The sequence below is a fragment of the Nocardiopsis listeri genome (assembly GCF_020741345.1).
In the GTDB taxonomy this organism is placed as follows: domain Bacteria; phylum Actinomycetota; class Actinomycetes; order Streptosporangiales; family Streptosporangiaceae; genus Nocardiopsis; species Nocardiopsis listeri_A.
Map to the genome: position 1 here is coordinate 1 of NZ_DYZD01000386.1, position 41,483 is coordinate 41,483.

The 41,483-nt window shown below is 69.4% G+C and carries 39 protein-coding genes, 1 pseudogene and 1 riboswitch; of the genes and pseudogenes, 20 read left to right on the top strand and 20 right to left on the bottom strand.

Translation table 11 applies throughout. The features are described 5' to 3' along the window. The 3 genes from K8V84_RS20580 to K8V84_RS20590 form a co-directional block, all read left to right on the top strand. On the top strand, window positions 1-1,512 hold a 1,512-nt coding region (locus tag K8V84_RS20580), incomplete at its 5' end, for a DEDD exonuclease domain-containing protein (RefSeq protein WP_304077486.1). Continuing rightward, window positions 1,490-2,254, top strand: a complete 765-nt coding sequence (locus tag K8V84_RS20585; protein ID WP_304077488.1) for a rhomboid family intramembrane serine protease — start codon at window positions 1,490-1,492, stop codon at window positions 2,252-2,254. The genes K8V84_RS20580 and K8V84_RS20585, both read left to right, overlap by 23 nt. A 46-nt stretch (window positions 2,255-2,300) precedes the next feature. Next, on the top strand, window positions 2,301-2,576 hold the full coding sequence (locus tag K8V84_RS20590; RefSeq protein WP_067606568.1) for an Lrp/AsnC family transcriptional regulator: 276 nt from the start codon (window positions 2,301-2,303) through the stop codon (window positions 2,574-2,576). A gap of 97 nt (window positions 2,577-2,673) precedes the next feature. Here K8V84_RS20590 and trpD read toward each other — a convergent pair whose 3' ends face one another. The 3 genes from trpD to K8V84_RS20605 form a co-directional block, all read right to left on the bottom strand. Continuing rightward, complete coding sequence (trpD, locus tag K8V84_RS20595; protein WP_304077490.1) at window positions 2,674-3,795, bottom strand: anthranilate phosphoribosyltransferase; 1,122 nt, start codon at window positions 3,793-3,795, stop codon at window positions 2,674-2,676. A gap of 72 nt (window positions 3,796-3,867) precedes the next feature. After that, the gene (locus K8V84_RS20600; RefSeq protein ID WP_304077492.1) at window positions 3,868-4,041 is read right to left on the bottom strand and encodes a hypothetical protein; all 174 of its coding nucleotides are present in this window, start codon (window positions 4,039-4,041) and stop codon (window positions 3,868-3,870) included. Further along, window positions 4,038-4,469: a hypothetical protein gene (locus K8V84_RS20605; RefSeq protein ID WP_304077493.1), complete on the bottom strand. Its 432-nt coding sequence runs from the start codon at window positions 4,467-4,469 to the stop codon at window positions 4,038-4,040. The genes K8V84_RS20600 and K8V84_RS20605 overlap by 4 nt, the downstream gene beginning before the upstream one ends. A gap of 563 nt (window positions 4,470-5,032) precedes the next feature. Here K8V84_RS20605 and K8V84_RS20610 point away from each other — a divergent pair. The 4 genes from K8V84_RS20610 (at window position 5,033) to K8V84_RS20625 (ending at window position 9,328) form a co-directional block, all read left to right on the top strand. Then, on the top strand, window positions 5,033-5,587 hold the full coding sequence (locus tag K8V84_RS20610; protein WP_084392720.1) for a heme-copper oxidase subunit III: 555 nt from the start codon (window positions 5,033-5,035) through the stop codon (window positions 5,585-5,587). A 95-nt stretch (window positions 5,588-5,682) separates the two neighbouring features. Beyond that, on the top strand, window positions 5,683-6,555 hold the full coding sequence (locus K8V84_RS20615) for a cytochrome c (protein WP_304077564.1): 873 nt from the start codon (window positions 5,683-5,685) through the stop codon (window positions 6,553-6,555). Then, the gene (locus K8V84_RS20620) at window positions 6,548-7,678 is read left to right on the top strand and encodes a ubiquinol-cytochrome c reductase iron-sulfur subunit (protein WP_304077500.1); all 1,131 of its coding nucleotides are present in this window, start codon (window positions 6,548-6,550) and stop codon (window positions 7,676-7,678) included. Before K8V84_RS20615 ends, K8V84_RS20620 begins: the two co-directional genes overlap by 8 nt. 3 nt (window positions 7,679-7,681) lie before the next feature. Further along, a complete protein-coding gene (locus K8V84_RS20625) occupies window positions 7,682-9,328 on the top strand; it encodes a cytochrome bc complex cytochrome b subunit (protein WP_304077503.1) in 1,647 nt (548 codons plus the stop codon). 295 nt (window positions 9,329-9,623) lie between these two features. On the opposite strand, the gene K8V84_RS20630 is transcribed toward K8V84_RS20625, so the two are convergent. Further along, complete coding sequence (locus K8V84_RS20630; protein ID WP_304077506.1) at window positions 9,624-11,432, bottom strand: long-chain fatty acid--CoA ligase; 1,809 nt, start codon at window positions 11,430-11,432, stop codon at window positions 9,624-9,626. Window positions 11,433-11,962: 530 nt separating this feature from the next. Then, window positions 11,963-12,504 (bottom strand): annotated as a pseudogene (locus K8V84_RS20635) (helix-turn-helix domain-containing protein). A gap of 100 nt (window positions 12,505-12,604) precedes the next feature. Between K8V84_RS20635 and K8V84_RS20640 the strand changes: the two are divergent. Further along, on the top strand, window positions 12,605-13,084 hold the full coding sequence (locus tag K8V84_RS20640) for a hypothetical protein (protein ID WP_304077507.1): 480 nt from the start codon (window positions 12,605-12,607) through the stop codon (window positions 13,082-13,084). A 129-nt stretch (window positions 13,085-13,213) separates the two neighbouring features. Next, entirely contained in the window at window positions 13,214-14,161 is a 948-nt protein-coding gene (locus K8V84_RS20645; protein ID WP_304077509.1) for an ROK family glucokinase, read from the top strand. Between the two features lie 120 nt (window positions 14,162-14,281). On the opposite strand, the gene K8V84_RS20650 is transcribed toward K8V84_RS20645, so the two are convergent. Next, window positions 14,282-15,106, bottom strand: coding sequence for a 1-acyl-sn-glycerol-3-phosphate acyltransferase (locus tag K8V84_RS20650; RefSeq protein ID WP_304077510.1), 825 nt, complete (start codon window positions 15,104-15,106; stop codon window positions 14,282-14,284). Between the two features lie 414 nt (window positions 15,107-15,520). Between K8V84_RS20650 and K8V84_RS20655 the strand changes: the two genes are divergently transcribed. From K8V84_RS20655 to macS, 3 genes are read left to right on the top strand one after another with little or no spacing between them, the layout of a single operon-like run. Next, on the top strand, window positions 15,521-16,318 hold the full coding sequence (locus K8V84_RS20655) for a carboxylesterase (RefSeq protein WP_304077512.1): 798 nt from the start codon (window positions 15,521-15,523) through the stop codon (window positions 16,316-16,318). Then, window positions 16,315-17,211 (top strand): hypothetical protein, encoded by an 897-nt coding sequence (locus K8V84_RS20660; RefSeq protein ID WP_304077515.1) that lies wholly within the window; start codon window positions 16,315-16,317, stop codon window positions 17,209-17,211. Before K8V84_RS20655 ends, K8V84_RS20660 begins: the two co-directional genes overlap by 4 nt. A 3-nt stretch (window positions 17,212-17,214) precedes the next feature. Beyond that, window positions 17,215-18,360: a MacS family sensor histidine kinase gene (macS, locus tag K8V84_RS20665; RefSeq protein ID WP_304077566.1), complete on the top strand. Its 1,146-nt coding sequence runs from the start codon at window positions 17,215-17,217 to the stop codon at window positions 18,358-18,360. 15 nt (window positions 18,361-18,375) lie between these two features. Here the strand turns inward: macS and K8V84_RS20670 are convergent, their stop codons facing one another. Both K8V84_RS20670 and K8V84_RS20675 read right to left on the bottom strand, forming a co-directional pair. Next, the gene (locus K8V84_RS20670; RefSeq protein ID WP_304077518.1) at window positions 18,376-18,921 is read right to left on the bottom strand and encodes a hypothetical protein; all 546 of its coding nucleotides are present in this window, start codon (window positions 18,919-18,921) and stop codon (window positions 18,376-18,378) included. 51 nt (window positions 18,922-18,972) lie between these two features. Further along, window positions 18,973-19,605 (bottom strand): molybdopterin-dependent oxidoreductase, encoded by a 633-nt coding sequence (locus K8V84_RS20675; RefSeq protein WP_304077521.1) that lies wholly within the window; start codon window positions 19,603-19,605, stop codon window positions 18,973-18,975. A 371-nt stretch (window positions 19,606-19,976) separates the two neighbouring features. Here K8V84_RS20675 and aroF point away from each other — a divergent pair, with 371 nt between their 5' ends. Further along, window positions 19,977-21,023, top strand: a complete 1,047-nt coding sequence (aroF, locus tag K8V84_RS20680) for a 3-deoxy-7-phosphoheptulonate synthase (protein WP_304077523.1) — start codon at window positions 19,977-19,979, stop codon at window positions 21,021-21,023. Window positions 21,024-21,106: 83 nt separating this feature from the next. On the opposite strand, the gene thiI is transcribed toward aroF, so the two are convergent. The 7 genes from thiI to thiO all read right to left on the bottom strand — a co-directional run bounded on the left by thiI (window position 21,107) and on the right by thiO (window position 29,190). Beyond that, on the bottom strand, window positions 21,107-22,399 hold the full coding sequence (gene thiI, locus K8V84_RS20685) for a tRNA uracil 4-sulfurtransferase ThiI (protein ID WP_304077524.1): 1,293 nt from the start codon (window positions 22,397-22,399) through the stop codon (window positions 21,107-21,109). A gap of 220 nt (window positions 22,400-22,619) precedes the next feature. After that, window positions 22,620-23,645 carry a 6-phosphofructokinase gene (locus tag K8V84_RS20690; RefSeq protein ID WP_304077526.1) on the bottom strand — a complete coding sequence of 342 codons (1,026 nt, stop codon included), beginning with the start codon at window positions 23,643-23,645 and terminating at the stop codon, window positions 22,620-22,622. Window positions 23,646-23,832: 187 nt separating this feature from the next. After that, window positions 23,833-24,498, bottom strand: coding sequence for a response regulator transcription factor (locus tag K8V84_RS20695; protein ID WP_304077528.1), 666 nt, complete (start codon window positions 24,496-24,498; stop codon window positions 23,833-23,835). A 128-nt stretch (window positions 24,499-24,626) separates the two neighbouring features. Next, entirely contained in the window at window positions 24,627-26,582 is a 1,956-nt protein-coding gene (gene pknB / locus K8V84_RS20700; RefSeq protein WP_304077530.1) for a Stk1 family PASTA domain-containing Ser/Thr kinase, read from the bottom strand. A gap of 365 nt (window positions 26,583-26,947) precedes the next feature. Beyond that, on the bottom strand, window positions 26,948-27,745 hold the full coding sequence (locus K8V84_RS20705; protein WP_304077531.1) for a thiazole synthase: 798 nt from the start codon (window positions 27,743-27,745) through the stop codon (window positions 26,948-26,950). Between the two features lie 3 nt (window positions 27,746-27,748). Next, window positions 27,749-27,961, bottom strand: a complete 213-nt coding sequence (thiS, locus tag K8V84_RS20710; RefSeq protein WP_304077534.1) for a sulfur carrier protein ThiS — start codon at window positions 27,959-27,961, stop codon at window positions 27,749-27,751. A 26-nt stretch (window positions 27,962-27,987) separates the two neighbouring features. Continuing rightward, the gene (gene thiO / locus K8V84_RS20715; RefSeq protein WP_304077536.1) at window positions 27,988-29,190 is read right to left on the bottom strand and encodes a glycine oxidase ThiO; all 1,203 of its coding nucleotides are present in this window, start codon (window positions 29,188-29,190) and stop codon (window positions 27,988-27,990) included. Further along, window positions 29,186-29,297: riboswitch (TPP riboswitch) on the bottom strand. Its footprint overlaps the gene before it by 5 nt. Window positions 29,298-29,384: 87 nt before the next feature. On the opposite strand from thiO, the gene K8V84_RS20720 reads away from it, so the two are divergent. Together K8V84_RS20720 and thiE are read left to right on the top strand one after the other, a co-directional pair. Continuing rightward, on the top strand, window positions 29,385-29,744 hold the full coding sequence (locus tag K8V84_RS20720; protein WP_304077538.1) for an Rv2175c family DNA-binding protein: 360 nt from the start codon (window positions 29,385-29,387) through the stop codon (window positions 29,742-29,744). A gap of 134 nt (window positions 29,745-29,878) precedes the next feature. After that, entirely contained in the window at window positions 29,879-30,541 is a 663-nt protein-coding gene (gene thiE / locus K8V84_RS20725; protein WP_304077540.1) for a thiamine phosphate synthase, read from the top strand. A gap of 22 nt (window positions 30,542-30,563) precedes the next feature. Here thiE and K8V84_RS20730 read toward each other — a convergent pair whose 3' ends face one another. From K8V84_RS20730 to K8V84_RS20740, 3 genes are all read right to left on the bottom strand, one after another. Then, entirely contained in the window at window positions 30,564-31,538 is a 975-nt protein-coding gene (locus tag K8V84_RS20730) for a zinc-binding dehydrogenase (RefSeq protein ID WP_304077543.1), read from the bottom strand. 131 nt (window positions 31,539-31,669) lie between these two features. Then, window positions 31,670-32,563, bottom strand: coding sequence for an SDR family oxidoreductase (locus K8V84_RS20735; protein ID WP_304077545.1), 894 nt, complete (start codon window positions 32,561-32,563; stop codon window positions 31,670-31,672). Between the two features lie 388 nt (window positions 32,564-32,951). Further along, a complete protein-coding gene (locus tag K8V84_RS20740; protein ID WP_304077547.1) occupies window positions 32,952-34,028 on the bottom strand; it encodes a polyprenyl synthetase family protein in 1,077 nt (358 codons plus the stop codon). Window positions 34,029-34,381: 353 nt separating this feature from the next. Here K8V84_RS20740 and metF point away from each other — a divergent pair, with 353 nt between their 5' ends. Next, complete coding sequence (metF, locus tag K8V84_RS20745; protein ID WP_304077568.1) at window positions 34,382-35,314, top strand: methylenetetrahydrofolate reductase [NAD(P)H]; 933 nt, start codon at window positions 34,382-34,384, stop codon at window positions 35,312-35,314. On the opposite strand, the gene K8V84_RS20750 is transcribed toward metF, so the two are convergent. After that, complete coding sequence (locus K8V84_RS20750) at window positions 35,229-35,840, bottom strand: GNAT family N-acetyltransferase (protein WP_304077549.1); 612 nt, start codon at window positions 35,838-35,840, stop codon at window positions 35,229-35,231. The two genes, metF and K8V84_RS20750, sit on opposite strands and share 86 nt — an antisense overlap. Window positions 35,841-36,146: 306 nt before the next feature. After that, complete coding sequence (locus tag K8V84_RS20755) at window positions 36,147-36,641, bottom strand: transcriptional regulator (RefSeq protein ID WP_304077551.1); 495 nt, start codon at window positions 36,639-36,641, stop codon at window positions 36,147-36,149. 556 nt (window positions 36,642-37,197) lie between these two features. Between K8V84_RS20755 and pyrR the strand changes: the two genes are divergently transcribed. From pyrR to carA, 4 genes are all read left to right on the top strand, one after another. Further along, complete coding sequence (gene pyrR / locus K8V84_RS20760) at window positions 37,198-37,818, top strand: bifunctional pyr operon transcriptional regulator/uracil phosphoribosyltransferase PyrR (RefSeq protein ID WP_304077553.1); 621 nt, start codon at window positions 37,198-37,200, stop codon at window positions 37,816-37,818. Continuing rightward, the gene (locus K8V84_RS20765) at window positions 37,818-38,726 is read left to right on the top strand and encodes an aspartate carbamoyltransferase catalytic subunit (RefSeq protein ID WP_304077555.1); all 909 of its coding nucleotides are present in this window, start codon (window positions 37,818-37,820) and stop codon (window positions 38,724-38,726) included. Before pyrR ends, K8V84_RS20765 begins: the two co-directional genes overlap by 1 nt. A gap of 90 nt (window positions 38,727-38,816) precedes the next feature. Continuing rightward, window positions 38,817-40,118, top strand: a complete 1,302-nt coding sequence (locus K8V84_RS20770) for a dihydroorotase (protein ID WP_304077558.1) — start codon at window positions 38,817-38,819, stop codon at window positions 40,116-40,118. A gap of 44 nt (window positions 40,119-40,162) precedes the next feature. Beyond that, window positions 40,163-41,305, top strand: coding sequence for a glutamine-hydrolyzing carbamoyl-phosphate synthase small subunit (gene carA, locus K8V84_RS20775; RefSeq protein WP_304077562.1), 1,143 nt, complete (start codon window positions 40,163-40,165; stop codon window positions 41,303-41,305). Window positions 41,306-41,483: the final 178 nt, after the last annotated feature.

The following is a 41,483-nucleotide window of genomic DNA, read 5'->3' on the forward strand; positions in this document are numbered from 1 at the left end:
GCCGAGATCACCCTGCTGACCGGCATCACCCAATCGATGGTGGCCACGGCCCCGCCGATCGAGAAGGTCCTGCCGGAGCTGCTCGCGTTCCTGCTGGAGGACCCCGACACCGTGATGGTCGCCCACAACGCGCCCTTCGACACCGGTTTCCTCAAGGCCGCCTGCGAACGCGAGGGCCTGGTGTGGCCGGCGCCCCCAGTGGTCGACACCCTGCGTCTGGCGAGGGCCCTGCTTCCGGCGCCCCAGGTCCGCAATCACCGACTGGGCACGCTCGCCGCCTACTTCGGGGCCCGGGTCGAGCCCAGTCATCGGGCGTTGGACGACGCACGCGCCACCGTGGACGTGCTCAACGGGTTCATCGAACGCCTGGCCCCGCTGGGCGTCACCGGTCTGGAGGAGTTGCGCGCGGTCGCCAAGCCCGCCACCCGCGCCCAGCGGGCCAGACGCCACCTGGCCGAGGACCTGCCCGAGCGCCCCGGCGTGTACGTGTTCAACGACGCCCAGGGGCGCAGCCTGTACGTCGGCAAGAGCAACAACCTGCGCCGGCGCGTGGCCTCCTACTTCACCGCGGCCGAGTCGCGCCGCCGTATCCGGGAGATGGCCGGCCTGGTGGTGTCGGTCACCCCCATCGTGTGCGCCACCGAACTGGAGGCCTCGGTCCGCGAGCTGCGGATCATCGCCGAACGCAAACCACCGTTCAACCGCCGTTCCCGCAACCCGGAGAACGCCCGATGGGTCAAGCTCACCACGGACACCTACCCCCGACTGTCGGTCGTGCGGGCGGTCCGCGACGACGGTGCTCCCTACCTGGGCCCCTACAACTCCGCACGTGAGGCGGAGGAGGCCAAGGAGGCGTTGTTGCACGCGCTGCCGCTGCGTCAGTGCACCCACACCTTCGCGCCGCCCGAACGCGTGGTCCCCAAGTGCGTGCTCGCCCAGCTGGGTCGCTGCGGCGCGCCCTGCGACGGCACCGAGACCCTGGACGCCTACACCGTCCACTCCGAGGCCGCCCGCATCGCCATGACCACCGACCCGGCCGTGGTCTTCGACGCCCTCACCGGACGCATCCGCGAGCTCTCCGAGGACCTGCGCTACGAAGAGGCGGCGAGCCTGCGCGACCGCCTCATGGCCTTCCTGCGCGGCGCCCGCCGGGTCCAACGGCTCACCGCCATCGCCGCGGTACCGCACCTGGTCGCCTCACGCCCCGGCGCCACCGGGTGGGAGACGATCGTGGTCCGTCACGGACGCCTGGCCGCCAGTGCCGTCCTCACACCGGGCACCGACCCGGCCGCCTTCCTGTCCTCCCTGGTCGCCACCGCCGAACGCGTCCCACCCGGTCACGGACCGGTCCCCAACGCCACCGCGGGGGAGACCGAACTGATCATGGACTGGCTCGTCACACCAGGCGCTCGCCTGGTCGAGATCGAAGGTGAGTGGACATGCCCGTTGCGGGGCGCCGAAGCGCACACCCGGATGACACACTGGGCCCATGGCCGCGCTTCCGCTCAATGACGACCACCCCGTCCGCCGCGCTCCGGTCGTGGCCTACGGCCTGATCGCGGTCAACGTGCTGGTCTACCTGCTCTCCCCGCAGGCCGCCACCGCGGTCTGGTACCCCGTCGACCTGTTCGAACGAGTGTGTTCGATCGACGCCTACTTCATGCGCTGGGGCGCCATCCCCGACGAGATGCTCGGCCGGGTCGACCTGGCCGAGCCGTTGACCCCCGAATGCGGACCCATCGACGGCAAGGTCGTCTGGTTCTCGGTGCTCAGCTCGATGTTCCTGCACGGTGGCTCCGCCCACCTGCTCGGCAACATGGTGTACCTGTTCGTGTTCGGTCCCGTCGTGGAGGACCGGATCGGCAAGCTCCGCTTCCTGCTGCTGTACCTGGCCACCGGGGTGGTCGCCGCGTTCGGGCACGCGCTGGTCGACCAGGACGGCGGGATCCCCATGATCGGAGCCTCGGGAGCCATCTCCGGGGTGCTCGGCGCCTACCTCGTGGTCCAATTCCGAAGCCGGGTCACCACCCTGGTGTTCGGGGTGATCCCGATGCGTCTGCCCGGGTGGGCCGTGGTGGGCAGCTACTTCGCGCTTCAGTATCTTCTCTACGTCACATCCTCGACCGCCCCGGGCGGCGGATCCAGCGTGGCCTACGCGGCACACGTCTACGGCTTCGTCGCGGGGGTGATCGCGGGACTGGCGGTCTACAGACTGCGGTGGCGCTCCGGAACACGCCTCTCCGACGTGTACTAGGCGGCGCCCCGTCCCGCACACGCTCCACCAACGCCCAGGAGGCACAGTGATCACCGCGATCGTCATGATCAAGGCCGACGTTCACCGCATCCCCGAGGTCGCCGAGGCCATCGCCGACATCGACGGGGTCAGCGAGGTCTACTCCGTGACCGGCGGCGTCGACCTCATCGCCATGGTGCGGGTCCGGCGCCACGAGGACCTGGCGGACGTGATCCCGGGCCGGGTCAACAAGGTGCCCGGCGTGACCTCCTCCGACACCCACATCTCCTTCCAGACCTACTCCAAGCACGACCTGGAGTCGGCCTTCGCGATCGGTTGGTAGACCCGGCCGGGCACGCGAACACACGAGGGGCGCGGTGGATCGGAATCCACCGCGCCCCTCGTCGTCCCCGAAGGCCCCTACAAGCGCCCTCAGCGCCTCAGGCGTCCTCGGCCAGCGCCCGACTGGCGCTCACCCAGGTCTCCAGCCGTTGCTGCGCCGCACCGCCGTCCACCGCCGCCGCGGCCCGCTCGTAACCGGCGCGTACCGCCTCGGTCAGGTCGCCCTCGATACCGTCGACCGCCGCCAACGCGGCCCCGGCGTTGAGCAGCACCGCGTCGCGCACCGGGCCGGGCCGACCCGCCACCATGTCGCGCACGGCCTGGGCGTTGAAGTCCACGTCGCCGCCGCGCAGGGCGTCGGGCGCCGAACGCTCGATGCCCAGGTCCGCCGGATCCAACCGCTCCCGGCGCGCCTCACCGTCCCGGACGACCCACACGGTGGAGGTGGTGGCCGTGGTCAGCTCGTCCAGGCCGTCATCGCCCCGGAACACCAACGCCGAGGAACCACGGCGGGCGAACACCCCCGCGATCACCTCGCACATGCGCTCGTCGAACACACCGATGGCCGAGGTGGTGGGCCGCGCCGGGTTGGTCAGCGGACCCAGGAAGTTGAACACGGTCGGCACCGCCAGCTCGCGGCGCGGCTTGGCCGCGTACCGCAACGACGGGTGGAACAGCGGGGCGAAGCAGAAGGAGATACCGGCCTCCTCGGCCAGCCGCACGGTCAGCTCCGGCGGCAGGTCCAGGACCACACCCAAACGCTCCAGTACGTCGGCCGTCCCGCAGGAGGAGGAGGCCGCGCGGTTGCCGTGCTTGACCACCCGGGCGCCCGCGGCCGAACACACGATCGCCGCCATGGTGGACACGTTCACGGTGTGGGCGCGGTCGCCACCGGTCCCGACGATGTCGAGCGTGGGTCCGGGCACCTCGATGCGCACCGCGTGTTCGAGCATGCCCTGAGCGAGACCGGCCACCTCGGACACGCCCTCGCCCTTGGCGCGCAGGGCGATCGCGAACCCCGCGACCTGGGCGTCGGTGGCCGAACCCGACATGATCTCGTTCATCGCCCACTCGGTGTCGGCCGCGCTGAGGGAGACCCCGCCCAGCAGGGCGGTGATCAGATTGGACCAGGTCCGCTCGTGGACGGCGGAGGTCTCCTGGGCGTTGGTATCGAGCGCGTTGTTCTCGGCCGGAGCGGCCGAGGAAACGGGGACGTTCATGTGGACTCCTGGCTGAAGGGCGTGGAAAGGGAAGGGGCTCCGGCGGCGGGCACACGAGTGCGCCCGCCCCGTTCAGAGTCCCCGGGCGAAGGAGAGAGCGATGTAGGCGCGGCCGCGCCATCGCCCGATGTCGGCGCCGTGGTTGAGGGCTCCGCCCATCACCAATCGACGGCGCAGGTCTCTCTCGCCGTTGTCCTTCACGGCCGTCAGACGGCCGTGCGCGTCACGCCCCACAGTCGTCGTCACCCCGTGAGCGCGACCGCACGCCGGCGCATGAGCTCGGCCAGCGCCTCGGCCAGGGCGACCGGGTCGATGGGGTGGCTCACCACCTGGTCGGCCTGCGACCAGGTCGCCAGCCAACGGTCGTCCCGCCTGCCCACCAGGAGCAGGACCGGCGGGCCCTGGAAGATCTCGTCCTTGACCTGCCGGCACAGGCCCATCCCACCGGTGGGCGCGGCCTCACCGTCGAAGATGGCCACGTCGATGCGCTCGGAGGGGTCCTTGGACTCCAGCTTGCGCAGGACGCCGGGTGCGGTGGCGCACTCGACGAACTCGACCTTGGGGACATCGGTGGCGGGCCGGCGGCCGATGGCCGTCCGGACCCGCTCACGGGTGTCGGCCTTGTCGCTGTAGACCAGCACGCGCATCCTGGCGTCCGTGTTCGTACCGCTCATCGCGCAACCGTCCCATCGCGTCGGTCCTCGGTCGCCGCCATGGGGGGTGCGACCGTGGCGTTCGTTGACTGTTCGACCCCGACTCTATTGCCTCACGCTGCTCCGGCCCGGATGAGGGTGGGTGGACGTTGAGGAGTTGAGACCTTGGACACCACAGGATGCCAGGATCTCGGGGACCTTCGTTCAGGGCGCCCCGAGGCGGCGTTGTCCAAAGGTGATCCTTTTGATACCGGGCCGTTGTTTTTGAGGGGTTCGGGGGACTTTCGGAGGGGTACTGAACGTCTCGGAACGCCTCAGCCGCGCAGGTTCGCGCCACTTCTCGCATGTAGGCGCGTTGCGTGCCCCGGATCACGGGCGGGGCGGCTACAGTAACGCCCGAGTCACGACCACACCGTCACCCGAGCCGCAGAGGATGGCCGATCCCGGGGCTGATCCGTCGCCTTACGGGGGGTCGAGTACGGGTCTTCGCGGGATGCCGTAATAATGCTCCCGTGGCGACAGCAACCGCGAACCCAAAAACAGCAACCGCATCAGCGCATGGTGCGGCAAAGCGTCCTGACCTGGTGAGTGTTGGCACCATCGTGTGGCTGGCCAACGAACTCATGTTCTTCGCCGCGCTGTTCGCGATGTACTTCACCATCCGATCGGTGACCAACGGGAACCCCGAGCTCGGCGAGTGGGCGGACGTCCACCTCAACGTGCCGTGGGCCTCGACGATCACCATTGTCCTGGTGGCTTCCAGCTTCACCGCGCAATTCGGCGTTTGGGCCGCAGAGCGCGGCGACGTCAAGAAGCTGCGCATGTGGTTTTTCATCACGTTCTTCATGGGCCTGTTCTTCATCCTTGGACAGGCTTATGAGTACTACGAGCTCATCGTCCACGAGGGGCTGACTCTTCAGTCGAGCGCCTACGGGTCGATGTTCTACCTGACCACGGGCTTCCACGGACTCCACGTCATCGGTGGTCTGATCGCGTTCCTCATCATGTTGGGACGCACGTACGCCGCGAAGCGCTTCACTCACCAACAGGCGACCAGTGCGATCGTCGTGTCCTACTACTGGCACTTCGTCGACGTCGTCTGGGTCGCTTTGTTCTTCACCATCTACTTCATCCAGTGACCCGAAACGGGGAAACCGTGAAATGGATTACCGCGCGGCGGCGGCATCCCCTGGCGGGGTATGCCGTCGTCATCCTCGCGCTAGCCCTGTTCGGGGTGGGATTTGCCGCTCTGGCCCCCACCTCGGACGAGGCGCGTGCGCAGACGCTCTCGGCCGAGGCCCCGTCCCCCGAGGACGTGGACGTGGCCAACGGCAAGGCCATCTTCGACCAGACGTGTGCGAGCTGCCATAACTACGATGGCAGCGGCACCTTCGCTGAGGACGAGGACGGTAACCGGGAGATGACCAACGGCCCCGACCTCCGCGAGGTCGGGCCCGCTTCCATCGACTTCCAGGTCAGTACCGGCCGTATGCCGTCGATGGACCCCGACAACCAGATGCCGCGCAGGGACATGGTCATGTCCGAGCAGGATCTGGCCGACCTGATCGCCTACTACAACGAGTCGATCAGGACCGACGACGCAGGGGCGGACGTCCCCTACGACGTCCCGGGCACCGCCCCCGAGCGTGCGGACTTCGAGGACGAGGAGTCCTACGAGATCGCTCTCGAGGAGTACGAGACCGAGTACGACACCTACATCGAAGGTGCCGAAGACGTCGACATGGGCATGAAGCTCTACCTGACCAACTGTGCGCACTGCCACAGCTGGTCCGGTGGCGGTGGCGCCCTCACCGACGGCCGCTGGGCCCCCGAGCTGCATGACTCGACTCCGCGTGAGATCTACGAGGCCATGGTCAGCGGACCCGGCGCCATGCCGATGTTCAGTGATGGCGTCATCACTCCCGAGGAGAAACAGGAGCTCATCTCCTACGTGAAGACGCTGCAGGCGGAACCCAGCGCCGGCGGCTTCTTCGACCTGGAGCGTGTCGGCCAGGTGGCAGAGGGATTCATCGGATGGACCATCGGTCTGTCCCTGATCATCGCCTGCGCCATCTGGATCACGGCGAAGCAGCGTGCCCATGACTGAGAACAACAACAACGACAACAACGAGGCCGGTGCCGACGAACGCGTCGTCGGCACCCCGGCGGACACCGATGACGTGGTGACCGAGACCTCGGCTCGCTCCGAGAGTGAGCACAACGGGCCGTACCTGGCCTCGGAGACCCACAAGCACTCGGAGGAGAAGCAGCGTCGTGGCGAGAAGCTCGCCTCGATCTGGTTCCTCATCGCCTTCCTCGGCGGTATCGGGTTCCTGGTCTCCTACTTCCTCTTCCCGCCGAACGCGGCGGGGGAGCCGGCGATCGGCGACCCGCAGATCGGCCAGTACGCGAACGCGCTCATGGGTGGCACGCTCACCCTGGCGATGTTCGCCATCGGTGCCGGTATGACGGTGTGGGCGCGCAACGTGATGCCCCACTACGAGGTGGCCTCTCCCTACGACGACCTTCCCTCCAGCGAAGAGGAGAAGAGCTCCTTCAGCGAGTTCTTCATGAAGAGCGCCGACGAGAGCGGCTTCACCAAGCGTCCGCTGATGCGCCGCACGCTCATCCTCGCCATGCTGCCGCTGGGTCTGGCCCCGATCGTGCTGCTGCGCGACACCGGGCCGCTTCCCGGCGACCAGATGAAGGAGACCCGCTGGGTCGACGGCATGCGCATGTACGTCGAGGGCACCCACCGTCACCTCAAGGCCGAGGACCTGGAGAACGACCCGTACGGGATGATCTCCGCCCTTCCGGCCCTGGACGACGAGGGTTACCCGCACGGGATGAGCCTCACCGACCAGGCCAAGTCCGTCATCCTGCTCATCAAGGTGCCGGAGGACGACTGGAAGTCCGGGATGAACGCTCCTGTCCGTGAGGGCAGTGACGAGACCCACCTGAACTGGACCCACCAGGGCATCGTGGCCTACTCGAAGATCTGCACCCACGTCGGTTGTCCCGCGGCGCTCTACGAGCGCACCACGCACAGGATCCTGTGCCCGTGCCACCAGTCCACGTTCGATGCCACCGACGCCGCCAAGGTCGTCTTCGGACCGGCCCACCGGCCGCTGCCGCAGCTGCCCATCGGCGTCGACGACGAGGGTTACCTCGTCGCTCGGGGTGACTTCAACGAGCCGACCGGGCCGACGTTCTGGGAATACAAGGACTAGTCGATGAGTAAGACCACGCAAGCACCCAAGGCGCTTCGCGGCGTCGGCAACTTCATCGACGACCGCTTCCACCTGGCCAAGACCGGCGAGAAGAACCTGCGCAAGGTCTTCCCGAACCACTGGTCGTTCATGCTGGGTGAGATCGCGCTGTACTCGTTCATCATCCTGCTCGTCACCGGCGTGTTCCTCACACTCTGGTTCAAGCCGAGCATGCTGGAGGTCGTCTACGACGGCTCCTACGAGCGCCTCCAGGGCGTTCCCATGAGTGAGGCGTTCGCCTCGACCCTGCACATCGACTTCGATGTCCGGGGCGGGTTCCTCGTTCGTCAGATCCACCACTGGGCCGCTCTGATCTTCGTGGCCTCGCTGGTGGTGCACATGCTCCGTGTGTTCTTCACCGGTGCGTTCCGCAAGCCGCGTGAGATCAACTGGCTCATCGGTGTCGCCATCTTCTCCCTGGCCATGGTCGAGGGCCTCTTCGGCTACTCGCTGCCGGACGACCTGCCCTCGGGCATGGGTGTCCGCATCCTCCAGGGCGTGATGCTGGCGATCCCGCTGGTGGGCTCCTACATCTCGATGTTCCTGTTCGGCGGGGAGTTCCCCGGCGAGGACATCATCACGCGTCTGTACATGCTGCACGTGCTGCTGCTCCCGGCGATCCTGCTGGCGCTCATCGTGGCGCACTTCATGATCCTTTGGCACCAAAAGCACACGCAGTATCCAGGGCAAGGACGAACGGACAAGACCGTGGTCGGAACACCCATGTTCCCGGCCTTCGCGGTCAAGGCGGGTGGATTCTTCTTCTTCACCTTCGCCGTGATCGCCGGTCTGAGCGCGTTCGTCCAGATCAACCCGATCCACCTGTTCGGCCCCTTCAGCCCGACGTCCATCACCTCCGGTCTCCAGCCGGACTGGTACATGGGCTTCATGGAGGGCTCGCTGCGCATCTTCCCGAACTCGCTCGACTTCACGATCCCGATCGGCCAGGGGTACCCCATCGTCACGGCGGTGCTGGTCCCGGGTCTGGGCGTCATGGGTCTGCTGTTCGGCGCGCTCGCGGCGTGGCCGTTCATCGAGCAGTGGATCACCGGTGACAAGCGCGCCCACAACGTCGCCGACCGTCCGCGCAACGCTCCGACCCGTACGGCTCTGGGCGTCGGCGGCATCGTCTTCTACGGTGTGCTCTGGCTCGCCGGTTCGAACGACATCCTGTCGGAGACGTTCTCGATCGAGCTGTACGTGACCACGTACATCTTCCGTGTGCTGATCTTCGTGGGTCCGGTCCTGGGCTACATCATCGCCAAGCGGATCTGCCTGGGTCTGCAGCGGCGTGACCGGGAGACCCTGGAGCACGGCTACGAGAGCGGCATCATCCAGCAGCTGCCCAGTGGTGAATTCATCGAGGTCCACAAGGAGAGCTCGGCGGAGACCACCCACGTGCTGGAGAGCAAGCCGGTCATCACCTCCACCGCACTGGAGGAGCCCGAGACCGACGACAACGGTGTGGAGAACCCCAACACCCGCAAGGGCATGGGCAGGTTCCGTCGCGCCCTGGCCCACTGGTACACGAAGGACAACGTCTCCTTCGATGGGGTGGAGGCCCACACCGGGCACCACCTGCACCATGGAGCCGAGAACAAGGACCACTAGAGTCCATCGGGGTGCGCCCCGAACAGTCGAAGGACCCGGCCGCCGAGCGCGGCCGGGTCCTTCGCGTTTCCACCCGCCGTCGAGGTCGGTGGCCCGGCCTCGAAGACTTCGAGGCGCCGTATCGCCCTCTGCGGCCTCCGATCCCGCCGGGGCGACCCTCGGTTCGGGTGCGGCCCCGGGGCCTTCCCACGGCTCTTCCAGGGCCTCCTGGGGCTCCCGGGCATGAACGGAGAGGGGGTCGACGCCCGAACGGACGTCGACCCCCTCTGGAGGATCGCCGGAGACTACACGATGACTAGCCCGCGTAGATGTCGTCGATCTCCTTGCTCCACTGCTTGGAGACCACGTGGCGCTTGACCTTCAGGGAAGCGGTCATCTGGCCGCCCTCTTCGGTGAAGTCGTGCGGCAGGATCTTGAACTTCTTGATGCCCTCGGCCTTGGAGACGGCCTTGTTGGCGTCGTCGACGGCCTCCTGGATCGCCGCGTTGAGGTCGGCGTCCTCGATCAGGTCCGAGATCTCGCCGCTCTTGTTCTTCTGCTCCTTCCAGAGCTGGAAGGACTCGGGGTCGATCGTGACCAGGGCCGCGATGAACTTGCGGTTGTCACCGACGACCATGCACTGGCTCACCAGGGCGTGGGCGCGGATCCGGTCTTCGAGAACGGCCGGGGCGACGTTCTTGCCGCCCGCGGTCACGATGATCTCCTTCTTGCGTCCGGTGATGCTCAAGAACCCGTCGTCGTCCAGGGTTCCCAGGTCACCGGTGCGGTAGAAGCCGTCCTCGAAGGCCTCGGCGGTGGCCTTCTCGTTCTGCCAGTAGCCGTCCAGGATGTGGTCGCCCTTGAGCAGGATCTCGCCGTCGTCGGCGATGCGGATGGTGGTGCCCGGCATCGGCTGGCCGACGGTGCCGATCTTGTTGAAACCGGGGTTGTTGACCGAGGTCGGGGCGGTGGTCTCGGTGAGGCCGTAGCCCTCGACGATGGTCAGGCCGGCGCCGCGGAAGAAGTGACCCAGGCGCGCGCCCAGGGCGGAACCCCCGGAGACCGCGTACTTGGCCTCGTTGCCGAGACGGTCCATCAGCTTGCTGTAGACGAGCTTCTTGAACAGGCCGTGCTTGAGCTTGAGCGTGAACGGCACGCTGCCCTTGCCCAGCGCCTTGCTGTACTCGATCGCGGTGTCGGCGGCGAGGTTGAAGATCTTGCCCTTGCCCTCGGCCTCGGCCTTCTGCTGGGCCTTGGTGAAGACCTTCTCGAACACGCGGGGGACCGCGAGGAGGAAGGTGGGCTTGAAGACGGAGAACTCTTCGATCAGGTCCGGGCCGGTGCTGGGGTAGTGACCCAGGACGGCCTCGCCCTCGATGACCATGACCTGGACGAAACGAGCGAAGACGTGCGCCAGGGGGAGGAAGAGCATCGTGGAGGGGGTGCCCGCGTGCTCCTTGATGATGGGTTTGGCGGGGCCCTCCAGCGCCGAGTGGGCGATGAAGAGGAAGTTGCGGTGCGTCAGTCGGCAGCCCTTGGGGCGGCCGGTGGTGCCGGAGGTGTAGATGAGGGTGGCGAGGTCGTCGGCCTTGACCGATGTGCGACGCTTCTCCAGGTCCTCGTCGGTGACCTCGGAGCCGCCGGCGCGCAGGGTCTCCAGGTCGTCGCCGTCGAACTTCCATACGTTGCCGAGTTCGGGGGCCTCGCCCTTGACGGACTCGACGCGCTCGGCGTGGGCGTCGGTCTCCACGAAGATGGCCTTGGCCGCGGAGTCCGAGAGGATCCACTGGATCTGCTCGGCGGAGGAGGTCTCGTAGATCGGTACGACGACGGCGCCGACCGCCCAGACGGCGTAGTCGACGGCGGTCCACTCGTAGCGGGTGCGCGACATGATGGCGACGCGGTCGCCCTGCCCGATGCCCGCGCCGATGAGGCCCTTGGCGTATCCGACGATGTCACCGTGCAGCTGCTCGACGGTCACGTCGCGCCACTGGCCGGCTCCGGTCTGCTCCTGGCGGCGGGCGGCGACGGCGTTCGGCGCGGTGGCCGCGCGCGCAAAGAGCGTGTCGGTCAGCCGCGCCTCGTCGGAGATCTCGGCCTTCGCGGGAGAGCTGTATTCGCGCACGTGGTGCTCCTGGACATGTACGGGTGTGGTGGATGGGGACGTGACGACCGTAACAACACGATCCTACTCGTGAGTAGGAAGGGTTGTCGTTCGGTATCCAACGGTGATCGGGGCTTGACGTGCGGAGGTGGGAGAAAACACTGTTCAGGTCGCTTTCCCGGACCTTCCCGTGTCGGTGCCCGTGCGGGGCCATGCCCGCCACCCATCTGGAATGTATGCAGGTCAGGCGGGTGATCAGGGTTGCTCCTCACGCGGAGCAAGAGACTATCGCCTGCCGTGACGTTCGTGCACATCCTGTACATATCAGTTCTTTGTGTCGGCTCGGCTGCTCGTAGCTCCCACCGGCGTGTACCCCTTTCGATTCCTCCCAACGTGGACGGGGCCCCGAGTCATCCCTGACTCCCCCCTGAACCTGCCCTGAGGGGCCCGCGCGCGGCTTCCTCGTGCGGTTAACGTGATGCCACGGACGACAGGAGGATCGCCAGAGTCGACTTTCTCCCGGCCGGGAACGGCCGGGGTTGTGGAACCACCTATCGGTGGTTCGGGACTTTCGCCCCGTCACGGGTCGCCCCGTGGCCTTCCTGCTTCGTCACCGACAGCCCCGTCCGGGAGGACTCCCGTTGAGGTCTTGCACCGGCTCCACAGGCGAAAACGGCCGGCCCGGCCGATTTGAGGTCGATCGCCGCGTTCGCATCGCGGTCATGGGTCATGCCGCAACGCTCGCACTCCCGGGTGCGCACATGCCCACACCCAGGGGTCGAACACCACTTGGAGGAGGGGAAGAACCGATCGAGAACGCGCCCTGAAGGTGACGCAGCGTCTGCTGGAGAGGAACAGAGGAAACCTCGGTGAGGAAGGCGAGGTCGTCGGTCTTCTTCCGGCCCCTGAGCATCGTCGAGGTCGCGTTGCAGTTCACCCGCTCCTGGCGCTGACACCACGCCTGGGTGCGGGCCGCGAGCGCATTGTTGTGGACCGGGCGGACGCACCCGAACGTGCGAGACGGCTCCAATGCCTGCGCGTCCGCGGGGTAGAAGCGGTACCGATACGCCCGCTTCACCGCGCTGCTCGCGATGGGTCACGTTTCACCGGCTTGTTTGTAACCATAGACACGGAGAGGAGAAGGGTGTTCGCTCCCCGTTCTGAAGGGCGGGGGCTCCACGCCCGACAACCTGATGACCGAGAACAACGGCGGGCGGAACGACTCCCGCAACGATGGCCCCGACCTCATCGACGACGCCTTGCGGCTGGTCGACACACTCCAGCGCAAGCTGCTCGCGGCGGGTGTGCGGCGCGGCGTGAACGCGGTCACCAACCCACAGCCGAAGGGCGACGTGTGGGAGGAGGCCATCCGGATGGAGAGCGCGCAGGAACGTCCTCCACTGGAGGAACTCACCGACATCGTTCGCAAGAGCGCCCCGGAGGTCGCCGGTCACCTCGGGCGTGCCGGGTTGTCCCTGGCCGACGCCCTGGGGCGGACCTGGGGTGTGGTCGAGCGAGGCCTGGAACAGGGGCGCGCGGAGGCCGAACGGGCCCGTGCCGAGAGAGAGGAACGCGAGCGCGCCGACCGTGTGCGCGACGAGCGGATGCGCCGAGAGTCCTCGACCGAGGATCCCTCCGTCGTGGAGGAGAGCATGAGTCGAGGTGAGGAGTAGCCGTCACCGGGGTGTTCGCGGCGTGCGGAGCCTGGTTTAATCGAGGGGTTTGCACCATTTGAAAACCTGATTACATCAAGCCCGCTACTTATGTCAGGTTTTGGGCGAAAGTGTGAAGGAGCCGCCCCCATGCCGACCATCGGCGTAGACATCGGTGGAACCAAGGTCGCCGCCGGTGTCGTCGACCACGACGGGCAGATCCTGGACAAGGTCAAGTACCCGACCCCCGCCAACGACCCCGGCCAGCTCGCCGACACCGTCGCCAAGGCGGTGGAGGAGCTGCGCGGCCGCGCCCCGGACACGCCCATCGAGGCGGTCGGAGTGGGCGTGGCGGGCTTCGTCGACGAGGACCGCTCCACCGTCCAGGTCGCCGTCAACCTGGGGCTGCGCGACGAACCCCTCAAGGAACGCGTCCAACAACGGGTCGAACTGCCCGTGGTCATCGAGAACGACGCCAACGCCGCCGCGTGGGCCGAGTTCCGCTTCGGCGCGGGCCGCGACAGCGACCACGTCGTCTGCGTCACCCTGGGCACGGGGATCGGGGGCGGCCTCGTCCTCGGTGGTGAACTGCACCGTGGGCGCTTCGGCGTGGCCGCGGAGGTGGGCCACTACCGGATGGTGCCGCATGGACGTCGCTGCGCCTGTGGCAACCACGGTTGCTGGGAGCAGTACGCCAGCGGCCGCGCACTGGTCGCCGAGGGGCAGGACCTGGCCCGTACCGACCCCGAACACGCCGGGCGCATGCTGGAGATCGCGGGCGGGGCCGTGGACGGCATCGGCGGTGAGTGCATCACCCAGGCCGCGTTGGAGGGCGACGCCGCCGCCCTGGAGTGCTTCCGGATCGTGGGGGAGTGGGCCGGACTGGGTCTGGCCGACCTCGCCGCGATCCTCGACCCCGAGTGCTTCGTCCTCGGTGGAGGCGTCTCCGACGCGGGTGACATCATCCTCGACCCGGTCCGGGCGTCCTTCGCCCGACACGTCTCCGGGCGGCCGGGGCGTCGCCTGGCCGAGGTCCGGGTGGCCGAACTCGGCGGTGCCGCGGGCATCGTCGGCGCCGGCGACCTGGCCCGTCACTGACCGGTCCGCGCGCCCCGACCGGCCGGCACGGTGTCGGACGCCGGACACACGTGCAGGGGGCCGGTACCGAAGGAATCGATCTCCTTCGGTACCGGCCCCCTCGCGCGTTGCTTCCGAGCCTCAGGCGTCCTCGGTCCCGCCCTCCGCCTTCTTCTCCGCCTTCTTGGCCTCCCGGCGGGCCTTGCGTTCGGCCTTGCGGTCCGCGCGCCGGGACCGTCGACGGTCCTTGGCGTCGGCGTTCTCCTCGCGCCGGGCCTCCTTGGCCTCCGCCTCCAGCTCGGTCTTGACCGACTGGGCGTAGCGGTCCACGTACTCCTGGCCGGACAGCTCCATCAGCGCGTACATGATCTCGTCGGTGATCGCGCGCAGGACCCGTTGGTCCTTCTCCATCCCGTAGTAGCGGGAGAAGTCGAGCGGCTTACCGAACACGACCTTGGGACGCACACCCAGCTTGGGGATGGTCCGGCCGGGAGGCATGATCTTCTCCAGGTTGATCATGGCCATCGGTACGACCGGGGCCTTGGCCTCCAGCGCCAGCCGGGCCACACCGGTGCGGCCGCGGTAGAGCTTGCCGTCGGGGGAACGGGTGCCCTCGGGGTAGATGCCGAGCAGGTCGCCGCGCTTGAGCACGCGCAGACCGGTGCGCAGCGCCGCCTCGCTGGCCTTGCCGCCGGACCGGTCGATCGGGATCTGACCCACGCCGGTGAAGAACGCCCTGCTGACGAACCCCTTCACACCGGTGCCGGTGAAGTACTCGGCCTTGGCGAGGAAGGTGATCTTGCGGGGCAGGGGCAGGGGCCCGAAGAAGTGGTCGGAGAACGACAGGTGGTTGCTGACCATGATGGCCGGACCCCGCCTCGGCACGTTCTCCACGCCCTCGGCGCGGGGCTGCCACAACACGGCCAGAACCGGCCCCAGGATCGCCTTGACCACCCAGTAGAACATCGCTTCAGATCACCCCTGCACACGCGGGGAGCACTGGGCAGGGTCTGCCACGTCTCACTGTCCCGCTCGGCCGACAACGAACGCCCCCACACGGCGACGGGGGAGGTTGACTCGCGTCATCCTCCCACCACGCACGGATGATCACCAACGTGTCCGGAACCGGACGCCGGTGTCCGTCGTGGGGAGGGGCCGCACCGCGGGGCACAGTCGAGGATACTCACCGGTCGGGATCGGTCGGGGGCCGACCCGGGCCGCGGGAACACGCGGGCCCGGGAACACGCCCGGCCCACGCGTGGTTCGGGCAAGGGAACGTTACCGTGCACTCGATGACAAACGCTCGTCCGAGCGACTAGCCTCGCGGCTGGGGAGTCCACCATCCCGATCCCCCGCCGCACGATCCCCGGGAGACGCCCAGTGAGACCGACCAGCACCCATCCCCTCATCCCGGGGGCGGACCCCTTCAGTCACGTCGGGTCCCGCACTGGTGTGCTGCTCTGCCACGGGTTCACCGGATCGCCCTACTCGATGCGCCCCTGGGCCGAGTACCTGGCCGAAGCCGGCCTCACCGTCGAACTGCCCCGCCTGCCCGGCCATGGCACCACCTGGCAGGACATGGCCACGACCGGAAGCGACGACTGGTACGCCGCCGTGGAGGCGGCCCTGCTCGATCTCTCCTCGCGCTGCGACGAGGTGTACGTCATGGGGCTGTCCATGGGTGGCGCCCTCAGTCTGCGTCTGGCCCAGGAGAACCCCGACTTGGTGGAGGGTGTCGTCCTGGTCAACCCGTCCCTGACGGTGGAGGACCGGCGGCTCCCGTTCATCGCCCCCGTACGTCACCTCGCCGCCCGCCTCCTGCCGTCCACACCCGGGGTCGGCAGCGACGTCGCCCTCGAAGTCGCCGGTGAGGGCGGGTACGACCGGGTCCCCACCGCGGCCGCCGCGACACTCCCGAAGCTGTGGCGCGCTGTTCAGGAGGGCATGTCCGGTTTGCGCGCGCCGATCCTGGCCTACCGCAGCGCACAGGACCACGTGGTGGGGCCGGAGAGTCTGCGTATCCTCGCCAGGAGAGCGGTCAACACCCGGCTGACGATCCACCTGCTCCACGACAGCTACCACGTGGCGACCCTCGACCACGACGCCGCCACCATCTTCGAGGGCAGCCTCGCCTTCGTGCGAGAGCTCAGCAGAAGCGGGGAAGGAGCCGACCGATGACGCAACGTCGGGGCAACGGCCTGCTCGCCGACGCCTACGTCCCTTTGATCCTCCTCGCGCCGTCCCACGCCGACCTCATGCTGGAGGCGCTCCGGCGCAGTGGCATCGCGGCCTACGCGGTCCCCCTGGAGGAGGACGTCCTGGAGCCCACCGGTGGTCAGGTCGAGGACCCGCCCACCGACCACCTGTACGTCGACGCCGAGGAACGCGGCGCCGCCGAACAGGTACTGGGCTCCGAGCTGCCCGACCTGACCGGCCCCGACCTGCTCGCCCCGCGCTCCGACCCCCGTGCGGACGGGGAGGAGAAGCCCGGCCCGGAGACCCCGGTCGCCAAGGAGGGCCTCGAACCCCCGATCGGCGGCGACCTCCTGGACGGTCCCGCGACCGACCTGGCCGACGAGACCCGAGACGCCGACGACGAGGACGCGATCTGGAACGACCTGGTCGCCCGCTTCTACGACGAGGACGAATCCACCGGTGAACAGCGAGGTCGGATCGCCTGGCCGGACGCGGAGAACCTCGACCCGCCCGACGGGCGCGACAACGAACTCGGCGACATCCTCGCCGGCCTGCCCCGCGACACCGAGGACGACGACGATGAGGCCCGCGAGGAGGATCGGCGCCGGGCGGAGGCCGAGCGCGAGGGTCACTACGAACCCCCGCCGCCCTCCCCGCTGATCCAGGGGGACCGGGTCGGAATCGCCGCGTGGTTCGGTCTCCTGGGCGTACCGGTGCTGCTGTTCGGCACCGCCTTCCTGGGCGTTTCCCTGCCCGATTGGTCGATGCTGCTGGGCGTCCTGGTGTTCCTGGGCAGTTTCGTGGTGTTGATCCTGCGCATGACCGACTCCCGCTCTCCGGGCGACAACGGTCCCGACGACGGGGCGGTGGTCTGAGCCCTGGGCTTCGATGTCCCCCTCTGGCGCACCTTCGCCCTCTACCGGGCCATCACCCTGGTCCACGCGCTGGTCCTGGTCGCTCAGCACCACGAGTACCTGGAGCGTACCTGGGTCGCCTGGCTCACCCTGGTGGTGATGGCGGTCTGGACGGTGGTCGCCCACCAGGTCTACGCCGTCCCCTCCCGCCGCACCTCCCGGTTCCTGTGCGCCGACCTGCTGGTCTCGTTCGGCTGCCTGTTCGCCACCGCCTTGGCCGCGTCCCCCTTCTACCTCACCCAGGCCCCGCCGCTGAGCGCCTACTGGTTCGCCGGGGCCGCCCTGGCCGCGAGTGTCATCTGGGGCCGTCGAGGCGCCGCCACGGTCGCCATCGCCTATGGGATCGCCGACCTCACCCTGCGCGTGATCATGGAGGCCGCCATCACCGGGGCCACCGCCCGGGGCGTGGTCCTGCTGTTGCTGACCGGCCTGGCCGTGGGCTACATGGCACGGGTGGCCGAACAGGCCGAGGAGCGCTTCGCCCAGGCCGTCACCCTGGAGGCGCGCATCCGGGAGCGGGAGCAACTCGCCCGTTCCATTCACGACTCGGTCCTTCAGGTGCTGGCCCTGGTGCGGCGGCGTGGTGACGAGATCGGGGGAGAGGCCGCGGAACTGGGACGGATGGCCGGCGAGCAGGAGGTCCGGCTCCGATCCCTGGTCGCGGACGGCCTGGGCGCCACGGTGGCGGTCCCGAACACCGCCGCCGGATCGGCGGGCCCCTTGGACCTGCGCGACCTGCTGCGTCCACTGGAGACGGTACGGGTCACCGTCGCCGCGCCCGCCACCCGCGTCGAACTGCCCGATCGCGCCGCCCGTGAGCTGACCGCGGCGGTCGCCGCCGCCCTGGACAACGTCGAACGGCACTGTCCGGAGGGGACCCGGGCCTGGGTTCTGGTGGAGGACGAACCCGACGCGGTCGTGGTGACCGTGCGCGACGATGGCCCCGGCATCCCACCGAACCGGTTGGAGCGGGCGCGCGCAGAGGGCCGTCTGGGGGTCGACCAGTCCATCCTCGGACGCGTGCGAGACCTGGGCGGGAGCACCGAGATCCACAGTGATCCGGGGGAGGGCACCGAGTTCGAGATGCGCGTGCCCCGACCGGACGTGTGAGCCCGGAGCCGAGGCTCACCCCGGGTCGGCGAACGACAGACCCGCCCGAGCCAGGGCGTCCTCCAGCACGCGCACGGCCTTGGGGCCCACCCCGTGCATCGCCGACAGCTCCGCCTGGGACGACGCGGCCACCTGGGCGAGCGTGGTGACGCCGTTGGCGACCAAGGCCCGTGTGGCCGGGCCGCCGATCTCCTTGGGGAGGTCGCCGACCTCGCCCGGAACCGCGGTGTCGGCGGCCGAGAGCCATCGGACGGGTTCCGGCGGGGCGTGGGCCGCCCAGGCCAGACGCACCCAGTGGTTGAGCCGCCGGCCGTTGACGTCGGCGAGGGGCACCGACACCTCGACGTCGGAGCCCTCGCCGACGATGACCGCCGTCGGGTGTTCGGCACTCAGATCCCGGGCCCGGGCGGTGGGCAGACGCAGACACGCCCGGCCCTTGGGATCCACCCGGGCGAACCTTTCACCGGCCACGAGGAAGGCGCTCTCCTTCGGCCTGGAACGCTCCTCGGAGGCCTGCGGAAATGACAGGGCCGTCTTGCGCAGCTGTGCTCGTGTGGTCATACGGTCACGGTAGGCCTCGGTGCCGACGGACGGCGGGCACGACGGGCCGGTTCACAGGGCAGGGCCGTCCCCGGGTTCCTCCTGATGGGAGAAGCGTTCCTCACCCCAGGGGTCGGCCCGGTTGTGGTAGCCGCGCTCCTCCCAGAACCCACGGCGGTCGCCCACCATGTACTCCACCGAACGAAGCCACTTCACGCTCTTCCACCCGTACAGGTGCGGTACCACCAGGCGCAGGGGGAAGCCGTGCTCGGGGGCGAGCGGGGCCCCGTCGCGGTGGGTGGTCAGCAAAACCCCGTCGGCCAGGAAGTCGTCCATGCGCATGTTGGCGCTGTAGCCGTACTCGCCCCAGGCCATCACGTGGGTGGCCTCGGGGGCGGGCGGCGCCAGCCGCACCAGGTCGGTGGTGCGCACCCCGCCCCAGTGCACGTTCGGGACGGTGAACCGCATCACGCAGTGGAAGTGGCGCACCTCCCGAACGCGGGGCAGCGCGGAGAACTCGCCCCAGTCCCACCGATAGGTGCCCAGCGACTCGGTGGCACCGAACACCCGAAAGTCCCAGCGCCCCGGACGGAAGGAGGGGACCCGTCCGTAGTGCAGCGGCTTGTGCTCGTGACGCACCGCCTGTCCCGGCGGCAACCCGTCCCGGTCGACCCCCGTACTGTCGGCCTCCGACCCCTCGGACACTCGGTTCCCCCTGCAAGGCTCGCTCGCCCGCCGGCGTCCACCGACGGACCGTACGCGCTCCCACACCGACGCGGGACCCGCGGCGTCTGTCATCCTGTCAGGCGCCGACGAGAGCCAGATCACTCCCCCCGGGCGTGCGCGGCCACCACGGTCGTGCGCTATAGTCGCAGCCATGCAGCGGAACTTTTGGCGCTTTTATGGCTACCGGCCCATCTCCCCGGTCGCCTGTAAAGCCCTGCGCTGACACAGACGACTCCCAGGAGCCCCGGGCCGGAAAAGGCCCGGGGCTCCTTTGCGTTCACCGGACCGGACCGGCCAGGCGAGACGACTCAGCGGCACTGCCGCCCAACCGACGAACAGGGACAACCCACATGGTCATCGTTATGGCACCGGACGCCACCGCCGACAACATCGACGCACTCGTCGAGCTGGTCACCTCCGCCGGGGGTGAGGCGTACGTGACCCGCGGTGTCAGCAGGACCATCATCGGTCTGGTCGGCGACGTCGAGCGCTTCCAGGACCTGGGCCTGCGCGCCAAGCCCGGGGTCGGCGACGTGCTGCGCATCTCCGCCCCCTACAAGCTGGTCAGCCGCGAGAACCACGACAGCCGCACCGTCGTCGGTGTGCGGGGCGTGCCGATCGGCGGCGAGAACATGACCGTCATCGCCGGTCCCTGCGCGGTCGAGACGCCCGAGCAGACCCTCGCCGCGGCCCACATGGCCAAGGCCGCCGGTGCCGCCCTTCTGCGCGGCGGCGCCTACAAGCCCCGCACCTCCCCGTACGCCTTCCAGGGGCTCGGTGAGCAGGGCCTGAGGATCCTCTCCGACGTGCGCGAGGAGACCGGCATGCCGATCGTCACCGAGGTCGTGGACGCCGCCGACGTCGACCTGGTCGCCTCCTACGCGGACATGCTCCAGATCGGCACCCGCAACATGCAGAACTTCGCGCTCCTACAGGCCGCCGGGGACGCCGGCAAGCCCGTCCTGCTCAAGCGCGGCATGAGCGCCACCATCGAGGAATGGCTGATGGCCGCCGAGTACATCGCCCAGCGCGGCAACCTCGACATCGTGCTGTGCGAGCGCGGCATCCGCACCTTCGAGAAGGCCACCCGCAACACCCTGGACATCAGCGCGGTCCCGGTGGCGCAGAACCTCACCCACCTGCCGGTGATCGTCGACCCGTCCCACTCCGGTGGCAAGCGTGACCTGGTCCTGCCGCTGTCCCGCGCGGCCATCGCCATCGGCGCCGACGGCATCATCGTGGACGTGCACCCCAGCCCGGAGACCGCCCTCTGCGACGGCCCCCAGGCCCTGGTGGAGGAGGACCTGAGCGTGCTGCGCGACGTCGCCGGCACCCTGGCCACCCTGAGCGGCCGCACGCTCACCCCGGCCCCGGCGCGCGAGCTCGCCGACGTGTAGGCGGCGTTTCGCAGAACCCGAGCCGAGCGCATACGGGAAAGGGAGCGGTGCCCGAGGGCGCCGCTCCCTTCGTGTCCGGTCCGTCAGAGGGCGGGCACGGCGGTGGCCGCGGCCGGCACGACGCCCTTCTCGGGGGTCGCCCCGCCCAGGAAACTGGGCTTGTGCATCTGCGCGGTGGTCAGCAGGTACTCGGCGAGCTCCTCGGCGTCCATGCGCTTCTCGATCGTGCGCAGGTCGGCGATCTTGGCGGCGGTCTCCACCTGACGCGGGGTCAGCATCGTGCAGCAGTCCTCGTCGGGCAGCTCCGAGATGGCCAGCGTCCCGATCTTGCGGGCCTGGTCCATGATCTCGGTCTTGTCCATTCCGATGAGCGGCCGCAGGATCGGCATGTCCACCGCGTCGTCCAGAGCGGTCAGGTTGGTCATCGTCTGGCTGGAGACCTGCCCCAGGGCGTCACCGGTGATCAGGCACTCCGCGCCCAGGTCGTCGGCCAGGGCCTCGGCGGTCTTGAGCATCAGCCGTCGCTGGGCGACGATCTGCAGGCGCTCGATGCCCGAGCTCTTCAGCTGCTGCTGGGCCTTGCCGAAGGGCACCACGAACAGGCGCGAACCCACCTGGTAGCGGTCGATCTGCCGGACCAGGCTGTAGGCCTTGTAGATCGACTCGGGGCCGGTGAAGGGCATCCCGGAGAAGTGCAGGAAGTCGACCTTCAGCCCGCGTCGGATCATCCGGTGCGCGGCCACGGGCGAGTCGATACCGCCCGACATCAGCACCAGGCCACGACCGCTCATCCCGGCGGGCAGACCGCCCTGGCCGGGGATGCCGTCGGTGAAGACGAAGGCCTCGTCCTTGTCGATCTCCACGTGCAGGGTGTTGTCGGGACGCTTGAGGTTCACCTTGTAGCCGTGCGCCTGGATGATCTTGGAACCGAGGAAGCCGGCAAGCTCACCGGAGTTCATCTCGAAACGCTTGTCCCGGCGACGGGCGCGCACCGCGAAGGTGCCCTGGCGGTCGGCCATGGAGCGCACGGACACGTCCACGATGGCGTCGAGGTCCTTGCGGACCCGGCGCACCAGGTGCACCCACACCACACCCATGACGTCGGCCATACGGTCGGCGATCTCGGCGACCTCCAGGTCCGACGCCTCGGGCTTGCGCACGATGATCACCCCGGCGCCGCGCTGGGAGAGACGGATGTCGCCCAGGTCGCGCACGGAGTTGCGGATGTTGTTGTGCAGACGGCGCTCGAACAGCTTGCGGTTGGAACCCTTGAGGACGATCTCTCCGAGCTTCATCAGCACGCAGAGCTCGCCGAGCCCGGCGTCGGCTCCGGCCTCGGTTGCGGGGAGCGGCGCGGACTCCAGCGACGCGGACATGATGCTTACCTCCGGAAAAGATGATGCCTTGGTGCCCGGTGAGGCGGGAGGGGTGGATGGTGGTGGGACCGGGCGTGCCCACCGCTGCCTTCCAGTATCGAACAATCCAGGGAGCGCTCGGTACATTCCCGGACCGGTCGCCGGACACGCGAACGGCCCCTCCCTGCGCGGAAGGGGCCGTCCGGCACGGGGTGTTCGAACACCCCGACTCTGCTCGGGGTCAGCCGAAGAAGACCTCGGCCTCTTCGTAACGCTCGGCCGGAACCGTCTTGAGCGTGTCGGTGGCCTCGGCCAGGTCCACTCGGACGATGTCGGTGCCCTGCAGGCCCACCATCTTGCCGAAGGCCTTGTCGTACACGGAATCGATGGCGTTCACGCCCAGGCGGGTGGCGAGCACCCGGTCGAAGGCGCTGGGGGTGCCGCCGCGCTGGATGTGGCCCAGCACCACCGAACGGGCCTCCTTGCCGGTGCGCTTCTCGATCTCCTCGGCCAGGTTCTGGCCGATGCCGCCCAGGCGCACGTGCCCGAAGGAGTCCTTCTCCCCGGTGGCGAGCTCCATCTGGCCCTCCTTGGGGTGAGCACCCTCGGCGACCACGATTATGGGGGCGTACTGCGTCTCGAAGCGGCTCTGGACGTGCTTGACGACCTCGTCGATGTCGAAGGGCCGCTCGGGGATGAGGATGACGTTGGCGCCCGCCGCCATGCCCGAGTGCAGGGCGATCCACCCGGCGTGACGGCCCATGACCTCCACCACCAGGGCGCGGTGGTGGGACTCGGCGGTGGTGTGCAGCCGGTCGATCGCCTCCGTGGCGATGTTGACGGCGGTGTCGAACCCGAACGTGTAGTCCGTGGCGTTGAGGTCGTTGTCGATGGTCTTGGGTACGCCCACGACGTTGACCCCGCGGTCGTGCAGCTGACGAGCCACCCCGAGGGTGTCCTCGCCGCCGATGGCGATGAGGGCGTCCACGCCCAGCCCCGCCATGTTGTCCTTGACGCGCTCGACGCCGCCCTCGATCTTCATCAGGTTGGTGCGCGAGGAGCCCAGGATGGTCCCGCCGCGAGGCAGGATGCCGCGCACGGCGCTGACGTCCAGCGGCATGGTGTCGCCCTCCAGGGGCCCACGCCAGCCGTCCCGGAAGCCGATGAACTCGTAGCCGTAGTCCTTGATGCCCTTGCGGACCACGGCGCGGATGACAGCGTTCAGACCAGGGCAGTCTCCGCCACCGGTCAGGACCCCGACTCGCATTCGACTTCTCCTCGACGTTGGATGTGTTCATGGCGCCCGGCGCCATATGGTCTAGACCATAGTGGGAGCGGGGAGTCCGGGCCAACCCCGAAGGGCGATGGCCTTTCCGAAATCCACACCCCATCAGGGGCCGACCGTGTCCGAAAGAGCCGGACGGCCCGGCCGGTGGGAACCGACCGACCCGCGCTCAGTCGTCCAGCCCCTGGTCGATGGCGTAACGCACCAGCTCCACGCGGTTGTGGAGCTGCAGTTTGGTCAGGGTGTTCTGCACGTGGTTCTGCACCGTGCGGTGGGAGATGGTGAGCCTTCGCGCGATCTGCTTGTAGGCCAGTCCCTTGGCCACCAGACGCAGCACCTCGGTCTCGCGGGGCGTGAGCCGCGGCATGTCGTCGGCCCCCTGCCGCGAACGATCGTGTTCGCTCGACAGTCTGCGGTACTCGCCCAGGACCAGACCGGCCAGCCCGGGGGTGTAGACCGCGTCCCCGGCGTGGACACGACGCACCGCGTCCAGGAGTTCCTCGCGCCCGGCCGACTTCACGAGATAGCCCGTGGCGCCGGCCTTGACCGCGGCCAGGACGTCCTCGCTCTCCCCGCTGGCGGACAGCACCAGCACCCTCGGGGGTTCGGGCAGTGCGACCAGGGCGGCGGTGAGCTCCACCCCGGTGGTGTCGGGCAGGTTCAGGTCCACCACCGCCAAGGTGGGACGGGCCGCGGGCGCGATGCGCATCGCCTTGGCGCCGTCGCCGGCGGTGCCCACGACCGTCATCCCCGCCTCGCCGAGGTCTCGGGCGACCGCGTCGAGCCACAAGGGGTGGTCGTCCACCACCAGTACCCGGATGTTCTCGCCGTCCATGCCGCCGAGCGTAGCGGCAGTGGGCTCCTGGGCACAGCGGGCCGGCCGCCACGGGCCGAACAAGGGGAGGGGCAAGAGCACTCGCGCTCTTTCGCCCCTCCCCGGTGATGGTGGGCCCACCTCGGTGGTCAGTCGTCGTCGTCCTCGTCGTCCGGGTCGATGACCACACCACCGGGCGTCGCCGTGATCGTGATCTCGGTGCCTTCCGGGGCCTCGCCGGAGTGCGACTGGTGGCCGATGATCCGGCCGCCCAGGATGCGCTCCACCTTGACCTTGAAACCGGCGTCCTCCAAGGTCTCGCGGGCGTCCTTGATCTTCTCGCCGAGCACGTCCGGGATCTCCACGTCGGGCGGGCCGGTGGACACGGTCAGGGTGACGGTGGACCCGGGACCCACGTTGGTGCCGGTGTCGGGGGTCTGGTCGATGACCTGACCCTCCTTGACGCTCTCGCTGTCCTCCTCGACGATCTCGACCGTCAGGCCCAGTTCCTCCAGGGTGGACTCGGCGTCCGCGCGTTCCTCGCCGGCCAGGCTCGGCACGGGGATGCCCTTGCTGACGGTGAGCGTCACCGACTTCTCACGGTCGGCGGTCGCCCCCGCCTCGGGCTCGCTGGAGATGACCTGACCCGGATCGTTGTCGGGGGACTCGACCTCCTCCTGCTCGATCCGGTCGGCCTCGAAGCCCAGGTCCTCCAGGTCCTTGAGGGCGTCGGCGATGTTCTGCCCGGCGATGTCGGGCATCTCCACCTCCTGCGGCCCCTTGGAGACGTACACGGTCACCGGGTCGCCGGGGGAGAGACGCTCGCCCACCTCGGGATCGGTGGCGCCCACCTCGCCCACGGCGACGTCGCTGTAGACCTGGTTGTCGGACAGGTCGTAGATCAGTCCGGCCGAGCGGATCTCGTCCCGGGCGACCTCGGGCGTGGCGCCGAGCACGTCGGGGACGGGTTCGTAGCGGCCCAGCAGGAACCACCAACCGACCACACCCACGAGCAGCGCCATGGCGGCCGCCCCCACCACCAGCAGGCGGTTGCGCGAGAACCAGGAGCCGCCCTCGTCGTCCGGGCCGTAGCCGTCGTAGGCGTCGGCGGCGTTCATGTCGACGACCATGGTGGCGTTCTCGGTGCCAGGGCCCGCGCCACCCGCGATCAGCTGGGGCGCGGTCATGGTGACGCCGGCCGCGCCGGTGGGCGCGACCGGGGCCATGTGCTCCTGGGCGCCCGAGGGCGACTCGGGCAGAGTGCTCAGGACCTCCAGCACCTTGGCCAGATACTGACCGGCGTTTCCGGGCCGGTACCTGGGATCGCGCTCGGTGGCCTTGGTGACCAGGGCGTCAACATCGGGCGGGAGCCCCGGCAGGAAGTGCGAGGGCCGTGGCACGTCCTCGTTGACGTGCTGGTAGGCGATGGCGATGGGGGTCTCGCCGGTGTGCGGCTGACCACCGGTGAGCAGTTCGTAGAACATGATGCCCGCGGCGTAGACGTCGCTGCGGGCGTCGGCGACGCCCTTCTCGATCTGTTCGGGCGCCAGGTAGGCGGCGGTGCCCATCAGGGTGCCGGTACGGGTCAGTCCCTGGTTGGACTGCTCGACCGCACGGGCCAGACCGAAGTCGGCGACCTTGACCCGACCGTCCTCGGTGAGGAGGACGTTCTCCGGCTTGACGTCACGGTGCACCATGCCGGCCTGGTGGGCGGCGCCCAGGGCGGCCAGCACCGGGGCCATGAAGTTCAGCGCCTGACGGGGGGTCAGCCGACCGCGTTCCTTGAGCAGGTCGCGCAGCGTACGTCCCGGTACGTATTCCATGGCCAGGAACACGTGTCCCTGGTCCTCGCCCTGGTCGAAGACCTGGACCACGTTGGGGTGCGAGAGCTTGGCGACCGAGTGCGCCTCGTTGATGAATCGCTGGACGAAGGAGGGGTCCTGCGCCAGGGACGGGTGCATGACCTTCAGGGCGAGTCTGCGGTCCAGCCTGAGGTCGTGGGCGACGTAGACCGTCGCCATACCGCCACCGGCGATCCTGGACTCGACGAAGTAGCGACGGTCCAGCGTCGCGCCTACAAGCGGGTCGGAAGTCGTCATGTCCACGGCGGAGTTGTGTCCTTGCTGCGGGGAGCGCGGGAGATCGCGGCCGATGGCGCGTACCCGACACCAGATGTCGAACCGACACGATAGCGGAATCCGGAGTCGGCTCTGCCCCGCGGTTCATGGTCGCGGCGGCCCCGCACCATGCGACACACGGGCCATTCCGTGTGCGCTCGGGGGGTGCGCGCGCCTGGGCTGTCTCGGTGGGTGCGGTGCCCTCTCACGGCACACACATTCCATCCACGGTAGGGGACGACACCAAACCTTCGCTTGACGCCGCACCGGCCGGCCCTTGACCGGAGGCCGATGCGACCGCTCCGACCTGCCCGGACACGGGTCGAGGTCGGGCAGGTCGGGTGGCGCTCCGTTCAGACCACGTCGGGGCTGGAGGCCAGGGCGTGCCGCCGGATCGGGATGCGTCCGGCACGGCGGGCGCACCGGCCGGCCCGGACCGCGTCGCGCATGGCCCGCGCCATCAGGACCGGGTCCTGGGCGCGCGTCACGGCAGTGGCCAACAACACCGCGTCGCACCCCAGTTCCATGGCCAGGGCGGCGTCGCTGGCGGTACCGATCCCGGCGTCGACGATGACCGGCACCTCGGCCTGTTCGACGATCAGCTCCAGGTTGTGCGGGTTGCGGATGCCCAGGCCGGAGCCGATCGGCGCGGCCAGAGGCATGACGGCGGCGCAGCCGAGCTGCTCCAGGCGCCGGGCCAGCACCGGGTCGTCGTTGGTGTAGGGCAGCACCGTGAAGCCGTCGTCCACGAGTGCCTCCGCGGCCTCCAACAGCTCCACCGGGTCGGGGAGCAGCGTGTGCTCGTCGGCGATGACCTCCAGCTTCACCCAGTCGGTCTCCAGGGCCTCGCGCCCCAGCCTGGCGGTGCGCACGGCCTCCACCGCGGTGAAACAGCCCGCGGTGTTGGGCAGCGGTCGGATGCCGTTGCGGGACAGAACGTCCCACACCGAGCCCTGAGTGCCCGGGGCGACCCGGCGCATGGCCACGGTGGTCAGCTCCGTCCCCGAGGCCAGCAGGGCCTCCTCCAACACCTCCAGGGAGGGCGCGCCGCCGGTTCCGGTGATGAGCCGGGAGCCGAAGGGGACGCCGGCGATGATCAAGGGGTCCTCGACGGTGTCGACGTCGGGGCGGGTGTCGAGGGCGTCGGTCATGGTTCAGCCTCCCTGTACGGCGGTCAGGACGTCCACGCGGTCTCCCGGGGCCAGGGCCGTGTCGGCCCACGCGGTGCGCCGCACCACCTCGTCGTTGATCGCCACCGCGATCCCGCCGGGGATCGCACCGTCGCCGGCCGAGGTGAGGTCGCGTACGACCGCCTCGACCGTGGTGGCCGTGCTCTGGCGACTCTCGCCGTTGATGATCAGTTCCACAGTCACTCCCACGTCGTCGGCTCGTCTCACGCGCCGCCACCGGACAGCGGCCGGTCGGCGGCGAACCCGTGCGCGTACTCGGGCAGGGTCCCGGTGGCGAGCGCCTGGACCATGACCTCTCCGGTCACGGGGGCCAACAGCACCCCGTGCCGGAAGTGGCCCACGGCCAGGTGCAGGCCCGGAACCCGGGTGGGGCCCAGCAGGGGTCGATTGTCGGGGGACCCGGGGCGCAGTCCCACGCAGGTCTCGGTGATCTCCAGCTCGGTCACCCCGGGGACGAGTTCGCGCGCGTCTCGCAGCACCTGCCAGAGCCCGCCCGCGGTCAGGGCGGTGTCGTATCCCAGTTCCTCCTGGGTGGCGCCCACGATGATCTCGCCGTCGGCGCGGGGCACCAGGTAGACCGGGAAGCCGCGGACCAGGCCGCGCACGGTCCGCTCCACGAGAGGGGGCTCTCCCCGGCGGACCCGGGCGCGCAACAGCTGCCCCTTGACCGGACGGATCGGAGGCAGCACCGGCGCGGGCAGGGTGATCCGAGCGCTCGGACAACCCGCGGCGAGGACGACCTGGTGGGCCGGGAGAACGGTGCCGTCGGCCAGGTGCACGCCCAGCCGGGCGCCGTCGGGACCGGGGTCGGTGACCTCGGTCACCGACCCGGCCACCTCGCGCGCTCCCGCGCGTTCGGCGGCCCGGGCCAGGGCCGGCAGCAGACGGCGGGGGTCGACGGAGTGATCCTCGGGGGCCAGTACCCCGCCCCGTACCGAAGGGGCCAGGTGGGGTTCCAGCCGGCGGCACTCACGACCGTTCAGCCGCTCGGTGGCGATGCCCAGACGTCGTTGCAGGTCGTGCAGTTCGTCGAGGACGGCCAGGTCGTCCCGGTCGAAGGCGACCAGGAGCGTTCCGGTGCGGTGGTGGGCCACCGACATGTCGGAGTCCGCCTCCACCTCGGCGACGAAGGAGTCGTACATCCGCGCGGAGCGGACGCCGAGCCCCATGAGTTCCTCCTCACCGAAGACCGCCTCGGTGGCGGGTGTGAGCATGCCCGCCGCGACGGTGGAGGAGGAACGAGAGTCTGCGGGTTCGGTGACGGGGTCGGGTTCGACCAGGGTGACGTCCAGACCGTGTCGGGCCGCCCTCCAGGCGATGACCCTTCCGATGACGCCGCCACCGATGACGACCACACCATCGGTGCCGCAACCGCTTCCGTACCGGGGATCCTCGAAGTCGCGCATGGCGCGCCCCCCTCCCTTCGCCGGCATGATCCGGATCAGGTTCGTGCGGTCGGAGACTGCTCGGTCTCCCTCTCAGCCGGGTCCACCCGGCTCCCGCGGGACATGTCTGTTCGCTCCCCGCCATCCTAGGACAGGTCACTCTCCACGGGTTCGGACGGTCCTCGGTGGCCGGTGGGGTGTGGCAGATTGGGAGGGTGACACACAAAGACCTCGACATCGACGAACTGGTCGGCGACTGGCTGACCCTGCGTGAGGCGGCTCAGCCGCTGGGCGTCAGCCCCAACCGGATCAAGACGTTCATCCGCGAGAACCGCCTCATGGGTGTGGTCCGCGGTGGAGAACTCTCCATCCCCGCCGCCTTCCTGGACGGTGACGAGCTCGTCAAGGGACTGTCCGGCACCATCGTGCTGCTCTCCGACGCGGGTTTTTCCACCGAGGAGGCCCTGCGCTGGCTCTTCACGCCGGACGACACCCTTCCGGGGAGCCCGATCCAGGCCATGCGCGAGAACCGGGGCACCGAGGTGCGCCGCCGCGCCCAGGCCATGGCCTTCTGAGCGGTCCGTGACCGTTCGGCGCCGGGTCCACCCGTCGCCCACGAAACAGAGGTCCGGGCACGGCCGTGCCCGGACGGGGCGCACCGGGGGGTGCGCCCTTGGGCCTCCACGGACCAGGGCCTAGTGTGTCGGGTGTGAGGACCAGCCACGGAACCAGCCTGCGCGAGCGCCTGGACGCATCCCTTCTGTACCTGTGCACCGACGCCCGTACCGAGCGCGGTGACCTCGCCGAGTTCACGGACGCGGCCCTGGCCGGAGGGGTGGACGTCGTCCAACTCCGGGACAAGGGGCTGGAGGCCCGCGACGAACTCGCCGCGCTGGAGGTCATGCGCGAGGCGTGCGAGCGCCACGGCGCACTGCTCGCCGTCAACGACCGCGCCGACATCGCCCGCGCGGTGCGCGCCGACGTCCTGCACCTGGGGCAGCGTGATCTGCCCGTGCCCATGGCCAGGGACATCATCGGCGCGGACCCGGTCATCGGACGCTCCAACAACGACATCGAGGCCGCCATGGCCTCCGCCGAGGAACCCGGAAGCGACTACTTCTGCGTCGGGCCGACCTGGGCCACCCCCACCAAGCCGGGACGCCCGGCGGCCGGTCCGGTCCTGGTGGAAAGGGCCGCCGCGCTGGGGAGCGAACGACCCTGGTTCGCCATCGGCGGGATCGACCTGACCAACGTCGACCAGGTGCTCGACGCCGGCGCCTCGCGCGTTGTCGTGGTGCGCGCCATCACCGAGGCCGAGGACCCCCGCGCCGCGGCGGCCGCCCTCAAGGAACGGCTCACCGCGCGGCTCTGAGGACCTGAACCGACGCATCGGTTCAGGGCACCAGGAACACCTTGCCGACCACACGCCGTTCGGCGAGCGCCCGGTGGGCCTCGGCTGCCCGTTCCAGGGGCAGGGTCATTCCCACGTGCGGGCGGAGCCGCCCCTCCCGTCCCTCCTCCAGGGCCAACCGGGCCAGATCGACCCGGCTCAACCCTTCCTGCTCTTGGAGGTCCATCAGGTCCAGGACGGTGACACCGCGCCGGGCGGCCTCGTCGCGGTCCACCTCGGCGAAGGAACCTCCGGCCGTCCCGTAGCCGATGAAGCGGCCCCCGGTGGCGACCAGGTCGAAGGAGGACTCGCCCAGGGTCCCGCCCGCCCCGTCGACCACCACGTCCACGCCGGCGCCGCCGGTGATTCCCAGCACACGCTCTCGCCAGTCGGGCGTCGTGTAGTCGACGGTCGCCGTTGCTCCGACGGAGTGGGCCGTCTCCCGTTTCCCGGGGGTCGACGCCGCACCGATCACCCGCGCTCCGGCGAGACGGGCGAGCTGCACGATCAGGCCGCCGGCGCCACCGGCGGCGGCCAGTACCAGCACCCAGGTGTCCGGTCGGAACCGCGCGGCGTGTTCCAGGAGCATCGCCGTGGCCCCGTCGATGAGCAGGGCCAGGGCCTCGTGGTGGCCCAGTCCCTCCGGTACCCGCAACAGAGCGTCCTCGGGGACCACGATCCGCTCGGCGTACCCGCCCTGGTGCCCGGTGCGCGCGAGCACCGCGACACCCGCCCAGGCGGGGTCGGATCCCGGGCCCACGTCGCGGACCCGACCCACCACGCTCCCGCCGGGTACGTACGGCGGAGTGACCGGAAAGGAGTCCCCGGCCACACCCGCGCGGATCAGGGTGTCCAGGTGGATCACGTTGGCGGCCTCCACCGCCACGGCCACTTCACCGGGTCCGGGTTCGGGGTCGGGGAACCTCTCTGGGACCAGCACCTCGGGGCCACCGAACTCGACCGCTCGCACCGCGCGCATCGCGCCTCCACTCCGTCGCCTGTACTGACGAGCCTCTTACCTCAACTAAGGTCGAGGTCAAGTCCTGGGGGTGGGAACGACGAGACCGCCGCGCACGGTGCACGGCGGTGGTCGGGAAGAGGGCGCTGCGGTCAGACCTCGACGTGCGCCAACGCGCTCGGATGACGTCGCAGAAAACCCTCGATGGACTGTGCCGGGTGCCCGGCCAGATCCGGCACGGTATCGGCCACCACGTCCATCTCCCCGGTCGCGATCGCCGCGTACGACGACGCCCACCCCTCGATCTCCCATTCCGCGGCCCCGGTGGGACGGCGCGACTCCAGGGCCTCCTCCCAGGTCTCGGGCACGTAGCGGATGGTGCGGCCGGTGAGCCGCCCCAGTTTCTCCACCGTGGCGCCCACCGACAACGCCTCCGGGCCGGTCACGTCGTAGGTGGTCCCCTCCGACGCGGCGATCACCACAGGATCGGTCAGGACGGTGGTGGCCACGTCGGCCACGTCGTCCCTGGACACCCACGCGACCCGACCGTCACCGGCCGGGCCGCGCACCACGCCCTCGTCGTCCACCCAATAGGGCAGCAGGTCCAGGTACAGGCTCGGTCTCAGGAACGTGTAGGAGACACCGGTGGATCTGATGTGCGCCTCGGTGAAGAAGTGGGTCCGGGCGAAGGTGAAGGTCGAGGCGGGGCCGGCGCCGAGGAACGACAGGTACACGATCCGGGAGACCCCTGCCTCGACCGCCGCGTCCACCGCGCTGACGTGGGCCTCCATCCGGTCCTCGGACTCGGTGGCCGAGACCAGGAACAGGGTGTCCACGCCTCGGCAGGCCCGCGTGAACCCGGCCCCGTCCTCGTAGGCGGCCATCGACGCGCTGCTGCCCGGATACTCCGGGGCGCGATTGATGTCGCGCACGATGAATCGCTGCGTCGACCCGAGCCGGGCGATCCGGGCGGCCACGCGCCCGCCCACCGCTCCCGTGGCCCCGGTCACCCCTATGGTGTGGTTTGTCATGTGATCGTCACCCATGACAGCCATCCTGGAGTATCGGGACGTGCCGGCCGCTCATCGGCACGCCCCTTTTTGAGCTCATCGGCCGGCGGGTGGTGTGCTCTTGGGAAGACCCCTCCTTCCCACCCGCGGCAGGGGCGACCGCGCGGGTGGTGCGCCGGTAGGTCAGGCGGCCGGGAGCGGCGCGCACAGCACGGATCGGGCCAGGTCCGGAGCGAGCGCCCGTTCGACCATGGTGGTCGGCCCGAGTGGGGCGGCGTCCTCGGCCATGGGGGGAGGGCTCCTCTTCAGGGATCTATCGGCAACTCCGATTCACGCCGGAATCGGGCGTAGTACGCAACTGGAAAAAGGGTATGAAAACCCCGAACCCCGACGTCGGTCCTTCGGGGTTCTGGCGGGTCACGGATCAGTGGGAGCGGCGGGTGGCCGCCACGACCAACTCGCGCAGCGGACCACGCGCGCCCTCGTCCAGCTCCGGGCTCTCCAAAGCGGCGAGTGCCTGTTCGGAGTAGTCCTCGACCAGAGACTCACAGGCGGCCAGGGCACCGCTGGACTCGACCAGGGAGCACATCCACTCCACCGAGTCCGTCGACAGGTCGGGGGCACCCAACAGCGAGCGGAAGCGCTCGGCGTCGGTCTCACCGGACCGCGCCAGGGTCTCGGCCACCACCAGGGTCCGCTTGCCCTCGCGCAGGTCGTCACCGGCCGGCTTGCCCATGGTGCTCGGGTCACCGAACACGCCCAACAGGTCGTCGCGCAGCTGGAAGGCGATCCCCAACGGGATGCCGTAGTCGGTGTAGACCTCGGCGAGCTCGTCGCCCCGACCGGCCAACGCGGCCCCCAGGTGCAGCGGACGCTCCACCGTGTACGCGGCGGTCTTGTACCGCATCACCCGAAGGGCGGCCTCACGGGTGGCGGTGCCGCGCACCTGTTCCAAGGTGTCCAGGTACTGCCCGGCCATGACCTCGGTGCGCATCGCGTCGAAGGGGCCGCGTCCGTCCTGCAGTGTCCGCGGTACGAACCCGCAGGCCTGGTACATCTCGTCGGACCAGGTCAGACACAGGTCGCCGATGAGGATCGCGGCACCACGACCGAACCCGTCGCTGTCGCCGCTCCAGCCCTCGTCGGCGTGCAGTCGGGCCATGCGTTTGTGGGTGGCGGGGGCGCCGCGTCGGGTGTCGCTGTTGTCGATCACGTCGTCGTGCACGAGGGCGCAGGCCTGGAGGAGCTCCAGGGACGAGGCCGCGCGGATCATCCTGGCGTCGCCCTCGGCGCCTCCCGCGCCGCGCCACCCCCAGTAGGCGAAGGTGGGGCGCAGTCGCTTGCCGCCGGAGACGATCGCCTCCAAGGAGTCCATGGCGGGGGCCAGCTCGGGGCCGATCTCCAGCAGCCGGACCCGGTGTTCGGCGCAGAAGTCGGACAGTTCGCGGTCCACGTCGGAACGGATGACGGACACGGCTGAAAAGGCAGTGGAAGGGGCCATACCCCGCAGGTTAGTCGCTGGCCGAAGGGGTAAAGGCCCGGGTGTTCGGCGTCCCGGGCGGCCTCGCCGAGGCGGTTCCCCGTGATGGAATTCTCGGTGTCCGCAATGTGGACAAGATGGGACACGGGTGTGCTGCCCGAAGCGCGGTCGGTGTCGGTAGAAACCCATCAGAATAGGGATTCTTGTCCCTAGGTCGGGTCGAACGGGAAGTTCATCGCGAAAATCCGCTTGTCTCACATGGTGGTACTTGAGATGGTCGAGTCGAAGACGATCTTGAAGTATGAGATGAAGTGTCCGTGAATCGGGGGTCCTGGCCTAGGGTGGGGATCATGCTCGCTGCACCCACACGCCCCGTGGCGCCCCGAGGTCCGGCCCCCAGGCCGCGCCATATCCGAGACCTGCTCGACTCGGGTGAGCCGCTGTTCTCCTTCGAGTTCTTCCCGCCCCGCAACGCCCGTTCGCAGGAGCGTCTGTGGCGGGCCATCCGGGAGATCGAGGCGCTGGGCCCCTCGTTCGTCTCCGTCACCTACGGAGCCGGCGGCGGTACCCGCGACCTCACGGTGGAGACCACCGAGCGCATCGCCACCGACACCACGCTGATACCGGTCGCGCACATGACGCTGGTCGACCACTCCGTCGCCGAACTGCGCCACCTCATCGGTCGCCTGTGCGACGCGGGCGTGTCCAACATGCTGGCCGTGCGCGGTGACCCGCCCGGCGACCCCGACGGCGAATGGGTCCGACACCCGGAGGGGCTCACCTACGCGGAGGAACTGGTCCGCCTGCTCAAGGAGAGCGGCGACTTCTCCGTGGGCGTCGCCGCCTTCCCCTACAAGCACCCGCGATCGACCGACGTCGAGATCGACACCGACCACTTCGTGCGCAAGTGCCGGGCGGGCGCCGACTACGCCATCACCCAGATGTTCTTCGACGCCGACGACTACCTTCGACTGCGCGACCGAGTGGCCGCCCGCGGCTGCGACATCCCGATCATCCCCGAGGTGTTCCCGGTGGTGAAGACGGCCTCGATCCGGCGTTCGGAAATGCTCTCGGGCGCCCCGTTCCCGCGCGCGCTGGCCGAGCGCTTCGAGAGCTTCGGCGACGACGCCGAGGCGGTGCGGGCGTTCGGGATCGAGCACGCCCAGAAGATGTGCGAGCGGCTGCTGGCGGAGGGCGCACCGGGCATCCACTTCATCACCTTCAACCAGTCCACGGCCACCAGGGAGATCTACCGGGAGATCGCTCCGGAGCGGCAGAGGTCGTCAGCGGCAGACGCGCGGCCATGATCGAGAAGGGCTGGTCCGGGCTCCCCGGGAAGGAGAACGGGTCCAGCACCTCGACGAACCCGCACGAACGATAGAGGTGGCGTGCCGCCGAAGGGCCCGAACGCGTGGACAACACGGCCGTGCGTTCGGGCCTTCCCTCGCACAGTCGGTGCAGCATGCGTCGGCCGATGCCCTGGTTCTGGGCGTCGGGGTGGACGTGCACCTCGGCGATCTCCAAGGGGTCGCTCAGGTAGCGCTTGAGGTGGCCCCGCTGTCCCCGGGCGCGCATACCCTTGGTGACGACGTCGTGCCACCACTGGCCGTTCATGCCGTGGAAGGCGTAGGCGAACCCCACGGCGCGCTCGTCGTGGACGGCCAGGACGGCGCGGAACCCCGGGTGGCGGGTGTGGCCGTGCATGACGGAGGCCCGGCCCGGCAACTGCTCCGGGGGTGGGCGCATGGCGGCCTCATAGACCTCCAAAAGCGCCGGAACGACGTGCGCGAAGGCGCCGGGGGCGAGTTCACGTAACTCGGTGTCGACTGCCACGACTCCAGGGTAGGCGGTTGCGCCGCCGTTGGACCTGGTTTTCACGGGGTCGATGCTCTCGTCGTTCTCCCGATTCTCCTTGACGCTCCGCTCGTGGGGGTGTTAACTGGTGCCCATCGAACAGGAGTTCGATACGCCCGCCCTTGTGTGGGCGAGGCGGGGCCGGGTCGGGGAGGGGAAGCCCTTACCCGGCCTCGTCGTATGTCCAGGCCCCGATGGACGGGCCGGGCGCACGAAGAGCCGGGCGGCGCCCTTTCGGGTGGCACCCGGCTCTTCGTGAGCGATCGTGCTTGTTCGCGCCCGGGGTCAGAAGGCGTCGACGGCGCGGCGGGCCTCGGGGTCGAGGACCCCCCAGTTGACGAGCTCCTCGGTGAGGTCCCCGGGGGACTTGTCGTAGATGACCGCGAGTGAGCGCAGGTCCTCCTGGCGGATGGACAGCACTCGCCCGTTGTAGTCACCCCGCTGGCTCTGGATGGTGGCGACGTAGCGGGAGAGAGGACCGGCCTTCTCCTGCGGGAGCTGCTGCATGCGCTCCAGGTCGATCACCAGCTTGGGCGTCGGGCCCAACGGGGTGGGCGCGGCGCCGCCGGGCAGCAGCTCCGACATCGGCACGCCGTAGAAGTCGGCCAGCTCGGCCAGCTTCTGGACGGTGACGGCGCGGTCGCCGCGCTCGTAGGAGCCCACCACGACGGCCTTCCAGCGTCCGTGGGACTTCTCCTCCACTCCGTGCAGGGAAAGGCCCTGTTGGGTGCGGATGGCACGCAGTCGCGCACCGAGGGACTTGGCGTATTCGGATGGCATCTTTTTGTCGCTCCCGGCCGTGACGGTGGCTGGCGTGAGTGGGGGAGACGTCCGCTCGTACTCGGCGGGCCGCCTGGGCGGTCCAGCGGATGGTCACGGGGTGCAACCCCACCCGGTAGTGGTTACAGACAGTGACGGTAGAGGGGTGCTGGTGTCCAGGTCAAGCCGTTGGTGTGAAACGCGACTAATCAGTGGCCAAACCGTGCGTAGGTGAGACGCCTCTCATTTGTGGAGGGGGCGGGACGAGTGGGACGTTCTCGGGGATCGGAAAGCCCACTCCTGCAGGGAATTTCGTGTTTCCCACCGATGAGGGGCGATTCCGAAGTGTCATGAAATGGATACTCTTGACTGGGTAATCCATGGCATTGAATGTGATGAGCATCACAGTTGCGCTCTCGTGGGTGGGGACGCGCCCAAGGGCTCCGGAATCCTCGCTGGTAGCGTGGGCCCGATCGACATCCTTTAACGACCTGTTCTGTGAGGCAGGGAAGGGGTCACTATTTTGCATGCGCGAAAACCCGCGCGGGACGACAACGAGATCGCGCCTCCCGCGTCGATGCCCGAGGTACCCGAAGGCACACGAGCCGTCCTCGACGGCAACGAGATCAACCGGGCGCTGACCCGGATCGCCCACGAGGTGCTCGAACGCACCAAGGGCGGCCAGGACGTCACCCTCCTGGGCATCCCCTCCAGAGGTGTTCCCCTCGCCGAACGCCTGGCACGACGGATCGAGCGCGTCGAAGACCTCGACGTTCCCGCCGGTTCCCTCGACATCACCATGTACCGCGACGACCTGCGGCTCGCGCCCGCCCGCGCCCTCGGCAAGACCGAGATCCCAGCCGGCGGCCTCGACGACCGTGTCGTCGTCCTCGTCGACGACGTCCTCTTCTCCGGCCGCACCGTGCGCGCCGCGCTGGACGCCCTCGGCGACCTCGGCCGCCCCCGCGCCGTCCAACTCGCCGTCCTCGTCGACCGGGGCCACCGCGAACTGCCGATCCGCGCCGACTACGTGGGCAAGAACCTGCCCACCTCCCTGCGTGAGAGCGTCACCGTCCAGCTGGAGGAGACCGACGGCCTCGACGCCGTCCTCCTCGGGCCCTCGCCCTCCGCCAACGGCAAGGAAGGCACGCGGCCCGGCTCCCTCCAGCGCCCCGAAGACACGGAAGGGGACGCCTGATGCGCCACCTGCTCTCCGCCGGTGACCTCAGCCGGGACGAGGCCACTCTCATCCTGGACACCGCCGGCGAACTCGCCCAGGTGGGGGACCGCTCCGTCAAGAAGCTCCCCACCCTGCGCGGTCGCACCGTGGTCAACCTCTTCTACGAGGACTCCACCCGCACCCGCACCTCCTTCGAACTGGCCGCCAAGCGCCTGTCCGCCGACGTCATCAACTTCTCGGCCAAGGGCTCCAGCGTCTCCAAGGGGGAGAGCCTCAAGGACACCGCGCTCACCCTCCAGGCCATGGGCGCCGACGGCGTGGTCATCCGACACAGCGCCTCCGGGGCACCCCACCGCCTGGCGAACTGGGTCGACGGCTCGGTGCTCAACGCCGGCGACGGTACCCACGAGCACCCCACCCAGGCCCTGCTGGACGCGTTCACCATGCGCGAGCGCCTGGGCCGACTCGAAGGGCTGCGCGTGGCCGTGGTCGGCGACATCCTGCACAGTCGGGTCGCCCGCTCCAACGTCCTGCTGCTCACCACCCTGGGTGCGCACGTGACCCTGGTCGCCCCGCCCACGCTGATGCCGGTCTCGGTGCACACCTGGCCCTGCGAGGTCTCCTACGACCTCGACGAGGTGCTGCCCAAGTCCGACGTGGTGATGATGCTGCGCGTGCAGGCCGAGCGCATGCACGACTCCTTCTTCCCCTCGGTACGCGAGTACAGCCGCAACTACGGCCTCGACGGCGAACGCCTGAGCCGGATGCCGGAGGAGGCCATCGTCATGCACCCGGGCCCGATGGTGCGCGGCATGGAGATCTCCGCCCAGGTCGCCGACTCTCCCCGCTGCACCGTCACCGAGCAGGTCGCCAACGGTGTCAGCCTGCGCATGGCCGTGCTCTACCTGCTGCTCGGCGGGTCCTAGAGGAGCGGGTGCCCGAAAGCGCCACCGCGCGTTCGCCCGCCCCTCCCACCGCCCACGAACTTCAACGAACACGAGAAAGCCGACATCTCCATGCCCGAAAACCAGGGACCCTACCTGATCCGCGGCGCACGCCCGCTCGGCGACGACCCGGTCGACCTGCTGTTCGAGAACGGTGAGATCACCGCCATCGGCCCCGACCTGCGGGCCCCCGACGGGGCAGAGGTCGTGGACGCCACCGGTCTGATCGCCCTTCCCGGCCTGGTCGACCTGCACACCCACCTGCGCGAACCCGGCCGTGAGGACGCCGAGACCGTCGCCTCCGGCTCCCGCGCCGCCGCGATGGGCGGCTACACCGCCGTGCACGCCATGGCCAACACCGACCCCGTCGCCGACACCGCCGGCGTGGTCGAGCAGGTCTGGCGCCTGGGCGAGGAGGCCGGATACTGCGACGTGCGCCCGGTCGGCGCGGTCACCGTCGGCCTGGCCGGCGAACGGCTCTCCGAGATCGGCGCCATGGCCGACTCCGCCGCCCGTGTCCGGGTCTTCTCCGACGACGGCATCTGCGTCTCCGACGCGCTGCTCATGCGCCGCGCGCTGGAGTACGTCAAGGCCTTCGACGGCGTCATCGCCCAGCACGCCCAGGAACCGCGCCTGACCGAGGGCGCCCAGATGAACGAGGGCTGCGTCTCGGACCGACTCGGCCTGCCCGGCTGGCCCGCGGTCGCCGAGGAGGCGATCATCGCCCGCGACTGCCTGCTCGCCCAACACGTGGGCTCGCGTCTGCACGTGTGCCACGTCTCCACCAAGGGCTCGGTCGACATCATCAGGTGGGCCAAGGAACGCGGCTGCGACGTCACCGCCGAGGTCACCCCCCACCACCTGATCCTCACCGACGACCTGGTCGAGAGCTACGACCCGGTCTACAAGGTCAACCCGCCGCTGCGCACCGCCGAGGACGTCCAGGCGCTGCGCGAGGGACTGGCCGACGGCACCATCGACATCGTGGCCACCGACCACGCCCCCCACCCGGTCGAGGCCAAGGAGACCGAATGGTCCACCGCCGCGATGGGCATGATCGGGCTGGAGACGGCTCTCGGAGTGGTCCACAAGACCATGGTCGAGACCGGTCTGCTCACCTGGGAACAGGTCGCCGACCGCATGTCCGCCGCCCCCGCCCGCATCGGTCGTGTCGGCGGGCACGGCCGTGAGCTCGCCGTCGGTGAACCCGCCAACATCGTTCTGTACGACCCCGCCGCGCCCGTCGACGTCGACGCGGCCGCCATGGTCGGCAAGAGCGGCAACACGCCCTTCCGCGGCATGAGCCTGCCCGGTCGGATCATCGCCACGTTCCTGCGCGGCGTCCCGACCGTGCTGGAAGGGAAGATCAAATGAGTTTCCAAGCCCAGGCCGGACCTGGCACGACAGAGGGGGCAAACGTGTCCGAGGAGATCGGTGGACCGGCGATTCTGGTGCTCGAGGACGGTCGCGTGTTCCACGGCCGATCCTTCGGCGCCGTCGGTGAGACCTTCGGCGAGGCCGTCTTCAACACCGGCATGACCGGCTACCAGGAGACGCTCACGGACCCCTCCTACCACCGCCAGATCGTCGTGATGACCGCCCCGCACATCGGCAACACCGGGGTCAACGACGACGACCCCGAGTCGACCCGCATCTGGGTCGCCGGCTTCGTGGTGCGCGAGCCCTCCCGCATCACCTCCAGCTGGCGCTCGAAGGGCACCCTGGACGACGAGATGCGCCGCCAGAACGTGGTCGGCATCGCCCTGACCGGGACCCGCGCCCTCACCCGTCACCTGCGTGACAAGGGCGCCATGCGCGCCGCGATCAGCAGTGTCGGGACCGACCCGAAGGCGCTGCTCGCGCGTGTCCTCCAACAGCCCTCCATGGCCGGCGCCGACCTGGCGGGCGAGGTCAGCACCGACACCGCCTACGAGATCCCGCCGCCCGAGGGCGTCGAGGCCCGACACCACGTCGTCGCCGTCGACCTGGGCATCAAGTCCATGACGCCCCAGCGCCTGACCGAGCGGGGCTGTCGGGTCACCGTGGTGCCCTCCTCCGCCACCGCCGAGGACATCCTCGCCCTGGACCCGGACGGCGTCTTCTTCAGCAACGGCCCCGGCGACCCCGCGGCCGCCGACGGACCCGTGGCGGCCATGCGCGGGGTGCTGGACGCCGACAAGCCGCTCTTCGGCATCTGCTTCGGCAACCAGATCCTGGGCCGCGCCCTGGGCCTGGGCACCTACAAGCTGCCCTTCGGGCACCGAGGGGCCAACCAGCCGGTCATCGACACCCGCACCAAGAAGGTGGCGATCACCAGTCAGAACCACGGTTTCGCCGTGGACGCACCGCTCGACACCCCGTTCGACACCCCCTACGGCCGGGCCGAGGTCAGCCACATCGGCCTCAACGACCAGGTCGTCGAGGGCCTGCGGTTGCTGGACCGCCCCGTGTTCAGCGTCCAGTTCCACCCGGAGGCCGCCGCGGGCCCCCACGACGCCGCCGATCTCTTCGACGAGTTCGTCGACCTGATGTCCGCCCAGCCCGCACCGGCTGCCAAGTAGTAAGAGGTACAGAGCATGCCGCGCCGTAGTGATCTTTCATCCGTCCTCGTGATCGGCTCCGGCCCGATCGTGATCGGGCAGGCGGCCGAGTTCGACTACTCGGGAACCCAGGCCTGTCGTGTCCTCAAGGCCGAGGGCCTCCGGGTCATCCTGGTCAACTCCAACCCGGCCACGATCA

Bases quoted from the DNA above. Each gene is read 5' to 3' on its own strand.
- K8V84_RS20755 (WP_304077551.1), bottom strand. From the start codon at position 36,641: ATGCCATCCGAATACGCCAAGTCCCTCGGTGCGCGACTGCGTGCCATC.
- K8V84_RS20645 (WP_304077509.1), top strand. From the start codon at position 13,214: ATGCCGACCATCGGCGTAGACATCGGTGGAACCAAGGTCGCCGCCGGT.
- K8V84_RS20640 (WP_304077507.1), top strand. From the start codon at position 12,605: ATGACCGAGAACAACGGCGGGCGGAACGACTCCCGCAACGATGGCCCC.
- K8V84_RS20705 (WP_304077531.1), bottom strand. From the start codon at position 27,745: ATGACCGACGCCCTCGACACCCGCCCCGACGTCGACACCGTCGAGGAC.
- thiI (WP_304077524.1), bottom strand. From the start codon at position 22,399: ATGTCCGCGTCGCTGGAGTCCGCGCCGCTCCCCGCAACCGAGGCCGGA.
- K8V84_RS20670 (WP_304077518.1), bottom strand. From the start codon at position 18,921: ATGACCACACGAGCACAGCTGCGCAAGACGGCCCTGTCATTTCCGCAG.
- K8V84_RS20735 (WP_304077545.1), bottom strand. From the start codon at position 32,563: ATGGGTGACGATCACATGACAAACCACACCATAGGGGTGACCGGGGCC.
- K8V84_RS20770 (WP_304077558.1), top strand. From the start codon at position 38,817: ATGCCCGAAAACCAGGGACCCTACCTGATCCGCGGCGCACGCCCGCTC.
- K8V84_RS20690 (WP_304077526.1), bottom strand. From the start codon at position 23,645: ATGCGAGTCGGGGTCCTGACCGGTGGCGGAGACTGCCCTGGTCTGAAC.
- K8V84_RS20620 (WP_304077500.1), top strand. From the start codon at position 6,548: ATGACTGAGAACAACAACAACGACAACAACGAGGCCGGTGCCGACGAA.
- pyrR (WP_304077553.1), top strand. From the start codon at position 37,198: ATGCCCGAGGTACCCGAAGGCACACGAGCCGTCCTCGACGGCAACGAG.
- K8V84_RS20695 (WP_304077528.1), bottom strand. From the start codon at position 24,498: ATGGACGGCGAGAACATCCGGGTACTGGTGGTGGACGACCACCCCTTG.
- trpD (WP_304077490.1), bottom strand. From the start codon at position 3,795: ATGAACGTCCCCGTTTCCTCGGCCGCTCCGGCCGAGAACAACGCGCTC.
- aroF (WP_304077523.1), top strand. From the start codon at position 19,977: ATGGTCATCGTTATGGCACCGGACGCCACCGCCGACAACATCGACGCA.
- K8V84_RS20625 (WP_304077503.1), top strand. From the start codon at position 7,682: ATGAGTAAGACCACGCAAGCACCCAAGGCGCTTCGCGGCGTCGGCAAC.
- thiO (WP_304077536.1), bottom strand. From the start codon at position 29,190: ATGCGCGACTTCGAGGATCCCCGGTACGGAAGCGGTTGCGGCACCGAT.
- K8V84_RS20660 (WP_304077515.1), top strand. From the start codon at position 16,315: ATGACGCAACGTCGGGGCAACGGCCTGCTCGCCGACGCCTACGTCCCT.
- K8V84_RS20585 (WP_304077488.1), top strand. From the start codon at position 1,490: ATGGCCGCGCTTCCGCTCAATGACGACCACCCCGTCCGCCGCGCTCCG.
- K8V84_RS20605 (WP_304077493.1), bottom strand. From the start codon at position 4,469: ATGAGCGGTACGAACACGGACGCCAGGATGCGCGTGCTGGTCTACAGC.
- K8V84_RS20765 (WP_304077555.1), top strand. From the start codon at position 37,818: ATGCGCCACCTGCTCTCCGCCGGTGACCTCAGCCGGGACGAGGCCACT.
- K8V84_RS20740 (WP_304077547.1), bottom strand. From the start codon at position 34,028: ATGGCCCCTTCCACTGCCTTTTCAGCCGTGTCCGTCATCCGTTCCGAC.
- K8V84_RS20730 (WP_304077543.1), bottom strand. From the start codon at position 31,538: ATGCGCGCGGTGCGAGCGGTCGAGTTCGGTGGCCCCGAGGTGCTGGTC.
- K8V84_RS20650 (WP_304077510.1), bottom strand. From the start codon at position 15,106: ATGTTCTACTGGGTGGTCAAGGCGATCCTGGGGCCGGTTCTGGCCGTG.